The following is a 57,671-nucleotide window of genomic DNA, read 5'->3' on the forward strand; positions in this document are numbered from 1 at the left end:
TAATCCAATACAGCTTGTAGCTTTTGTTCAAATGTATATTTGGCTTTTCGTCCCATAATAAAATCCCCCAAAAGCAGGGCAGTACATTTTGTGTATTTGTACTGTCTACTTTTAGGGGATCATATCACCATGCTTGAGCCTTTTTTTTTATTCTAGGATAGCGCCAATATCAGCACCTTGTACTAATTTCGCATATCGTTTTAACCAACCTTCATTGATCTTTGGAGGTAAGATCTTTTGATGTTTCTTACGTTCAGCTAATACTTCATCACTGACTTGTACATTTAATTGATGTTCCGGAATATTCAATTCGATCATATCGCCTTCTTCAATTAAGCCAATTGGGCCACCACTGGCAGCTTCTGGAGCAATATGACCAACAGATGCTCCACGACTGGCGCCCGAGAAACGACCATCGGTAATTAATGCAACGCTCTTGTCCAATCCCATACCAGCTAAAGCAGAAGTAGGATTCAACATTTCCCGCATACCAGGGCCACCTTTTGGACCTTCATAACGAATGACAACCACATCGCCTGCATGGATCTTACCTGCATAAATGGCTTGAATGGATTCATCTTCCGAATCAAAGACACGAGCCGGGCCGATGTGATGCATCATTTCAGGAGCACATGCAGAACGTTTTACGACAGCGCCTTTTGGACAGATATTACCATACAAGATCGCAATTCCACCATTTGAAGAATATGGATCATCAATTGGATGAATGATATTTTCATCTTTGTTGATGGCATATTTGGTATTTTCACCAACCGTTTTGCCCGTTACCGTCATACAATCTAGATCAATGAGATCCTTCTTTGATAATTCATGTAAGACAGCTTGTAAGCCACCTGCCATATTGAGATCTTGCATATGGGTAGGACCAGCCGGTGCTAGATGACAAAGATTTGGGGTCTTATCACTAAATTCATTAAAAGTAGATAGTTCCAAATTATATCCTGCTTCTTGGGCAATGGCCAATAAGTGCAAGACACTATTGGAAGAGCATCCTAAAGCCATATCGCAAGTTAATGCATTTTTGATGGAACGCTCATTGATGATATCTTTGATCTTGATATCTTTTTCCAACATATCCATCACGGCCATACCGGCATGTTTTGCGAGCAATAAACGCTTGTTGGATACAGCCGGAATCGTGCCATTTCCAGGCAGGGCAATACCCATGGCTTCGCATAGACAGGAAACACTGTTTGCGGTATACATACCAGCACAACTTCCACAACCCGGACATACACCCTGTTCATATTCTTCTAAGTCTTTATCATTAATCAAATTGGCTTTTCGTGCACCAACAGCTTCAAAGATTTTAGAAAGAGAAACTTCTTGGCCTTTGACATGTCCCGCTAACATTGGGCCACCTGTACATACAACCGTTGGCACATTGACACGCAAAGCACCCATGACCATTCCTGGAACGATCTTATCACAGCTTGGTACCAATACAAGGGCATCAAAACAATGGGCTTGTGCCATGGTTTCGACACTATCGGCAATTAATTCACGACTTGCCAAGGAATAATGCATACCTTTATGTCCCATCGCAATGCCATCACAAACGCCAATCGATGGCACAACAATTGGTGTACCACCACGCATGGCAACACCCATTTTGATGGCTTCAACTAGTTTATCCAAGTGGAAATGGCCAGGGACGATATCGCTTTTGGCAGAGACGATACCAACCAAAGGTTGATCCAATTCTTCTTTTGTATAACCCATCGCATAAAATAAACTTCGCATGGGTGCTTTTTCGACACCTTGTGTCACTTGTGCACTCTTTAACGTTTTTTTCATGTATAAACTCCTCATTATTCATCTTCATCGGTATCTACCGATTTTCTTGAAATACCTGTAATACCGGTTCGACAGATTTCTTCAATGTGGTAACAATTCAGCATTTCCAATAAACCATCAATCTTTTCTGGCGCACCGGTCAATTCAATGATCATATTTTGTTTACTTAAAGAAATGATCTTACCACGATAAATATTGACGATTTCAATGATACCGGAACGATTGTTTTTATCACAGCTAACTTTTAATAGTAAAAGTTCACGAAATAAACTGGTGTCTTTATCCAATAAATACAATTCTTTTACGGGTTCCAGTTTTCTGGTTTGCGTCATGATTTGGGAAAGGGAAGTATCGTTTCCATCAAATACGACAGTAATTCGTGAAATTTTGGGATCATTGGTCGTTGATACAGTCAATGAATCGATGTTGAAGCCTCGTCGACCAAATAAACTTGCAATTCGAGTCAAAACATTCGATTGATTTTCGACAAATATACTTAAAACTTCTCGAGACATACTTTCACCTCTAATCCTTGATCATATCATCAATGGTTCCGCCATTTGGAATCATTGGCAATACACGTTCTTCTTTATCGATGTTGCAAGCAATCCAAACCGGACCATTGATCTTTAATGCTTTTTGGAAAGCATCTTTAAATTCATCCAGGGTGTTGCATGCAAAACCAGTAGCACCAAATCCTTCGGCAACTTTCACAAAATCGGTCTTTCGATTGAGTACAGTTTGGGAATAATGTTTATTGTAAAAAACGGTTTGCCATTGATAGACCATGCCGAGGACCTTATTATCCATGATGATCGTAATAATTGGCAAGTCATATGATACCGCGGTACATCCTTCGTTCAGATTCATATGGAAGGAACCATCGCCGGTAAAGTGGATCACACGCTTATCTGGATTGCCAACTTGTGCACCAATGGCCGCACCATAGCCAAATCCCATTGTACCAAGACCGCCACTGGTCAAAAAGCGATGGGTCTTATGATGACGTACATATTGAGCAGCCCACATTTGATGTTGACCAACATCCGTTACATAGATCGTATCTTTATCGGTTAGATCACAGGTAGCTTCGATCAATTCTTTTGGACGTAGCTTAGCCCCTTTCATGGGAACACGAACCGTTTTTTGATAAGAAGTGACTTGTTCCACCCATTCGGTATGTTTGCGTTCTTCAATTTTTGGCAATAAAGCCTGCAATACATCTTTCGTATCACCAATAATACTATAGTTGATCAAGACATTTTTATTGATTTCCGATGCATCAATATCAATTTGAATAATGGCTGCTTTGGGGGCAAATCGTTTTGGATTTAAAGCTACTCGATCAGAAAAACGTGTACCGATCGCAATGACTAGATCGGCTTGGTCAATGGCTTTATTGGCAGCAATGGTTCCATGCATCCCAATCAATCCTAAATTTTTTGGATCATCGCAATCAATGACACCAGCAGCCATCATTGTATACGTGGCAGGCATGTCCGCTTTCTGAATTAATTCATAGAGTTCATCACGAGCATCGCTAGCTTCTACACCACCGCCAAAATAAAGGACAGGTCGTTTACATGTATTGATGATTTTTGCAACCTGATTGATCTCTTTTTCTGAAAATTTTGGATGTGGTTCCAAAGGCAATGGTTTATGAGGCGTATAGTCTGTCGTAGCGGCTGTTACATCTTTGGTGATATCCACTAAAACAGGTCCTTTTCTGCCTTCATTGGCAATTCGGAACGCATTTCGTAAAGCATCGGCTAAATTCTCAATTTTATTTACGAAATAATTGTGTTTGGTGATTGGTAGGGTCACACCGGTAATACTGATTTCTTGGAATGAATCCCGACCAATCATGTTGTCGGATACGTTACATGTGATTGCAACCATGGGAATACTATCCATATAAGCGGTCGCAATACCTGTCACCAGGTTGGTTGCACCGGGACCACTGGTCGAAAACACAACTCCGGTTTTTCCAGTGCTTCGTGCATATCCATCGGCTGCATGGGCGGCTCCTTGCTCATGCGCAGTAATATAATGATGGATCTTATCCGAATAATCATATAAAGCGTCATAGACATTCAATGCAGCACCGCCTGGATACCCAAATACAGTGTCTACATTGTGTTCAAGCAAAACTTCCATGACAATTTGTGAACCTGTTCGTTTCATTGTTTTCCTCCCATTCGAAAATAGTAAACTTATTATAACGCTCGAATTCGTATAAAACAACCGGATGAAACTGCTTTCAGAAATAAAAATGAAAAAATGTGAAATATAGTGATTCTTTTATTGAAATGCAAATAATTTTCATTTATAATGCTCATATCGAGCGAAGAACTGAAGTAGTAGTTTTCGATGTGCGATGTAGAGAGCAAGTGGTTGGTGAAAACTTGTACCGCTAGAAAATGAACTTGTCAGGGAGCAAGACGTATCTCGGCGTTATCGAGGATCGAGGGTTTCTATCGATGAAGATAGAAAAACTAAGGTGGTACCGCGTTTTTGACGTCCTTAGAATGGACGTCTTTTTTTTAATGAAGGAGGAACAAAACATGGACTATACCAAATATGGCAAAGAGTATTATTTACCCCCAGAACCTTGTTACGATTGGGTAAAGAAAGATTGTGTCGATCATGCACCGGCTTGGTGTAGCGTTGATTTGCGCGATGGCAATCAAGCGTTGATCATTCCCATGAGTTTGGAAGAAAAGATTCGTTATTTTAAAACATTGGTCCAAGTTGGATTCAAAGAAATAGAAGTCGGTTTTCCGGCTGCGAGTGAAACGGAATATGAATTCTGTCGTCGTTTGATTGAAGACAATTTGATTCCAGATGATGTCACAATTCAAGTGTTGATGCAAGCACGTCCTCATATCATTCGTAAAACATTTGAAGCGATTAAGGGCGCCAAACGAGCCATTGTGCATGTGTATAATTCCACTTCGGTTGCGCAGCGAGAACAAGTTTTCAAAAAATCAAAAGAAGAAGTGAAACAAATTGCGATCGATGGCGCCAAAATGTTGAAGGAATTAGCGCATGAAAGCGATGCAGACCTCACTTTTGAATATTCACCAGAAAGCTTTACCGGTACGGAACCAGAATATGCATTGGAAGTATGTAATGCGGTCATTGATATATGGGAACCAACCCCAGAACATAAAGTTATCATCAATTGTCCCGTAACAGTGGAAATGAGCATGCCTCATGTATATGCATGTCAAATTGAATATATGCATAAACACCTGAATCGGCGTGATTCAGTCATCTTATCTTTACATCCACACAATGACCGTGGAACAGGAATTGCTGATACGGAATTGGGATTATTGGCAGGCGCTGATCGAGTAGAAGGTACTTTATTTGGTAATGGTGAACGTACCGGAAATATCGATTTGATCACCGTGGCCATGAATATGTATGTATTAGGTATCGATCCAAAATTGGATTTCTCCAATTTACCAGAAGTTCGTGCTGTCTATGAAGATGTGACACGAATGAAAGTATATGATCGTGAACCTTACTCGGGTGATTTGGTCTTTGCGGCATTCTCTGGATCGCATCAAGATGCCATTGCGAAAGGCTTTGCGCATCATAAAGCCCATCCCGAACATTGGAATGTTCCCTATTTATTGATTGATCCAGCCGATATTGGTCGTCAATATGATCGTGATGTCATCCGTATCAATTCACAATCTGGTAAGAGTGGCATTGGCTTTGTTTTACAACAATATTATGGATATGATCTGCCAAAACAGTTCCGCCAAGAATTTGGTTATTATATCAAGGACATCAGTGATCATCGACATGCAGAATTGATGCCACATGAAATCAAAGATATTTTCGATCATGATTTCAACAATTTAAAATCACCACTGTTTGTATCGGATTATCACTTTATTCGCAAAAATAATAATGAATACCATGCCTATTTGGATGTGACATTTAAAGAGAAACAATATGATATTACTGGAAAAGGAAATGGCCGATTGGATGCCGTTGCGAATGCACTTCGTCATTTCTTAAAAATTGATTATGATATTGAAGATTATTCCGAACATGCTTTGAGCATTGGTTCGACTTCAAAGGCTTGTGCATATATTCAAATGACGGATGAAGATGGTGAACATCGATTCGGTGTGGGTGTGGATGATGATATCATCTTAGCTTCGATCTATGCATTGGTCAGTGCGATCAATCGATATTTTCGTGAAGGAAAGGGAGAAAAATAATATGGCAATGACAATGACCCAAAAGATCTTAGCGGCTCATGCAGGCTTAGATCATGTCGAAGCTGGTCAGTTGATCGAGGCAAATTTAGACTTGGTCATGGCCAATGATATCACTGGTCCCATGGCCTTACCAATCATTCAACAAATGGGTGGCCATGTATTTGACAAAGATAAAGTTGTTTTTGTACCTGATCATTTTACCCCAAATAAAGATATCAAGTCCGCCGAAAATGCGAAAGCCATCTTGGATTTTTCCATTCAAGAGAAACTGACACATAAATTGATCCAGGGAAAATGTGGTGTAGAACATGCGATCTTACCCGAATTAGGATTGACCTATGCCGGCCAATGTGTGATTGGTGCGGATTCACACACATGTACCTATGGGGCCTTGGGCGCTTTTTCTACGGGTGTTGGAACCACGGATATTGCCGCAGGCATGGTAACAGGACAGGCTTGGTTCAAGATTCCAACTGCCATTAAAATTTATTTACATGGAAAACCAAATCCGTATATAAGTGGGAAAGATGTCATCTTACATATTATTGGTGAAATTGGTGTCGATGGTGCCTTATATCGATCCATGGAATTTGTGGGACCTGGAGTTGCCCAATTAAGCATGGATGATCGTTTTACCATTTGTAATATGGCCATCGAAGCCGGCGCCAAAAATGGGATCTTCCCGGTGGATGATCAAACGATCGATTATATGAAAAAAGCCGATGTGCAAAATTACACCGTGTATGAAGCGGATGAAGATGCCAACTATGAACAAGTGGTTGATGTGGATCTGAGTCAGGTCCGTCCAACCGTGGCGTTCCCACATTTGCCAGGGAATGCCCACACGATCGATGAAGTTGAAGCCATGGAGCCAATCTATGTCGATCAAGTTGTGATTGGTTCTTGTACGAATGGTCGTATTTCGGATCTTAGAAAGGCAGCAGCCATCTTAAAAGGACATCAAGTGGCTGAAAATGTTCGTGTCATGGTTGTTCCAGCAACCCAAAAGATCTTCTTAAAATGTGTCCATGAAGGTTTGGTTGATATCTTTGTGGAAGCAGGATGTGCTTTCAATACGCCAAGTTGCGGACCTTGTATGGGTGGCCATATGGGTGTATTAGCGAAAGGCGAAAAATGTCTATCCACCACAAATCGTAACTTTGTTGGTCGTATGGGGGATGTTGGCTCTTTGATCTATCTGGCCAGTCCAGAAGTTGCAGCAGCAACCGCAATCAAAGGATATATTGCCAATCCTGAACGAATGGAGGAAGAAGAATGAATCAAGCACATGGAACGGTATTAAAATATGGTGATAATGTCGATACAGATGTCATTATTCCGGCGCGGTATTTAAACTCTTTTGATGCGAAAGAATTGGCCAGCCATGCGATGGTTGATATTGATCCTACCTTTACCAAACGTGTAAAACCAGGAGATATCTTGGTTGCACGAAAGAATTTTGGTTGTGGATCCAGTCGTGAACATGCACCTTTGGCATTAAAAACTGCCGGTATTTCTTGTATCATTGCGGATAGTTTTGCTCGCATCTTTTATCGGAATGCGATCAATATTGGTTTATCGATCCTAGAATGTCCTCAAGCAGCTAAAGCCATCCAAGAAGGGGATGAAGTACAAGTTGACTTTGATTCCGGGATCATTACGGATATTACGACCAATCAAACGTTTCAGGCTGTACCATTTCCACCTTTTATGCAAGAATTGATCGCACAAGGTGGTCTGGTCAATTATGTCAATCAAAAGGGGAATCGGTAATATGGAAAAACGAATTGCGATCGTACGTGGCGATTATATTGGTCCCGAAATTGTCAGTGAGGCCATGAAAGTTTTACGTTGTATCGAAACAAAATATGATCATACTTTTATTTATGATGAAGTCTTAGCAGGCGGTGCTGCCATAGATGCGACGGGAGAATGCTTGCCACAAATTTCCATTGATGCATTAAAACAAGCTGATGCGGTTTTATTAGGAGCGGTTGGTGGTCCGAAATATGATAGTCAACCAGCCAATAATCGTCCGGAAAAAGCGTTATTGCGGATTCGTAGTTTACTGGGCTTGTTTGCGAATCTACGCCCTGCTATTCTGTTTCCGCAATTGGCCGATGCGAGTCCTTTAAAACCGGAAATTGTGCAAAAGGGCATTGATTTTGTCGTTGTCCGTGAATTAACAGGTGGTATCTATTTTGGCAAGCATGAAACCATTGGGGATCGTGCTGTCGATGAAATGGCTTATAGTGTCGATGAGATCAAGCGCATTGCGAAAGTTGCTTTTGAAACAGCACAAGTTCGTCATCATAAGGTAACTTGTGTCGATAAGGCCAATGTATTGGATACTTCCAAGTTATGGCGTAAAGTGGTTCAAGAATTAGCAAAAGAATATCCCGATGTGACTTTGAATTTTATGTATGTGGATAATGCAGCCATGCAGTTATGCAAAGATCCAAGTCAATTTGATGTGATCCTTACCGAAAACATGTTTGGCGATATCTTAAGCGATGAAGCCAGTATGTTAACGGGAACCATTGGTACCATTGGTTCGGCTTCTTTGGGATCAACTTCCATCGGCATGTATGAACCTATTCATGGTTCAGCGCCTGATATTGCGGGCAAAGATATGGCCAATCCTTTAGGAACCATCTTGTCGGTGGCGATGATGATGCGTTATTCTTTCCATTTGGAAAAAGAAGCAAAAGATATCGAAAAGGCAGTCCATGCCATCTTAGATCAAGGCTATCGTACAGCGGATATGATGAGCAAAGGAATGAAACAAGTAGGTTGTCAGGAAATGGGCGACTTGGTTGTGAAACAAATTGAAAATAATTGAAAATAATCTGAAAACACCCGTTGACGCGCCATTTCAATGGGTGTATTTTAATTAAGTAATATATATAGGAGGCAGATTTATATGGAGAAGCAAAATATAGATTGGAGCGCACTCGATTTTAGTTATAGAGAAACCGATAAAAGCTACGTATCCAATTTTAAGAATGGAAAATGGGATGATGGTGTTTTAACATCGGATCATACCATCACAATGTCTGAATGTGCAGGTGTCTTACAATATTCGCAATCTGTATTTGAAGGAATGAAGGCATATACTACAGCAGATGGCCGAATTGTTACATTCCGTCCAGATCAGAATGCGAAACGGATGTATGATTCTGCAAAACGTTTGGAGATGCCACCATTTCCACAAGATCGTTTTGTGCAGGCGGTATTAGAAACCATCAAAGCCAATGAAAGTTGGGTACCCCCTTATGGTTCCGGTGCTACTTTATATATTCGTCCTTACATGTTTGGTTCCAGCGCTGTAATTGGTGTTGCACCTGCTGAAGAATATCAGTTCCGTATCCTAACTACACCTGTAGGTCCTTATTTTAAAGGTGGGGCAAAACCCATTCGTTTAAAATTAGCGGAATATGATCGTGCAGCTCCTCGTGGAACGGGTCATATCAAAGCGGGATTAAACTATGCGATGTCTTTGCATGCGATCGTGCAAGCTCATAAAGAAGGATTCAATGAAAATTTGTATCCAGATTCCCGAACACGTACATTGGTTGAAGAAACAGGTGGCGCCAATATCATCTTTATTAAAGGCGATACCTTTGTGACCGTAAAATCGCCAACGATTTTACCTTCTGTCACTCGTCGTTCTTTGGAATATGTTGCTGAACATTATCTAGGATTGAAAGTCGAAGAACGCGAAATTCCTTTAACAGAATTACCAGAATTCGATGAATGTGGTCTTTGCGGAACGGCTGCCGTCATTAGTCCTGTGGGATCTGTCACCAATACGGTGAGCGGTGAAGAAGTTGTCTTTAAATCGGGCATGGAAAAAATGGGTCCTACGATCCAGAAACTGTATGATACATTAACAGGTATCCAAATGGGTACTATTGAAGCCCCAGAAGGATGGATCTTTGAAGTAAAATAAGAAAGAAAGGTCTTGAGATCTTCTCAAGATCTTTTTTTTCGCGTAAAAAAAGAAATGCGAAGATGCATTTCTTTAATTGGTAACCAATTTGACTTTATTTTTGATTTGTTTCGTCATATAAATATTATATTTTTTGGTTTTCAGATCGGGTGTTTCATCGGGTGAATGATCTTTATCAAAGATCCAGATGGCTTGGATACCTTCTTTTTTGGCTAGGGCTTTTCCTTGTTCATAATCCAAACAGAAAAGGGAAGTACTTAAGCCATCCGCTTTTCCGGAATCGTTGGTAATGACTGTGACACTTCGACATTGACTGGCTGGATAGCCGGTATCGGGATCAATGATATGGGCATATCGTTTGCCATTAACCGTATAATATCGTTGATAGTCACCACTTGTGACAATGGTCTTATTTTCATTGGTTTCAAAAGAAACCACCGAATTCTGACTGTCAGGATCTTGAATACCAATGGTCCAGTTTGACCCGTCTGGTTTTGGCCCTAATAAGACAACATTTCCGCCGGCATTGATAAAGCCATTGTGAAGGCCTGCTTTATTCAAGGCTTTTTTGGCTAACTGAGTCGTGTATCCTTTGGCAATTCCACCTAAATCGATCATCATGTCAGGATCGGTAAAAGCAATCTGATTGCCATTGATCTGGATCTTATCCGTACCACCATGGCATAATGCTGTTTGGATTTCTGTATTCGATGGCAATTGACCATCTTTTCCTTCATCATTGCGCTTGATTCCTTCTTCGCGATAGGTATGCCACACGTCCATCACGTTGCCATAGCTGATATCAAATTTGGGACAAATTTCATGGATTTGTAGAGCCAATCGGATGCAATCCATGGTCGTATCATCTACGCTGACAGGGTGTGAGCCAGCTTCGTGATTAATGGTATAAATATTGTTGATTCCTTTATAGGCATGATATTGGTCAAATCGTTTATTATTTTCTCGAAATACTTGTTTTAAGATCTTGGTGTATTTCGCAAAATCTTCTTGGGAACATTGGGCTTGAAACGTGATGGAGGTGTCAAAACCAACATCGGTCAGGGTAATGCTTTGTTGATCTTGTTGGGTTTCTTGACGGGATTGGATGAAAAAAATAACAGATATGATCAATAACAGGAAGCAAGAAGAGAGGATCAACCAGCTTTTTATATTCTTTTTCATGGGGTCATTATAGCTTTTTTGATGGTTTTTGTCGATTGTAAAAGCTTGAACTCCCTGAAAAAATGGATTAATATTAATTTTGATTATAGGAAGGAGAGAAATAGGTCTATGTCATTGTTTTTAGGATCTATGAGGCAACATATCCCTGGACATAAAGAAATGACAGAAAAATCTGATGTTTTGCGTTTGATGCCAAAACAAAATGTATACATTCCATTGGTGCATGGTCGTAGTACAGATAAAGATTTTAATGTCTTAGTGGCTGAGGGAGATGCCGTAAAGGTTGGAACAAAACTTGCTGAAACCAAAGGTGGTTTATATGTTCCAATTTATTCCAGTGTTTCAGGAACATATAAGGGTACACAAAAGCGTATGCACAATTCCATGCGTCCCCAAGTTCATATGGTGATTGAAGCAGATGGAAAACAGGAAAGTATCCAAGCTTTTGAACCACAAGACTATACCAAATTAAGTCGTCAAGAGTGTGTTGATTTTGTTCAGAAAGCAGGAATTATTGGTCTGGGAGGTGCTGGATTCCCCACATATGTAAAGTATGGAAAGCCTAACGGTGTCGATGTTGTTTTGATCAATGCCGTTGAATGTGAGCCATTTATTACAGCCGATTATCGAAATGTTATGGATGATCCACAAGATCTTGTGACTGGTTGTCTGATCATGAAGAAGATGGCTGAAGTGGATCAAGTATATATTTGTATCAAAGAATCTCACCCTGATTTGATCGAACAAGTAAAAAAGGCTTGTGCCAATGTACAAGGTGTTGATGTGCGTCCCGTCCCAGATGTATACCCAATGGGTTGGGAACGTGTATTAGTTCGTGAAGTCCTTCATAAAGAATATGGTAATTTACCTGCGGAAGCTGGTGCAATTGTCGATAATGCGACAACAGCGATTGCGATGGCGCAGGCTTTTACGCGTGGTCAAGCCATTACGGAAAAGACGGTCACAATCAGTGGAGATGGAATCAAAAAGCCAAGCAATGTTCGTGTTCCCGTTGGTATGCCCGTTAATGAGATCATTGAAGCTTGTGGTGGATATAGCGGCGATAGCGTACGTTTGATTGCAGGTGGGCCTATGATGGGGAAAACCTTGATCAAAGATGAATTCGTCATTGATCGTGCGATGAATGCCATCACGGTATTAAAACATGTCGAAGATGATGCCATTGAATGTTTACGTTGTGGACGTTGTTCGGATCATTGTCCAGCCGGTTTGCAACCGGTTCGTATCAGTATGGCCGTAAAAGCCAATGATGTGGATGAAATGATCAAACGTGGTGCATCGAGCTGTATTGAATGTGGTCTTTGTACTTATGTTTGTCCAAGCCACATCAATGTAACCGAAAATGTGCGAAAGGCAAAACGAGTCATTGCCTTGAAGAAGAAATAGGGAGGGCCAGTTATGAAGTTGAATTTTCATGTCAGTCCAAGTCTGAGAGGTCCTTTAACGACACAACGAATTATGAAGGAATTAACTTGTGGCTTGTTGATCATCTTTGTCTTGGCAGTTATTAATTATACACATTTATATGGAAGTGCCTATGGACTCCAATGTGTTTGGATCTTAGCTTGTTCTTTGGTCACAATGTTTATTTGTGAATATTTATTTGCGAAGATTCGCAAAAGAGATCCGAAAAAAGAAATCAAGCATAGTTTTGGATGGGTCACTGCCATTATTTTGGCTTTGATGATGCCGGTTTCTGTGCCATTGTATGCCGTTATCGTATCGACCATTTTTGCTATTGTATTCGCAAAAATGATCTTTGGTGGATTTGGCCATAATATCTTTAACCCCGCAGCTGTCGGTCGTGCCGTTATCTTTGCCTCTTTTACAGGAGCAACGACCGATTTAGTAACAAGTGCAACACCAACGGCCTATATCAACAATACTTACGGTTGGTTACCTGCCAATGAAAATGTATTGGATGCTTTCTTACAGAATTATGGCGGATGGAAAGGCTTATTCCTAGGAACCTATCCTGGTGCTTTAGGTGAAACATTTACCTTAGCAATCGTGATCATTGGTATTTTCTTGATCGTGCGTAAGATCATTGATTGGCGTGTTCCCGTTGTCTATTTAGGTACGATCTTTGTGATGACTGCGATCATCGCGATCATTACAGGTATTGGTCCTTATCACGGTATTCCTGGTTTCTTATGGTATCCTGTTCTTCATTTATTATTGGGTGGTGTTGTATTTGGTGCATTCTTCATGTTGACGGATCCTGTTACTTCACCAACGAGTGCAGCAGGTCGTACGATTTTTGCCCTAGGTGCTGGTATTTTGACTGTTTTGATTCGTATGACTGGAAACTTGCCAGAAGGATGTCTCTATTCCATCTTATTGATGAACATGATGACACCATTGATCGAAAGTGCTTTGGATGGAAAACAATTGGATATTCTCAAAAAGGCAAAACATGGTTTTATCTATCTTTGCATCGTTGGTTTGGCCTTGACGATTTTTGCGGCTTGTAAAGTACATCCAGTCACAAATCCAAAAGGCGAATCAGAAGCCAAAGTTGTTGAACAAACGGAGGTGGATATTCTATGAATAAGATTGCTCATTTAACGATATTCTTGTCTGTTATTTCGGCAATTGCTGGTGGAGCATTGGCATGGGCCAATAATATGACAGCTCCGGTCATTGCTGCAAACAATTTAAAACAAGAAAAAGAATCATTACAAGAAATGTATCCTGAAGCAAGTTTGAATGATTTCAAACAAGTAAAATTCAAATCGGATTCAACGACGATCAAAAAAATCTATTCTTATAAAGATAAAGTGATCTTTAATATGTCTGTCAGTGGATATAAAGATGGAACGACTTTCTTAGTTTCGATCAATAAAGAGGATGGCAAAATTGATAAATATTTGGGATTAAGCAATGGAGACACCAAAGGCTTAGGATCCAAAGTGCTGGATAAGCCATTCCAGAAAAGTTTGGAAGGTAAGAAAGCTAGCGATCAATTGGATACGATTTCTGGTGCCACCATTTCTTCCAGCGCCGTTACGGCCGGTATCAATGAAGCGGCCGGTTATGTAAAAGATGTAAAGTGAAAGGAGAATCGGTATGAGTAAATTTCAAAGTTTCAAAAACGGACTTTTAAGAGAAAATCCGGTATTCTCTTTGTTCTTAGGTATTTGTTCCACTCTAGCTATCACAACTTCTGTAGATAATGCGATTGGTATGGGTACCGCTGTTATTTTCGTATTGATCATGTCCAATGTGATCATTTCATTATTGCGTAATATCATTCCTGATGAAGTGCATATTCCTGTCTATATCGTCATCATCGCAACTTTGGTCAAGATCGTTCAAATGATGATCGAAGCGTATGCGCCAGCATTGAATCAAAGTTTGGGTGTATTCATTCCTTTGATCGTTGTCAACTGTATCATCTTAGGTCGTGCAGAAGCCTATGCTTGTGATCATGGACCTTTGGATTCAGCCTTGGATGGTCTTGGTATGGGATTGGGATATACCTTAGCTGTATTATCAATGAGTTTGATTCGTGAGATCATTTCTACGGGTGGTTTTAAGATTTCGAACCCATTAAATACATCACAAGTATTCGTGAATGTAAAATTCTTCTCTGACTCTTGGACTATTAGTATGTTCTCCATGCCTGTGGGTGCATTCATCACATTTGCTTGTTTAGCTGCATTTGTTGCTTGGTACAAAGATCATGCGAGCAAAAAGGAACAAGCTACTGCAAAGGAGGCTAAATAATCATGGCTGAATTATTTGGATTATTATTTACCAGTTTGATCATCAATAACGTCATCTTGACACAATTCTTAGGTATGTGCCCATTTATGGGTGTTAGTAAGAAACGTTCCAGTGCGTTAGGTATGGGTGTTGCGGTTGTCTTCGTTATTGTAGTAGCAGCCATTGTGACTTATGGTCTATATTATCTTGTTCTAGTACCATTGGGACTTGAATTCATGGATTTGATCACCTTTATCTTGGTTATTGCCTCTTTGGTACAATTGACAGAAATGTTTATCAAAAAAACAAGTCCCACATTATACAAGAGCTTAGGTGTCTATCTTCCATTGATCACAACCAACTGTGTGGTATTGAATGTATGTTTGGTCAACATTCAAAAGTTATATGATTTCCCACATATGTTGATGTATTCCATTGGTACACCTCTTGGCTTTGCTTTGGTGTTGTATATTTTCTCTACCATTCGTGAACGTTTGGAATTGAGTGATGTGCCTGAATTCTTTAAAGGAAATCCTATCGCATTGATTTGCGCGGCCATTATGTCTATGGCATTTACGGCATTTGCAGGAGTAATTTAATGCGAATCATTGCTGGCATCCTCTTTGTAGGTGCCTTGGTTGCCATCTATATTTGGGCATATCTCAATAATAAAAAGACCCCGTTGCCAAAGGGGTGTGAAAATTTAAAAGCCGATTGTGATGGATGTAAATTAGTTTCTTGCTCTTTACATCCTGATCATGGCAAGAAAAAGGAGGAAATCTAATGGGTACAGCGATCGTTATGATGCTGATTCTTGGTGCGATCCTAGGACTTGGTCTAGGCATTGCGGACAGCAAGTTAAAAGTCGAAGTAGACGAACGTGTTGAACATGTGACGGGAATGCTTCCAGGATATAATTGTGGTGGTTGTGGCTATCCAGGTTGTTCAGGATTTGCAGAAGGCATGGTTTCTGGTGAAGCCGATCATTGGCTATGCAAACCTTCAAAGCCAGACCAAAAAGCAGCCATCATCCAGTATTTGGAAGAAACACCGGGTCCTGATGGAAATACCATTCATGTAAAACCTTAAGCTTATGATTTTTTGTACAGAAACACAATGTGTTTCTGTATTTTTTTATTTCATAAAAAAACGCGACTATTGTCGCATTTTATGATTTTTTATAGTTGCGGATCCATTCTTCAATTTGTTCACGATCCGGGTCGATATAGATGGTTTTATAGGATTTCATGGTCACAAATCCAACCGGAGCACCTGGTACTTTTTTTAATTGACTGACTGGGCAGTAATCCACAGGAACAGAACTGGACATTTGTCCTTTGGAAAAATAAGCAGCTAACATTGCACACATACGAATTAAAGTTTCATCGGGTCGTTCACATTTACATAAAATATGGGAGCCATGATAGTCTTTGACATGAAACCAAACATCTTTTTTTCGTGATAAATGATGGGTAATGTAGTTATTCTGTAAATTGTTTTTGCCAATGTAGATATCTATATCTTTGACTTGTAGATGCAATACATTGGGCTTATTTTTATGCTTAGCTTGTTTGCGAGAGCGTTTGTGCATCATGACATGGGCATTGATCAATTCTTGGCGTATTTCGAGCGCATCGGTCACATTGCAATGTTGAAGTTGTTCATGCAGCTGTTCAAAATAATCAATTTCTTTTTTACAGGCTTCGATCTGTTCTTGCAAGATTGATTGCGAACGTTTCATTTTATGATATTTCTGATAATATTTATTCGCATTTCCTTTGATGTCTAAGCGCATATCAATAGGAATGCTCACATCTTGACCGGTTTCAAAATCAGGCACATGGACCACTTTTTCTTTTTTGATCTGATGCATGTACGCAAATAAAAGATCACCATATTGTTGATATTTTTTATAATCATAAGATTTTTCTAAACTCATCTGTAATTTAGGTAATTTTTTCTTCGCTTTTTTTAATTCCTTATCGACCGTACGAAAAACATCGCCGCATTGTTCTTTGATGCGAATTTGTTGTTCATTGGCCTGATATAAATGATCCAATCCAATCATCAGTGGATACACTTCTGCTTTTTGGTGAAGATGCGTCAACTCAATGCAATGATAATCATGTGGATATACGTAAAGCGATCGACTATTCAATACTTCCTTCAAAATATCTGCATAGGCTTGTCCATTTGCCATGCGAAATTGGAATTCTTTTGATAATAAAGGGGAAAAGCCATAAATTTGATCCACGAAACTGGTATCCATATCGACCTGTGTGACTTCGGTCGGATTCACTTTTTGTACTTGTTTAGGCAAGACATAGGTGGCACCCGGATGAATGGTCCGTTTGGCATTTTCATAAACGGGGATGCGTTTTAGCGCATCGATGATAATACCTTCTTGATTGACCAAGATCATATTGGCATATTTACCCATGCATTCTACATATAATCTGTTTTGGGTATAATCACCCAATTCATTTCGGCATTGTAGATGAAAACAGAGAACACGGTCATAATGAATTTGTTCAATGGATTCGATCATACATTGTGCACATTGTTTGCGTAATACCATCACAAAGTTTGTTGGTTGGCTCTGTGATGTTTCCGTTTTTTGGGTAATGTAAATACGATTGGTATTAGAATGAACATTGCATACCAATCGAATGGTTCCTGCATTTTTTGTATGTAGTTGAAAAACGATTTCTTCATCGCTTAAATTTTGAATTTTGTTTAATTTACAAGGACAATAGGTTTGTAGCTGTTTGGTGATAGTAAAAAGTAATAAACCATCCATTGCCATAAGATCACCTCGCTAGTCCATATTCTAGCATATTGACAAAATCTTTGACAGACTTATTGTTCATGATACAATAGGAGAAAGAAATGGCTTTAAATTTGGGAGAATTTGCATGAAACGTGGATTATTGATTATATTGAGTGGACCAAGTGGTGTTGGTAAGGGTACAATTCGTAAATATTTTGAAAATGACGAACGATTGAACCTTGCCTATTCAACTTCAATGACAACGCGAAGCCCACGTCAAGGTGAAAAAGATGGTGTCGATTATTTCTTTACGACGAAAGAAAAATTTGAAGAAGCCATAAAAAAGGGAGAGTTGTTGGAGTATGCCGAATTTGTGGGCAACTATTATGGAACACCTTTAAACGAAGTAGAACGGTTACGCAATGAAGGAAAGAATGTTCTGCTTGAAATCGAGGTACAGGGTGCAACACAAGTCCAAAAACGCTGTCCAGATGCTTTAAGCATTTTTATCATTCCACCATCTATGGATGAGTTAGAACGTCGTATTCGTGGTCGTCGCAGTGAGCCAGAAGAAATCATCCAGCAACGCTTGGCAAAGGCTAGTCATGAAATGAAAATGATTCCAAATTATAAGTATATTGTTTGTAATGATGATCCAAAATTAGCAGCCGAATTGATCGAGACGATCATCTTACGACATATGGAATTGGAAGAGAACAAATAGAAGCTTGCAGTTTATTGGAAACTGTGTTATAAAGTAGCTATACGTTAAGAAGGAGTGGGTAAAACCACTCCTTCCTTTTGGAAGGGAGATTCTACATGGATGATCTAAAACAATGGGTCGAACCAATTTTAGCTGAAAATGGATGTCGTTTATATGCACTAGAATGGTTGACCAATGAAAAACCACCGTTACTTCGTATTTCCATCGAAAAGCTGGATGGTCCAGTTGATTTAGATACCTGTGCTATATGTAGTGATGCGATTGGTACAATGCTGGATGCCAAAGATTGGTATGCATCGGAGTATAATTTAGAAGTATGTTCGCCAGGAGCGGAACATGAATTAACAACGGATGAACAAATTCAAGCAGCGATTGGTTCGTATGTCTATGTGAAACTAAAAGATCCAAAACAAGGTATGGATCATGTATTTGGTGATTTGATTTCAGCCAATACAGAATTGATTGTAATTTCGTACAATGTCAAGGGTAGGAAGAAAAAATTCGAAATAGACCGTTCGAATCTCGCATTGATCATGACAGCAGTAAAGGTATAGGAGCAAAAAATGAACATTAGAGTAGATGATTTACAAAAAGCAATTTTAGGTGTTGAATCCGATCGTCAATTATCACCAGAAATTGTGGAGGGTGCTTTAAAAGAAGCTTTAGCAAAAGCGTATCGAAAACATGAAAATATTCCGGATGGTTATGTGAATGTAGTGATTGAAGATGGCAACATCCATATCTATCCACAGCGTGTTGTCGTTGAAGAAGTAGAAGATGATGCTTTGGAACTTTCTGTAGAAGATGCACATCAAATCGATCCCAATGCAAAAATTGGTGATCTGGTCAATGAACCAGAAGTTGATTTTAAAGAGTTTGATCGTGCCGATGTCAATTTGGCAAAAAGTGTCATGAAGCAAAAAATTCGTGAAGCCGAGAAACAATTGATTTATGAAGAATATCATGATAAAGAAGGCGATATGATCTTAGGTACCGTAGAGACAGTAGAAGCTAAATTTGTTTTGGTCAATATTGGTAAGACCGTTGCTATGTTGCGTCATGTCGATCAAATTCCAACGGAACACTATTATGAAGGGCAAACATTGAATGTCGTCATTCGCGAAGTAAATAAAGAGACAAAAGGAGCACAAGTTCTAGTTTCACGGGCTACTGATGTTTTTGTCCGTCGCTTGTTTGAAAAAGAAGTTCCAGAAATTTATCAAGGTATTGTTGAAATCAAAGCCATCGCACGTGAACCGGGAGAACGGTGTAAAATTGCCGTCTATTCCCATAATGAAAATATTGATCCGATTGGTGCTTGTATTGGTCCTCGTGGACAACGTGTCCAAGCCATCATCAATGAATTAAATGGAGAGAAAATTGATATTTTTGAATGGTCCGATAATATCAGCGTATTGATCCAGAATGCTTTGAGTCCGAGTGAATCTCTTGCCGTATTCCCAAACCCGAATGTAAAAGATGGACTGATCGTGGTCGTACCTGATAATCAATTGTCTTTAGCAATTGGTAAGCGTGGTAAAAATGCACGTTTGGCTGTTCGTTTGACCAATCATAAAATTGATATCAAATCGGTTTCGGAAATGGAAGAGGCTGGTATTGATTATATGGCCTTGGCTCAAGAAATGAATGAGCAATATGAAGAGAAGAAAGCGGCTGAACGTGCGTATAAGCAGCAACAACGCATCGAACAATTAAAGAATGAAGATGAAAATATCGAAACAGTCGATATTGCCGATTTTGATTATGATGATGAAGAAGAAGTCGAATTCGTTCCTGAACAAGAAGATATCGAGCAAGAAGAAGTTATAGAAGAACCACAATCTGTTTCTGAACCTGAACCAGAAGTGGAGAAGGAAGAAGACGAAATAGAGAAGGCCGCTCGAATTGCGAAAGAGCAACGTGGCAAAGAAAGAGCGGTAGAGGTGAATGCATTCCATTCCAAATTCGAAAACTTTGCGGATGCTTCTCATAAAGAAGAAAATGAACCAAAGAAATGGAAGAAAAAACCAGAAGATGTCAAGAAGCAAGACGACGAAGAACAGAAAACAACGGTTAAACAACAATTTGAGCAGATGAAACCGATTTATTCGGAAGAAGAGTTGGCAGAAATCGAAGAGGAAGAAGAATACGAAGATGAAAGCCGTTGGGATGATGATGTCGATTATGAAGATTTTGACAAATATTATGATTAGGAGATCGTATGCGTAAAGTTCCAATGCGAAAGTGTGTTGTTACTCAGGAACGTTTTCCTAAAAATGAATTGATTCGGATCGTTCGTACCCCCCAACAAACGGTTGAGATCGATCCAACAGGAAAGCGCAATGGGCATGGTGCCTATGTTTCAAAACGTAAAGAAACCATTGAAAAGGCCAAAAAAACACATAAATTAGATAAAGTATTAGAGATACATGTTCCTGATGAAATCTATGAAGAATTGATGGAGTTAGTTCATGAATAAAGAAGTCCAGTTATTACAATTGGCCATCAAAGCAGGGAAAACGGTTTCTGGCGATCGATTGATCCCAGCCATTCAATCCCGTGCTGTTTGTCTTGTTTTGATGAATCGTACTTGTGGCAATAATCGAAAGAAAAAATTACGCAATAAATGTGCTTTTTATCAAATTCCTTTGATTGAATGGGATGCTTCCTTATTTGATCAAATTTCGTGGAAAGCAATCAATGCGTATGGCATCACTGATGCTTCGTTTGCCCAAGGTTTTATAAAAGAAAGGACAGGTGACGTTGATGGCATATAAAGCAGTAAAACCACAACATAAAAAAAAGCCAAGTAAACACAACAAGAGCAACAAGCGGAATACGCAACATTCCAATAAGCAACCCGTTCGTAAAAAAAGGGAACCTGAAGTAAAGGAAATCACGTATTCGCAACCATTGACCGTTGGCCAATTGGCGAATTTAATGCATCGCAATAGTTCCGAAATTATTAAATTCTTATTCTTGCTTGGGAATATGTCCACCATCAATACCGTATTATCGGATGATGATATTGAATTAGTTTGTGCCGAATTTAATGTCGAAGCACATAAAGAAGTAGTAATTGAAGAAGATGATATTGAAGATCAATTGGAAAATATCGAAGACGATGAATCACAGCTCGTCAGTCGTCCACCTGTTGTTACGATCATGGGGCATGTCGACCATGGAAAAACAACATTGTTGGATACGATACGAAATACCAATGTAACGGGTGATGAATTTGGTGGTATTACCCAGCATATTGGTGCTTATCAAGTACAAGTTGGTGATCGTAAGGTTACTTTCCTAGATACACCTGGTCATGAGGCTTTTACGGCTATGCGTGCGCGTGGAGCCCAAGTGACAGATATCGTTATTATCGTGGTAGCTGCCGATGATGGTGTCATGCCACAAACCAAAGAAGCCGTCGACCATGCCAAAGCAGCAAATGTCCCTATTGTCGTTGCTGTCAATAAAATTGATAAGCCCGGTGCGAATCCAGATCGCGTGATGAGTGAAATGGCGGAATTAGGTGTCATGCCGGAAGAATGGGGTGGCGAAACCATTTTCCAGAAAGTATCTGCCAAGACGGGCGAAGGGGTCCATGAATTATTGGAAACAATGTTGTTAGTTGCCGATATGCAGGAACTCAAAGCCAATCCCAATACCAATGCTTCCGGAACAGTTATTGAAGCAAAATTGGATAAAGGGCGTGGACCGGTTGCGACACTATTGGTACAGCGTGGTACCTTGCATGCCGGTGATAGTGTTGTCGTTGGTACCGCCTATGGTCGTATTCGAAAGATGACCAATGATAAAGGAAAAGAAATCAAATCGGCTGGTCCAAGTATGCCAGTTGAGATCATTGGTTTGAATGAAGTTCCTCGTGCTAGTGATGTCTTCATGGCTTATGATACCTATAAACAAGCCCAGAGCATTGCACAAACACGGGAAGAAAAACAAATTGAAAAAGAACGAAATGCTTCCAGTGCCATGTCCTTGGAAGATCTAGCTCGTAAGATTTCAGAAGAAGACATGAAAGAAATCAATGTCATCATCAAAGCCGATGTACAAGGTTCAGCGGAGGCTTTGGCTGCTTCGATGGAAAAATTAGAAGTAGATACCGTTAAAGTCAATGTCATTCGATCCACCGTGGGTACGATTTCAGAATCCGATATCATGTTGGCCAGTGCTTCCAATGCCATTATTTATGGTTTCAATATTCGTCCGACCGCTGCGATTCGTAAGAAGGCTGAAGAAGAAGGCGTTGAGATTCGTCTTCATAACATCATCTACAAAGCATTGGAAGAATTAGAAGGGGCCATGAAAGGTATGTTGGCACCGGTATATGAAGAAGTTGTGATTGGTCAAGCGGAAGTGCGTGAGACCTATCGAGCTTCCAAAGTCGGTACGATTGCTGGATGTAAAGTAACGGATGGTGTTGCGAAACGGGATGCCAAAGTTCGCTTGATTCGTGATGGTATTGTCATCTATGATGGTAAGCTCGGCTCGTTACAACGATTTAAAGATGCGGTCAAAGAAGTACAGACTGGTTATGAATGTGGTATGACCATTGAAAACTTCAATGATATCAAAGTGGGTGATATCTTTGAATTGTACGAAGATCAAGAGGTTGAACAATAATTGCTATGTCACTCAAAAGAGAACGATTGGATATGATCATTCAACGAGAGATTTCGAACATCTTACAGTTTGATTTAAAAAATCCTAAATTGGGATTTGTGACGGTAACGGATGTGCAATGTTCAAAAGATTTATCGGTGGCAAAAGTCTATGTCTCTTTTCTTGGTAAACAAGAAAGAAATGATGCAGGTTTACGTGTTTTGGATCATTCGAAGGGATATATTCGTACGGAACTTTCGAAACGATTAAAGATTCGTAAAACGCCTGAACTTGTATTTATTCAAGACAAGAGTTTGGAACAAGGAAATCGCATTGAAAAGATCTTACATGAAATTGGTGAGGAATAGTCTTTGAGCTATTCCTTTTTTTGTGTATATTTTAGATATGAGCATATTGGGTATTGGACAATCGGTATATGATATGGTTTTGCCTGTTGATCATATACCAGAAAATGAAAAAATACGTATTTATCATAGTGTATCTTGTATGGGCGGTCCGGTTTCTTGTGCAATGTATGTTTGTGGAAAATGGCATGCGGATACACACATCATGACACGAGTTGGGAATGATGTATGGGGTAAAGAAATCATAAAAACTTTACAAGAAGTGAATATCGATGTTTCTAGTATGGTGATTGATCCATCTATCACCACTTCGCAAAGTCATATTTTAGTATTTCCTTCGGGAGATCGTACGATTTTAAATGTACCGATTCAAAAGGAATCAAGTATGGAGCCTATGTGGCCAGACCAAGTCGATGTGATCTTAATGGATGGTCATGAAGTGGAATGGTGTAAAGAGGCTATGAAGCGTTATCCGTCTGCCATTACGATACTGGATGGCGATAAATATAAGCCAGAAACAGAGGATTTGATTCACCAGGTGGATTATTTAATTTGTAGCCAGCAATTTACAAATATGTTGGATATTCATTCTTATCATGAACTAGCAGCATTAAATCCTTCCAGTATTTGGACACAAGGATCGAAGGGATGTATCTATCAAAATCAAGTATATCCAAGTTATCCCTGTAAGGTGATGGATACAACAGGAGCTGGTGATGTTTTTCATGGAGCTTTTGCGTATGGTATGGATTCTGGATTTGATATTCCTTCTTGTATTCGCATATCGAATATGGCTGCAGCGATGGTTTGTGAGGGACTGGGTGGCGTTCTTTCGGTACCAACATGGGAATCCGTTAATGAACGGTTATCTATTTGTGAAAAAAATCGCAAATAATTTGTGAAAATATTGACAAGGCTATTCTTTTATGGTAATTTTAAACACGTAAAATGATTATATACGGAGGTAAATCATGGAAACAAAAGATGTAGTCATTGTCAGTGCATGTCGTACTGCCATTGGTAAATTCTTGGGTGAATTTAAGAATATTTCTGCCCGTGAATTAGCTATCGAAGTTGGTAAAGAAGCTATCAAACGTGCTGGAATTCAACCAACGGATGTAGATGAGATCGTTATGGGTCAAGTATACGGTGGTATGCAAGGTTCATTACCAGCTCGTCAAGTATCGATGCGTATTGGTATGTCTAAAGAAAGTAACGCAGTTACTGTAAACCAAAACTGTGCATCTGGTATGCGTGCATTGGAAATTGCATGTAACGATGTACAATTAGGAAAAACGGAAATTGGTTTGGTTGTTGGTGCCGAAAATATGACACAAGCTCCATTCTTGTTGCCAAAAGCACGTATGGGATATCGTATGGGAAGTATTCCTTCAGCTGGCCAAGCTGAAATGTATGATTCATTGTTGCATGATGCATTATATGATGAATTATCTCAAGGACATATGGGATGTACAGCTGATAATGTTGCTAAATTATATGGAATCACTCGTGAAGAATGTGATGAATTAGCCGTTATGTCACATTCACGTGCATGCAAAGCAACAGATGAAGGTAAGTTCAAGGATGAAATGATTCCAATTATTGAACATACACGTAAAAAAGGTGATATCGTTCATGATACAGATGAACATATGATTCGTGGATGCAACATGGAAACAATTTCAAAATTGCGTCCTGTATTCAATAAAGATGGTGTAACGACAGCTGCCAATGCTTCTGGTATCAATGATGCTGCCGCTGCTGTTATTGTTATGTCAATGGATAAAGCCAAAGAATTAGGTATCAAACCAATGGCTAAAATGATGTACATCTGTGGAAAAGGTGTAGATCCTAAATACATGGGTCTTGGACCTGCTGTTGCAATTCCAAAGTGCTTGTATGCTGCCGGTGTTAAATTCGAAGATGTTGATTACTGGGAAGTAAACGAAGCGTTTGCTGCTCAATTCATTGGTGTAGAAAGAAAATTGAAAGAAGATTACGGATATATCGTAGATCGTAACAAAACGAACTTGAATGGATCAGGTATTTCTTTAGGACACCCTGTTGGATGTTCCGCATTGCGTATCACAGTTACGTTATTGTATGAAATGATTCGTCAAGATGCCAAGATTGGTTGTGCTAGCCTTTGCGTTGGTGGTGGACCAGCTATGGCCGGTTTGTGGACACGCGATTTCGACTAATCAAAACAGAAAGAAGATAGGTGAATGCTTATCTTCTTTTACTTGTAAATAAATTCACAAAGTCATTGACTACCGAATGCATTCTCGGTACAATTACATCGTATGAATGGGATTTCATACCAAATTTGAAGTTGAACAATAAGGAAAGGAGAACTTTAAATTTATGGATTTCAATTTTACAGAACAACAACAAATGATGCAAATGTTGTTCAGAGAAGTTGCTGAAACTGTCGTTAAAGATAACGCAGCGGATGTAGACGAACAAGAAAGATTCCCTAAAGAAAACGTAGAAGCTATGCGCCAAGCAAAGATGTTGGGAATCCCATACCCTCGTGAATATGGAGGAGCTGGTGCTGATTATCTAAGCTATATCTTAGCTGTTGAAGAATTAGCTAAAAAATGCTGTACAACATCTACGGTATTAAGTGCACATACTTCATTAGGTACTTGGCCAATTGCGGCTTTTGGTACAGAAGAACAAAAAGCAAAATATTTAACTGACCTTTGCACAGGTAAGAAGATTGCTGCCTTTGGTTTAACCGAACCAAATGCCGGTACCGATGCTGCCGGTCAACAAACAACAGCTGTTTTAGATGGTGATCATTATATCTTGAATGGTACAAAGATCTTCATCACAAATGCTGGAGAAGCAGATGTTTATATCATCTTCGCTATGACAGATAAAACAAAAGGAAATCATGGTATTTCTGCTTTCATCGTTGAAAAAGGATGGGAAGGATTCACATTCGGTCTTCATGAAAAGAAATTAGGTATTCGTGGTTCTGCTACTCGTGAGTTGATCTTCAATAATGTAAAAGTACCAAAAGAAAACTTGTTAGGAAAAGAAGGACAAGGATTCAAGGTTGCGATGAAGACATTGGATGGTGGTCGTATTGGTATCGCCGCACAAGCAGTTGGATTGGCACAAGGTGCAATTGATGAAGCCGTTCCTTATGTAAAACAACGTAAACAATTTGGACGTCCTATTGCTCGTTTCCAAAACACGCAATTCCAATTGGCAGATATGCAAACCAAAGTAGATGCAGCTCGTTTGATGGTTTACAAAGCTGCTATGGCTAAAGAAACGGGTCAGCCTTATACGGTATTAGCTGCAGAAGCTAAATTATTTGCATCCGAAACAGCTATGGAAGTAACTACAAAGGCTATCCAATTATTAGGTGGTTATGGATATACTCGTGACTTGCCAGTTGAAAGAATGTTCCGTGATGCTAAGATCACTGAAATCTATGAAGGTACTTCTGAAGTACAAAGAATGGTAATTTCAGGATCGATGTTACGATAAGAAAGGATTGAATACTCATATGAAAATCGTTGTTCTAGAAAAACAAGTTCCCGATTCAACAGAAATCACAGTTGATAAAAAGACTGGTGCATTGGTTCGTGATGGTGTTCCTGCAATTACGAACCCCGATGATCTAGCTGGTTTGGAAGCTGCATTGGAAATTAAAGATAAAAACCCAGACACTGAAGTTGTCGTTATGACTATGGGATTGCCAAAAGCTGCCGATATGTTAAAACAAGGTGTAGCTATGGGCGCTGACAAAGGTGTCTTATTAACAGACCGTGTATTAGGTGGATCTGATACATGTGCTACAAGTATTGCTTTGGCTGCTGCTTTGAAAAAAGTAGGATTTGATCTTGTCATTGCTGGTCGTCAAGCCATTGATGGTGATACAGCTCAGGTTGGTCCTCAAACAGCTGAACGTTTAGGAATCCCTCAAGTTACCTATGTCGATGAGATCATTGATGTCAATGATGAATCCATTACGGTCAAGAAATCATTGGAAGATGTTGAACAAATCGTTAAGGTTAAATTGCCTTGTGTCATCACAACATTATCCGAAATGAATACACCTCGTTATATGCAATGTGACAATATCGTTGACTTATGCAAAGAAAACAAAATTGAAACATTAACAAATGCAGATTTAGGTGTAGATCCAAACCGTGTTGGTTTCAAAGGTTCACCTACATCGGTAAAAACAACTTTCACAAAGGATGTTACCGATAAGACGGAAACATTTACATTATCAGAGCAGGAAACTGCAGATATGATTGCTAAAACTTTGAAAGAAAAGCAAATCATTACGAAGTAGGAGGGAAGAAACAGAATGGCTCGATTTGAAGAATACAAAGATGTCTTCGTTTTCGTTGAACAAGAAAACGGAAATGTAGCTGAAGTAAGTTATGAACTTATTTCAGAAGCAAGAAAACTAGTTGCTTCTATTCCTGAATTCGGATACAAAGTAGTTGGTGTATTGCTTGGAGAAAATGTAAAAGACAAAGCACAAGAAGTAATCGCTCATGGTGCAGATAAGGTTATCGTTGTTGACGATCCTCTTTTGAAAGATTATTCTACCCAATTTTATGCAGATGCATTAACACAAGTAGTCAATGCTTATAAACCAGATGCTATGTTAACAGGTGCCACTCCATTGGGACGTGATCTAGCTCCACGTGTAGCTGCTCGTTTAAATGTTGGTTTGACAGCTGATGCTACAAAGATCGAAGTCGATATTGATTATGCAAAAGAGACAGGCGAATCATTATTAGATGTTACTCGTCCAACTTTTGGTGGTAACTTATTCGGAACGATCGTTTGTAAAGATACGCGTCCACAAATGGCTACAATTCGACCAAAAGTCTTTGAATTAGCTCCAGTTGACGAATCTCGTCAAGGTGAAGTTGATGAATTCAAACCAACTTGGACAACAACTGAACCACAAGTATTTGTTGAAAAGGTAATCGAAAAAGTGAAATCTGATGTAGATATCACAAAAGCTGACATCTTAGTTGGTGCTGGTCGTGGTGCAGAAAACTGCTTGGATTTAGTTCAACAAGTTGCTGATGAATTAGGTGGTGTTGTATGTTGTACACGTGCCGTTGTTGAAGATGGATACATGGATAAGAGCCGTCAAGTTGGCCAAACAGGTAAGACCGTACGTCCTTCCTTATATATTGCTTGCGGTATTTCGGGTGCCGTTCAACACTGTGCAGGTATGGACAAATCTGACTTGATCATTTCGATCAACCGTGATCCTCAAGCTGAAATCTTTACAATTTCTAACATGGGATTTGTTGGTGATGTAAACAAAGTTCTTCCTTTGTTAGTACAATCCATCAAAGACGCAAAATCAGAGTAAAGGAGATCAAAATACATGAGTAAAATTGGTGTTATTGGTGCCGGTACAATGGGTCAAGGCATTGCTCAAGCCTTTGCTGCTGCTGGTAACCAAGTCACAGTATGTGATATTAAAATCGAATGGGCACAAAATGGTATCAATAAAATTGGTGCAAAATTAGATAAACTTGTTTCTCGCGGAAAAATTGCCGAAGATGCTGCCAATGCAATCAAAGCAAATTTAACGGCTGGTGAATCGGATTATTCAGGATTAGCTGATGCGGACTATGTTGTGGAAGCTGTCTTGGAACAAGTAAAAGTAAAACAAGATTTATTCAAAACATTAGATGGTATTTGTAAAGATTCTACAATCTTCTGCTCCAATACATCAAGTTTATCCATTACAGAAATCGCTAATGGTGTTAAACATGAAGTAATTGGTATGCACTTCTTTAACCCAGCTGATCGTATGAAATTGATCGAAGTTATCCGTGGTGGTGCTACAAAAGACGAAACCGTACAAGCTGTTAAAGAATTATCTGAGCAAATTGGTAAAACACCAGTTGAAGTAAATGAAGCACCTGGTTTTGTTGTAAACCGTATTTTAGTCCCTTTGATCAACGAAGGTGTATTCGTATTACAAGAAGGTGTTGCTAGTGCTGAAGATATCGATACAGCCATGAAGTTGGGTGCTAACCATCCAATGGGACCACTTGAATTAGGTGATTTGATTGGTTTGGATATCGTATTGGACGTTATGGATGTTCTTTACAACGAAACAGGCGATTCTAAATATCGTGCATGTACATTATTAAGAAAAATGGTTCGTGCCGGTAAATTAGGACGTAAAACTGGCGAAGGATTCTACAAATATAACTAATTGTAGATTGGATCGAGGTGGGACATACATTCCACCTCTTTTTTAGAAAGGATATAATAAATATGGAAAACGTATTATTTGAAAAACAAGGACACGTATCGATCATTACGATCAATCGTCCCAAAGCATTAAATGCCTTAGCAACAGCTGTACTAAAAGATCTTGAAGAAGCTGTCAAAACCGTAGAAGAAGATATGGATACATATGCCCTGATCATCACTGGTGCTGGATCCAAGAGCTTTGTTGCCGGTGCCGATATCGTTGAAATGAAAGATAAGACAGTCGAAGAAGCAGCAGAATACAGTGGATATGGAAATAGTATCTTCCGTCGTATCGAACAATTGCATTGTCCTGTTATTGCTGCTGTCAATGGATTCGCTCTTGGCGGTGGATGTGAATTAGCCATGTCATGTGATATTCGTCTAGCGAGTGAAAATGCTGTATTTGGACAACCAGAAGTAGGTCTTGGTATTACTCCAGGATTTGGTGGTACACAACGTTTAGCTCGTTTGATTCCTACCGGTATTGCCAAAGAAATGATTTATACAGCGCGCAATATCAAAGCCGATAAAGCAAAAGAAATTGGATTGGTCAATGATGTAGTTGCATCCGATGATTTGATGGCTACAGCCATGAAACTTGCCAATCGTATTGCGGCTAATGCGCCAATTGCCGTAGCTCATGCAAAAAAAGCCATCAATGAAGGACTTCAACAAAATATCGATGATGCCGTGAAATTAGAAGTATCTGAATTCTCGGAATGCTTCAAGACCGAAGATCAAAAATATGGTATGGAATGCTTTGTCAATCGTGTCAAAGACAAAGAATTCAAGAATAAATAAGGATGGCGATACATATGGATTTTGCAGCTGAATATGCCGCTAAATTAACAACGGCGGATCAAGCCGTTCAATGTATCCATAGTGGTGACTGGATCGACTATGGATTTGGTCTTGGCATTGTTGATACATTGGATAAAGCCTTGGCAAAGCGTATGCCTCAATTGGAAGATGTGAAGATTCGTGGTGCCATTTTGTTGAAACGACCTGCCATCTTCGATATTGAAAACGCTCCCGCTCATTTTTGCTGGAATTCATGGCACATGTCCGGTATTGAACGAAAAGCATGCATGGAAGATATCGCTTACTACAATCCCATTCGTTACTCGGAATTACCAAGTTATTGCTTATATGAAATCGATGATATTCAAGTAGCCATGTTCCGTGTTGCACCCATGGATTCATTTGGGTATTTCAATTTTGGACCCAATGCATCGCATCAATATGCCATTCTAGAGCGAGCCGATAAAGTGATCGTTGAAGTAAATACAAATATGCCTCGTTGTTTAGGTGGATGGGGCACAGGTGTTCATATTTCAAAAGTTGATATGATCGTTGAAAGTGATAATGCGCCTCTAGAAACAATTCCTAAGGGTGGAAAACCATCTGAAGTAGATCAAAAAGTTGCCGAATTAATCGTCAATGAAATTCCTGATGGAGCTTGCTTACAACTTGGTATTGGTGGCATGCCCAATGCAGTAGGTGCCTTGATTGCCAAATCGGATCTGAAACATTTAGGTGTACATACTGAAATGTATGTGGATTCTTTTGTAGATATGGCTCGTGCAGGCAAGATCGATGGATCGAAAAAGAACTTAAATCCAGGTCGACAAGTCTATGCGTTTGGACAAGGTAGTAAGGAAATGTATGATTATCTCAATGATAATCCAGAATGTATGATGGCTCCGGTTGATTATACCAATGATCCTCGTACCATTTCCCAAATTGATAACTTTATTTCCATCAACAATACGGTAGATATTGATTTATTTGGTCAAGTGAGTGCTGAAAGTTCTGGTATTCGTCAAATCAGTGGGGCTGGTGGCCAATTAGACTTTGTGTTAGGGGCTTATTTATCAAAAGGTGGTAAATCTTTTATTTGTTGTTCAAGTACATTTACCAATAAAAAAGGTGAGACATTCTCTCGTATTTTACCAATCTTACATCCAGGATCGGCGGTTACGGATACTCGTGCCAATACGCACTATGTCGTAACCGAATATGGTATGGTCAATCTAAAGGGTAAAAGTACTTGGGAGCGTGCGGAAGGATTGATTTCGATCGCACATCCAGATTTCCGTCAACAATTGATCGAAGAAGCAGAAAAAATGCATATTTGGCGGAAACATAATGCCCATGTCAATGTCTAACTATTATTATACGGCTATATGATATAGCCGTTTTTCTATGTTATACTATAGGATGAAAGGAGGAGTCACCATGTTATATTTTAGAAATGACTATCAAGTTGGATGTATTCCTGAAATCATTGATGCATTAAAGGCCAAGGACTCCCATCCATATATGCCCTATGGGCAGGATGAAGAATGTCAAAAAGCCAAAGATATACTGCAATCGAAAATGCCCGATGTTCATATTGATGTTCATTTTGTAAGCGGAGGCACAATAGCGAATGCCACAATTTTTAAGGCCATCTTAAAACCATATGAAGCTGTGATTGCTTGTAAGACCGCTCATATTTCAACAAGAGAAGCCGGTGCCATTGAAGCAACCGGCCATAAAGTCATCATCGTAGATGATAACGATGGAAAAATTACGCCATCAGCTATTGAAAAAACATTCAATCAACATATGTTAGGATATGGCATGATGGTCTACCCGAAAGCCGTTTTTATTTCGAATGCAACCGAAATGGGAACCATTTATTCCGAAGATGAGCTCCATGCCATTCATGATAAATGTAAAGAATTAGGTTTATATTTGATCCTCGATGGAGAAAGATTGGGTGTTGCTTTGATGTCAGGTGTGGGATATACATTAAATGATATCGCAAAGTTATGTGATATCTTTACAATTGGTATTTCCAAAAATGGAGGTTTATTTGGTTCCGCCATTCTTATCACAAATCCTGCATTAGAAGATGGATTTCCTTTTGTGATGAAACAAACGGGAGCAATGATGGCAAAATCCTGGTTAATTGGTTTACAATTTCAAGTTTTATTCCAAGATGATAAATTTTATCAAATAGCCAAGCATGAGGATGAATTATCGGTTCAATTGCAGAATGCTTTACATAATTTAGGTTATCCACTCTTGATGAAAGCCTACACCAATCAAGTCTTTCCAATCTTGACCAATGAACAATTCGAATACTTATCGGAAAAGGTCGATTTTGATATTTGGGACGAATGGGAAGGGCAATACATTATTCGCTTGGTGACAGGATTTACCACAACGCAACAACATATTAACGATTTATGTGAAGCGCTCAAAGAGACCGCAAAAATCAAAAAATGACCAATCTCTCATTCTAGATTGGTCATATAGGTCCAGCCAAGGATACCATTCTTTTTAATTTGGGCTTTATCTTCATAGGTGCATACCAATTTAACGGTATCACCTTTTTTTAATGGCATTTCATAGGTCGTATATTCATTCGCCTTGCCATGTTGAATAAAAACATTGGGTACCCAAAATTTTCGTTTCAAATACGCATTATACACAAGCGAATGTGTAGAGCTCTTTTGCAGAATATCTACTTTTCCTTCATTCCATGTAATAAAAATAGGCAATTGAAAACCAGGGTCTACATCTTGGATGACTTTTTTCTCTGGTAATTCATCGATGGATTCGGTTTGAATGGTATGACCATCAAAAATAAGCGCATTCAATTGCCCAGACTGCTTTTTTACGATATTTCCACCATCGATACTATATACATTCATCTTTGAATCATAGATTGGATCAAAATTCGCAATATGATGACAATATTCGGTAACAGGCATATGACCCACGACAACTCGCTTGGGAAAATAAACATTGCGCTTTAAAAAGAAAGATTGATTGATCACTTCTTTAAAATCGGAACCGTAATGATCGGGATTGACCAAAGCAGCATGGGCATAGATCGTATCGGGGGTTTCAATGACATGGGGAAGATCATTCACAAAACTTAATTCTTTTAAAAAATGAGTCCGCATCATTTGACAATACGCTGCCATATCCACCTCTTCATGAAAGGTATATTGAATTTCGGCTTCCATTTCATGAAGGACACTGGCTTTACGCATGAGCAATATATAACGCAAAAAATCCAATCGATACGAATATAAGACATTCTTACAGGTAAAGTCACAATTTCCCATCAATACATGAACATCTTCGGTTTCAACTTGATGCATGATGTATCGCAAAAGCAGAAGATTTTTTGGTCCTTTTTCAATAAAATCACCCACTAAGATCAATCGATCGTGATTGGGTTGGTAATGGATCTTTTTTAATAATGCCAAATATCGATCGTAATTTCCATGAATATCACTGATCGCAATGGTACGGCCTAACGTGGAATCTAATTTTTTTACTTTGACAGATCGGTCCATAAAAATTCACAAATTGCTGGGATTTCGGCCTCCCAGTCCCTTTCACAATGTTCGCCCTCTGGTTTCACATGAAATGTGATTCGATGGCCATTTTGACTTAGTAAAGTTGCTAGATCAAGAATATCTTTGGTTTCTTCCACAAAGCCATGTGCGCCTATTTCTTTTGCACCCCAAGAGAAATAAAAATCAGTCGATTTTCTGATTTTTGTATTTTGGGTATCGCGATACAGTTGATCGATCATCGGTAAAAAATAAGGGGATACACATACGGCCTTTGCGTAGATGGCACTATATTTCATGCCTGCATAATAGGCCATCAAGCCACCACAACTCGATCCGCCAATCCATGTATTTTTTCGATTGGAAAGAGTCGGATAGTTTTTATCAATGAAAGGTTTTAAAGTTTGGGTGAAAAATTCCATGGTCTTATCGCCCCATCCTTCAAAATCTTGTTCGATACCTGGTGCATAAAATGAATAAGGACTGTATTCACTTAATCGATCATTATTATGATGCGAACATTCTTGACCGACAACGATACATTCTCTATGTAAACGTTCTAAATTGTCTCCCATTCGCCAAGATCGTCCATAGGTAGCTTCTTGGTCGAAAAATAAATTGTGTCCATCAAACATGTATAAAACCGGATACCGTTTATTTGTATCCGGCACATAGACATGAATGGTCCGATTTTCATGAAAAGGAGGCATATAACATTCAAATTTTTGATACATGATCAACTCTCCTTTGTTTCTAATGCTTTCTTAAAGAATTCTGAGCGAGATTTTGCATCGGAAAAGCGAGCAATAATGGCTTCATCTCCCATAGCAGTGGCAAAAGCAGGCGATAAATAGACTGTTTGGATCCATTCATCGGGAAATAAGTCCTTGATTTCGTTGGCAGAGTATTTATATTGGATGCTATTTCGACGACCAGCAAAACCAGCTGAAAATCGTTTTAATTTGGAGTACGAAGCTTGTTGGGTCAATAAAACTTCGGCCCAGAGATCATACACATCCAGATTACCAGCATAATTCATCAAATCGGGAGAAAAGCCTCCGGGAGGACGAAAATTCAATTCCAATCCAATGACATCTCCTTTTTTGCCGAGATTGGCTTGGTCTTTTCGTAAACGAAAATATTCACCATGAAAAAACCGGTTTTTGATGCCAAAAGCATGAACAACTCTTTGAGCAATGTCTTGTTCTTTTTGATCGATCTTAAATTCCGTATAACAACCAATACTTAAATGATATACAACGCTATCCATGACATTGCCCACATATTGCAGGGAATTGAGATATCGAATGGTACCATCTGCATCCGCAATTCCGTCTAACGTAAAAATATCCCCATCCACAAATTGTTCGATGATCATTTGGTATTGTTTGGTCATCGCATAGATTTTTTTCAATTCATGAATACCATCAATTTGATAGGTAAAACTAGCACCCACACCATGATCGGGTTTTAATACAACGGGATAGCCCACTTCATCAACAAAATCCATCGCATCTTGTAGCGAATGCACCAAAGCATAGCGCGCCGTTTTTAATCCTGCTTTTTCATAATATTTTTTCATCGCTGCCTTGGATTGATATTCGGTGATGGTTTTAAAATCAAATCCAGTGGTTACATGGAAATCATCGCGTAGACGTGCATCCAATTGCATCCAAGCCTCATTATTGGATTCGATCCAATCAATCTTGCCATATTTAAAAGTAAAATAGCCGCAAGCTTTTAATATGGCATCATAATCATAGAAATTATCAACCACGTAGCATTCATCTACATTGGCTTTTAAATCATTGGATAAACTATCATACGGTTGATCAACAATGGCTAGAACGGTAGCTCCGTATTTTTTTAATCCTCGACAAAACATCCAATAATGTTCTGGATAATTTGGACTGATAAACACAAAATTCATAAACTACCTTCTTTCCAAAAGTGCATGCTGTATAGCTAGGATCGTTTTCGCATCGATAATTTTCCCATCTTGGATCCATTTCTGGGCAGTTGCTAAATCGATCCACATCGTTTCAATGTCTTCATCGGGATCACAATCCAGCTTGATTTTTGCCGGGGCCGGATCGATGGCTTCATAGATCCAAATTTTCTCATCACAAAATCCAGGTGTCGACACCATAGTCAAAATGGGTTTCAACTTTTTGGCGGTAAATCCAGTTTCTTCATTGAGTTCACGCATACCGGCTTCATACGGATCTTCGCCATATTCCAATTTTCCAGCCGGAATTTCGATGGTCTTTTCATCAATGGCGGGTCGCATTTGCGAAACAAGTAAAAGTTTGTTGGCATGGATCAAAAGAATACCAACACCTCCTGGATGATGAATGATATCTCGTTGCACTTGCATGCCATTGACCATGACTTGTTTTTGTGTCAATGTAAAAATAACACCTTGATAAATTTCTTTTTCTTTCATAGAAATCACGAATCCTTTTCTTGCGATATATATAGGACAAAACCACGAGCAATGGCGGTCGCAATCTTATCTTGGGTCGTTTCGTTTGTTAGTGCAGACATATCTTCCGTATTGCTTGTATAACCAACTTCCAATAAGATTGCGGGGATTTTTTGATTGGTCAAAATGGGAAAATTCTCATAATGATCCGAATCGAGTCCTTGATAATCTGTATAATTTATGGATTCAAGTTCTTCCGCAATATCGGAACTTAAATCGATCAGTTTGGCATTTTGCTGGGTCATGATCGAAAAACCTTTCTGCAAGGTATCGGTATCATTGGTCGTTGTGACGGATAATAAATAATTTGCTTTATCACTGCGAGCAAGCGAGAGTCGTTCATCATTGGATAATGTGGTTGAATCTTGGCGGGTATAGACAACCTGGAAGCCCGAATCTTCTAATTTTTTTCCGATGGCTTCTGCCATGGCTAAATTTATATCCTGATCCGAACCACTTTGGGAAGCAGCATCTACACAAATTGTAATATTTTTGACGTCCGCTTTTAATTCAATGGTATCATTAGTAGCTGGTGTTCCTGTAGTTGTATTTGTCGGAACCCGTTGATCGCCTTGGGATAGATGTCCTCGAATATTGGGTTGGACGATCAAGGCTAGAAAAACCGCGAATAACAGATAAATCAATGTTTTTTTCATGTCCTCATTCTATCACACATTTTGTGTTGTAATATATTTTTAACCTAAAATTTGTTATACTCATTGAGGTGATAAAATGAAGTTTCATGTATCAATTGAACAATTCGATGGTCCATTGGATCTCATGCTCCATTTGGTCAAAGAAAACAAATTGGACTTATTTGATTTAGATATGGATGTATTGGCCAGTCAATACATCGATTTTATTCATGAGATGCAAACGCTCCATTTAGAGATAGCAAGTGAATATCTCGAAGAATTAGCTTCTTTGATCGAATACAAATCACGTAAATTGTTACCACGTGAAAAAGTCGAAGTGGAAGAAAAATACGAAGAAGATCAACGTGAACACTTAGTGCAACGGTTATTAGAATATCAACAATACAAAGAAGTCACCGAAACTTTAAAATTGGATTATGACAAGCGACAACAACATTTTACGCGTCCAGCTTCTTCCTTGATCGAACAGTGGCAAAAGAAAGTCGAGCAAGGCCCTTTACAGGATCAATCGGTCTATGAATTGATGAAAGCGATGCATCGCGTGATGAAACGACACATGATCTTAGAACCCTATGAAACAAAGGTAACCATCAAAGAACTATCCGTAGAAGAACGTGTAGACCAAATTCAACAACGCATGGCAACCATCTCGGATCCTGTGTCCTTTGCGATGTTATGCCAAGATTGTACCAATTTACATATGATCATTGTTACGTTTTTAGCCATTTTAGATTTGATTCACCAACGATGGTTCGTTTATTTACATAAAGAAGATACGGACGATATTTGGGTCATGAAAGGAAATATCGATGAATAATCAAAAAGCATTGATTGAAGGATTAATTTTTTTAGCTGGAGAAGATGGTTTGACCATCGAACAGATCCAACATGCGCTTGGACAAGAAGATAAACAGTCGATCTATAAAGATATGGATACATTAAAACGAGAATACCTTCGCATGGATCGAGGAATCGAATTGGTAGAATATGCGCATCGCTACAAGATCGTAACAAAAGAATTCGTATATCCCTATGCCGAAACTTTGTTTCAACAAGAAAAACCGGTTCATTTATCACAAGCAGCTTTAGAAACCTTAGCGATCATTGCCTATCGACAACCAATCACACGTGTTGAAATCGAAGATATTCGTGGTGTTGGTTGTGAAGTAATGTTAAAAAAACTGCAAGCGCGTGGTTTAATTGAGACAAAAAGTCACTTAGATACGGTGGGAAAACCATTATTATATACGGTTACTGATGCTTTTTTAGACGCCTTTCAATTAGAAACCTTAGATGAATTGCCAGAATTGCCAGAACATCAACAAGAGGATGATTTGTTTCATGAGGAATAGATAGGAGGACAGGAATGGAACGACTACAAAAACGAATGGCCCAAGCCGGCCTTTGTTCAAGACGAACAGCCGAAAAATGGATTTTAGAAGGACGTGTCAAAGTCAATGGGGTTGTTTGTACAACTTTGGGCACCCAAGTTTCTGGTGATGATGTCGTGGAAGTGGATGGACATCCCATCGAACGCGAAGAATACGCCTACTATGTATTCTATAAACCCAAAGGATGTATTTGTTCGGTCCATGATGAAAAGAATCGCAAAACCGTCATGGATTATATGCCCAAAGATCGAAGAATTTATCCGGTCGGACGTCTGGATTATGATACCAGTGGTGTCCTATTGTTGACAAACGATGGACAATTCACCAATGAAATGACTCATCCGCGATATCATCTTCCGAAAAAATATGTCGTAAATCTACAAGGCATATTGGATAAAGACGACATTCGCAAGATCCGCAAAGGATTTTCCATCTATCAGCCAGCTAAAGTTCATATGTTGGAAACGGATATCACACGTGATCGATGTCGGTTTGAGCTGACTATTTATGAAGGAAAAAATCATGAAGTCAAAAATATGATGGCTGAACTTGGACATCAAGTTCGTCGTTTACATCGTTCCGCTTTTGGAATGATTGAATTGGGAAATCTTCGACCAGGTGAATATCGTATATTAAAACCGTATGAAGTCAAACAGTTAGAACTTTTAGCTGCGCAAGGAGAAAATCTATGAAACAAATATTTGTAGATCAAAACTTGGAGCTCCATCAACATATTGGCTTGGATGAAGAGCAAGCACATCATTTATTTGATGTATTGCGCATTGAAAAAAAAGAAACGGTTCGAGTCATTGGATCCAATGCTTCTTTTTTAGCGCATCCAGAAAAAAGACCCTTTTTATACTTATTTAATCAAATTACGACTGAACAAATCATGCATCATACAACGCTTTGTGTGGCCTTGATCAAACAAGATAAGTTTGAGTGGATGCTGCAAAAAGCTTGTGAACTGGGGGTAAGCCGCATCGTGCCTTTTGTATCCCGTAATTGCGTGATTCATTTAGATCCACAACGTGAACAAAAAAAGTTGGAGCGTTGGTCAAAAATTATCTTAAATGCTTGTCAGCAATGCAACCGAAATGATTTAGTTGAAATTACACCTATACAAAGTATTGAAACTTTAAAAGATTTTCAAAATGACATGAATTTAATTGCTTATGAAAAAGCCGATGTCAGTGAACATTTGGCCAAATATCTACATGCCAATCCCAGATCGATAACGGTTTGTATTGGTCCAGAAGGTGGCTTCGAAGATTATGAAGTCGATCATTTATTGGATGATCATTTTATGCCTTGTTCTTTGGGAGATAATATTCTACGCGCTGAAACAGCGGCTTGTTATGTATTGTCTGCCATTGAATATCAACACCATATAAAGGAGGAAGATTGATGCGCTTTAGTATCACGACACTAGGATGTAAAGTCAATGCCTATGAATCTCAATATTATGCGCAAGAATTGGAAAAACTGGGTTATGAGGAAGTATCCGATCATGAACAAGCGGATATTTGTATCATCAACACTTGTACGGTAACCAATACAGCGGCCCATAAATCACGTCAAAAAATTCATCAAGCCAAGCGTTTGAATCCGCATGCATATTGTGTCGTGGTTGGTTGTTATGCACAATTCGCAAAAGAAAAAGAACGAGATCAATTGGATGCGGATTTGATCATTGGTGCCAATCACAAAAATCAATTGGTGCCTTTGATTCAAGAAATGGTCAACCAGGATACCCATCGAGATACCGTATCGGATATTGTTCAATTTAATGATTTTGAAGCTATGCCCATTCATTATTTTGAATCCAAACATCGTGCTTTTTTGAAAGTAGAAGATGGATGCAATCAATTTTGTTCCTATTGTGCTATTCCATATGCGCGAGGAAGAGAACGATCGCTACAATATGATCAAGTGATTCGTATTGCCCAATCCTTGGTTGATCAAGGTCATTTGGAAATTGTCCTGACCGGGATTCATACGGGCCGATATCAAGATGGCAACAAAACTTTGGCCGATCTATTAACGGGCTTATTAGAAAATACACCCGAACATGTTTACTATCGAATTTCCAGTATAGAAATCACAGAGGTGGATGATGCATTGATCAAATTGATGAAAACAAATCCACGGATCTGTCATCATTTGCACATTCCCATTCAATCGGCCTGTGATGAAACCTTAAAACGAATGAATCGCCCGTATACAGTGGCTGAGTATAAACAGCGATTGGCTTATATTCGTGCCCAAATACCAGATATATCCATCTCTACTGATGTGATTTGTGGCTTTGTGCAAGAAAGTGAAGAAGAATTTCAAACAACGCTTCAAAATATCAAGGATCTCCAATTTTCCTTTCTCCATGTCTTCCCTTATTCCAAACGAGATGGAACCAAAGCTTCTTTCATGAAAGGGGAAGTGAATGGAAAAATTGCCAAACAACGGGTCGCTGCGTTATTATCTATCTCGAAAGAACTAAGAAAAAAAGACATGGCACGTTTTCAACCCGTTCAAGTTCTGATTGAGACACAGGATGGCAACACGTATACAGGTTACACCAATCACTATCATCCCATCACGATAGAGAGCAAGGAACCTCTTTCGGGACGCATCACTTTGCCATGGGATACAATCACAGAGAATGGATATTATGCAAGAAAGGTCTGAGATTTATGCGATTAAGCAAATTATTTAAGAATGCACCAACAACGAATGTAACAGGGTTGTGTTTTGATTCCCGAAAAGTACAACCTGGAAATGTTTATTTTTGTTTACCAGGTATGACCCATGATGGCCATGAATTCATCAAACAAGCCGTCGATAATGGTGCGATTTGTGTTGTACATTCCAAAGAACTGGCTCCATCACAAATGCCAGTTGGAGCGATTTATATTCGTGTTGCTGATGTTGTGGATGCCATGAATCAAGCCGCTCGTATCTTTTATTCCAAACCCAGCGATAAAATGTTGATGTATGGTATTACAGGAACCAATGGGAAAAGTACGATTGCGAATGTGATCCGAAACATCCGTAATAAGAAAGAACCAACTGGTTATATCGGAACCATTGCGATCGAATATGGCAATATTCGTCTGCAACCTGACTTAACTACGCCCGATGCCTTGTTTCTACAAGAAAAATTGTCCGATATGGTTCGACATGGTATGAAGGCTTGTGCTTTGGAAGTGTCCAGTCATGGCTTAGCGCAACGTCGCGTAGATGGCATCAATTTTGATGTCGCCATTTTCACCAATTTGACGTATGATCATTTGGACTATCATGGCACGATGGAAAGCTACTTTGAAGCTAAATCTTTGTTGTTTTCAGAACGTGTGAAACCAACGGGTAAATCGATTTTAAATATTGATGATGCTTGTTTTGAAAAACTCCAACGCATTTCACAGGCACCTGTCATCACCTATGGCATTGATCATGAGTGTGATTATCGCGCGATCAATGTACAAATTTTACCGAAACAATCCAAATTTGATCTAGTCTATCAAGGAAAGACCTATCCAGTTGTTACCAATCTAGTGGCCACTTATAATGTCTATAATTTATTGGCAGCCATTGCAGCTTTGCATGAAACCAATATGGATCTGGATATCATTTTAGAAGCCTGTAAAAACTTACCACAAGTGGATGGACGTTTGGAACAAATTGACATGGGACAACCTTTCCATGTGATCGTTGATTTTGCTCATACACCAGATGGTATGGAAAAAATGTTTCAATTTGGTCGACAGATTGCCAAGACGCATAAATTGATCAGTGTCTTTGGTTCGGCAGGAAAACGAGATGTAGCCAAGCGAAAAGTCTTTGGTGAATTAGCCGATCAGTATTGTGATTACATCATCTTGACGGAAGATGATCCACGTGATGAAGATCCTGCTGTCATTGCCGATCAAATCGAAGAAGGCATTGAAAATTGTAATCATGTCTTTATCGAAGATCGGTATGAAGCGATTCGACAAGCTATTGAAAGTGCCAATCCGGGTGATTGTGTATTATTGCTAGGAAAGGGCGATGAACCATACATTTATCGTGAAAATGGTCGTGCTCCTTATAAAGGAGATAATGTGATCGCAAAAGAATGTATTGCCAAATATTGTCGTCATATCCATGAAAATGTCGATGATGTCAATGAAGATAAAAGCTTTATCGAAGAATAAAAGAAAGAGTTGCTTTTTTGAATAGAGTCATATATAATCTTTATGCATTAAAAACTCGGGAAGGGAGGTTTGTGGCATGCCTAAAGTTATCGTTAAGGAAAACGAGCAATTGGATGACGCTTTAAGAAGATTTAAACGTCAGGTTTCTCGTAACGGAACCCTTGCTGAGGCACGTAAAAGAGAATTTTACGTTAAACCAGGTGTTAAGAGAAAGTTAAAATCTGAAGCAGCACGCAAGGCTCGTAGAGGTAAGAAATAAATCTGCATTTTTATGCAGATTTTTTTATGAGGTGAGATATGTATACCATGGATTTATCCGAACATTCTGTCGATGATTTACAACGTTTTGTTGGTCAAAATGATGAGAATCTCCATATTATTGAAAAAGCCTATGATGTTTCCTTTTTCTTGCGGGCATCCATTTTAAAGTGGGAAGAAGATGCCAATAGCCAAGAAATCCAAGATATCGTGAATGCTTGTTTTGCTTGTATCGATGCGCAAGGAAAATTGGAACCACAAGACGTACATTATTTGATTTCTTTGGCCAAGCAACATCAACTTTCTCATTTTCATCCAGCCCAGCGCAAACCCCTTGGACAGACCAAAACGGGGAAGATCATTTATCCAAAAACCTTAGGTCAAGCACGCTTTTGCAATGCTTTGTATCACAATGATATCGTCTTTGCAACAGGTGTTGCTGGTACCGGGAAAACGTATTTAGCGGTTGTTTATGCCGTAAGTCAATTAAAAAAAGAAAAGATCAAACGTATCATTTTAACAAGACCTGCTGTTGAAGCCGGGGAGTCTCTAGGCTTTTTACCTGGGGATATGAAAGAAAAAGTCGATCCGTATCTGCGTCCTTTATACGATGCTTTGTATGAAATGCTAGGGCAGGAAACGGTCGAACGATATCTTGAAAAACAAATCATTGAAATAGCTCCTTTAGCTTTTATGCGCGGTCGCACGTTGAATGATGCCATCGTTATTTTGGATGAAGCGCAGAATACGACCCAATCGCAAATGAAAATGTTCTTGACTCGTATGGGGCAACATTCACAATTGATCATCAATGGCGATGTATCACAAATTGATTTGATCAAGAAATCCGATTCTGGGTTGCGTCAAGCTTGTCAGATCTTAAAAGGCATTTCTGGTATTTCCATCGTACAATTGTCAAAATACGATGTTGTGCGGCATCCATTGGTACAAAAAATCATCGAACGTTATGAAGAGATTGAAAAATAATAGGGGAATTGCTATAATAGACAAGAAATTTGGAAGGTGAAATAAAAGTATGGGAAGACACTTTGAGGTGCGTGCTGCCGCGATGCAAAAAACGGCAAACGCCAAAGCAAAAGTTTATTCAAGATATTCAAAAGAGATTTTGGTTGCTGCGAAAAATGGAGATCCAAATCCAGACATGAACCAAACCTTAAAAAAGGCCATTGAAAGAGCGAAGGCCAATGATGTTCCTAGAGATGTCATTAAACGGGCTATTGAAAAAGCGAAATCCAGTGCGGATGAAAGTTTCAATGCCAAACGTTATGAAGGATTTGGCAATGCTGGATCAACGATCATTATTGATTGTTTGACGGATAATGACAATCGTACGATTGCGAGCTTGCGTGCGGCTTTCAACAAAGCACATGCCAAATTAGGAGTAGCCAATTCCGTATCTTTTGGTTATCAACATCTAGGTGTCATTGTAGTCAAATATGAGGATGAAGATGCCATGATGGAAGCATTATTGGATGCTGGTATCGAATTACAAGATATCGAAATCGAAGAAGGCTATATGACAGTAACGGTGGATCCAACGCAATTGGATGATGCGAAAGTTGTTATCGATAAGCTCATTCCAGGTGTCAAATACGAAGTATTTGAAGATCGTATGGTTGCTGATGATACGGTCCGACTGGAAGGTACAGACAAAGAATTATTCCAACGTTTGCTGACTTTGTTAGATGATGTTGATGATGTACAAAATGTATATCATAATGTAGAAAATATAAACGAATAATCCGTTGAAAAAAAGAAGGTCAATACAATCAGAATAGAGACCAGTCGGTTGGTGCAAGACTGGATGATTCTTGACTGGGACACTTTGGAGGAATCAAGTGCAAAGCTTGATCGTTGGTTGCGTTAAGACTAGAGCGTTCAAGTAACAACTTGAAAAATAAGGTGGTACCGCGTGATAAACGTCCTTATATAGGGCGTTTTTTTATTTATTTGAAGGAGGAAAATCATGAGCTATCAAATTCCAAGAGGATGCCAAGATATATTTGGTGATCGTTCGTATCAGTGGCAAGCGTTGGAAAACATCCTACGTCATATTTGTGAACTCTACAATTATGATGAAATTCGTACACCGATTTTCGAACATACAAATGTATTTAAGCGAGAAAACGATTCCAGTGATATGGTCAATAAAGAGATGTATACATTTACATTGCCAAACTCTAAAACGTCATTGACCATTCGCCCGGAAGGAACGGCTGGAGTGGTTCGTAGTTTTGTTGAAAACAAGATGTATGCCAATCCAGATCTACCTGTAAAAATGTATTATATGGGCCCTATGGCGCGTCATGAACGACCACAAAAAGGACGTTTACGTATTTTTAATCAATTTGGTGTGGAAGCCCTAGGTGAAAAATCGCCTTATGTGGATGTCGAAACCATTGCCCTTGCTTATACGATCTTAAGTACGGTAGGTCTAAAAGATATTAAAGTTTGTATCAATACATTGGGTGATGATGCGTCTCGAGCGGCTTATCGACAAGCCTTAAAAGAATATTTTAAACCACACTATGATGAACTTTGTTCCGATTGTAAACGTCGCTATGAACAAAATCCATTGCGTATCTTAGATTGTAAGATCGATCATGACCAACCATTCATGCAGCAAGCCCCTAGCATGAAAGACTATTTAAATGAAGAAAGCAAGACCTATTTCCAAACGGTATTGGATCTATTAGATACATTAGAGATTCCTTATGAAATCGATGACAAACTCGTACGTGGTTTGGATTATTATACCCACACCGTTTTCGAAATCGTTTCCATGAATAAAGAAATGGGTGCGCAATCTACAGTATTAGCGGGTGGCCGCTATGATGGCTTAATTTCCTATTTTGGGGGTCCAAAAGAAATGAGTGGTATTGGCTGGGCCTTAGGTGTAGAACGTTTATTGATTGCCTTAGAAGCGGAAAATGGTCCATTGGCAGAAAAACCGGGTTTGGATGCCTATGTCATGTGTTTAGACGAAAGTGCCCGTACCTATGCCTTTGAAATATTGACGGAATTAAGAGCATATGGCTATCGTTGTGAAATGGATATGCAAGGGCGCTCGTTTAAATCCCAATTTAAAGCGGTTGATCGAATGAAAGCTAAGACGGCTATCTTAATTGGTGAAACCGAAAAAGCAGCTAATCAAGTGGCGGTAAAGAACTTAGAAACACGAAAACAAGAAAGCATTGATCGAGAGGATTTGATCAATTATTTAGATTCATTGATGGAGGATTAACATGTTACGTACGATAGAAAATGGTAAATTGCGATTGGAACATGTCGGCCAATCGGTGGAACTGGTTGGTTGGGTAGCCAAAAAAAGAAACTTTGGACAATTGGTATTTATTGATCTACGCGATCGTACAGGGATTTGTCAATTGGTTTTTGATGAAAGCTTTTCCGAAAAAACCAAGTCGATCCGTAACGAATATGTCTTGCATGTAAAAGGAACTGTTAATCAACGAAAAGATGCGAATCCAGATTTAGCAACTGGTGAAGTCGAAGTTTTGGTTACGGAATTAGAAATCATCAATACAGCCAAAACCACACCATTGATCATTGCGAATGAAACCGATGCACTCGAAGATACACGTATGCAATATCGATATCTGGATCTACGTCGTCCCATCATGCAGAAGCGGTTGATGATGCGTCATGCCATTACCCGCAGCATGCGTGATTATTTGGATCATCAAGATTTCATTGAAATCGAAACACCTATGTTAGGAAAAAGTACACCAGAAGGTGCCCGTGATTATTTGGTTCCTTCCCGAGTGCATCCTGGACAATTCTATGCCTTGCCACAATCTCCTCAATTGTATAAACAATTGTTGATGATTTCTGGTTTTGAACGTTATTATCAGTTTGCTCGTTGCTTCCGCGATGAAGACTTACGAGCGGATCGTCAAACAGATTTTACTCAGGTGGATATTGAAACTTCGTTCTTAAGTGAAGTCGAGATCCAAACGATGATGGAAGAGATGATGGTCAAATTGATGAAGGAGGTCAAAGGAATCGATATCCAAGCGCCATTCCCACGCCTGACTTATGAGCAAGCCATGAATCGATTTGGATCGGATAAACCCGATAATCGATTTGGCATGGAACTCCAAGAATTAACCGATCTTTTCAATAATTCCTCCTTTAAGGTCTTCCAAAATGTAATTGAAACCAAAGGATCGATCAAAGCCATTGTTGTTCCTAACTTTGCCAAGGGATTATCTCGTAAAAAACAGGATGCTTACACCGATTATGCCAAGAAAAATGGTGCGAAAGGTTTGGTCATCCTAAAAGCGGATGAAACGGAACTGAGTGGATCTGCTCGTAAATTCTTATCCGACCAAGAAGTACATGCCTTGTTTGAACGCTTACATTTAAAAGCCGATGATGCGGTATTTATTGTCAGTGATACTTGGTTGAAAACTTGTAATGCTTTGGGTGCCTTGCGTAATTTGATTGGTTCGCAATTGGGCTTGAAGAAAAAGAATGAATTTTCTTTCTTATGGGTCATTGATTTCCCAATGTTTGAATGGAGTGAAGAAGAGCAAAGATATCAAGCTTGTCATCATCCTTTCACCCAACCAAAAGCAGAAGACATTCCTTTATTAGATACGGATCTATCCAAAGTCAAAGCTAATGCTTACGATATTATTTTAAATGGTTATGAATTGGGTGGTGGAAGTTTACGTATCCATGATAATCAGTTACAGAAAAAGATCTTTGAGATCTTAGGCTTAAGTGATGAGGAAATTCGCAATAAATTTGGCTTCTTTATTGATGCTTTCCAATATGGTACCCCTCCACATGGTGGTTTGGCCTTTGGTTTAGATCGAATTGCGATGATCTTAAGTGAAAGTGACTCCATTCGTGATGTCATTGCTTTCCCTAAAAATGCTTCTGCTTCGGATCCTATGTCGAAAGCTCCATCAAATGTTGATCCTAAACAATTGGAAGAATTACATATTGCGATCACAAAATAGACCGGAAACGGTCTTTTTTGTTGAAAATTTGGTATAGACAGTTTTTTTAAAATATGCTTACTTGCATTTGATGTTGGTGTTGATATATCATGAAGATGACCTAAGGATGTATAACATTTTTCCTACACTTAGAGATACGGGAGATCGGATGTTGTCTTTCTGTGTTGAATACCTTTTCATTGATCAGGGATCCTAATGACTGACACAGATCACCCACCTGGATATACCGGGAAAGATCTCTCGTCCTTAGGGCTTTTTTTGGTTAAAACTTATGGATGGAATAATAATTATTGATAAACCCAAAGGTATGACAAGTCATGATGTCATCAATCGTTTGCGAAAAATCTATCATCAAAAAAAATTTGGTCATACCGGTACCTTAGATCCGGAAGCAACCGGAGTTTTAGTTGTCTTGTGTGGAAAAGCATGCAAGATCAATCAATTTCTGGCCGATACCGATAAAAAATATATCGCTAAGATCCAATTGGGCTATTCGACCACGACCGATGATATCTATGGTGATAAGCTGGATACAAAACCCATCAATTGGGATTTTCATTTTGATTCCATCATCTCTTCTTTTCAAGGTCCATGTCATCAAAGGGTACCGATGACATCCAACAAAAAAGTGAATGGCATGAAATTATTGGACTATCAAAGAAAAGGCCTGCCCGTACCGGAAGTATATCAAGATGTAATGATTTATGATATCCAGCCACGAGAGGATCTATCTTTTGAAATTGCTTGTTCTTCTGGAACCTATGTACGAAGCATCTGTCGTGATTTTGGCCCATTGACCAATAATCTAAGTTGCATGGCTTCTTTAGTTCGAACACAAGTTGGTCGTTTCTCCTTGGCACAAGCGCAGACCCTAGAAAATCTAGCCGCTGGCGAAGAACCGGTTTTATATTCGATTCGATCGGTCTTAGATCATTTGCCCATGATAGAGTATGCCGATATAGATGCCATCTATCAAGGAAAAACCATTCATTTGGATACAGATCAGGATCGTGTTTGTATTGTTAGAAAAAACGAACCTATTGCGATCTATGATCGCTTAGATCAAGATATCTTTCATTCCAAAAGGGGGCTATGGTAAATGCAAGTCATTCAAATTGATGTCCATCAAATACCTGAACTTGAAGAAACGGCTGCTTGTATTGGTTTTTTTGATGGGATGCATAAAGGACATCAAGAATTATTAAAAAGGACAAAAAAAACCGCAACAAAAAAGAAAATAAAAAGTGCCATCATTACCTTTGAACCCGACCCATGGGCTGTATTTTATCCCCAAAAAGAATTGCATCATTTATTCACATTGGCAGATAAAATTCATTTTGCACAATATATGGAATTTGATTTTGTCTATGTGCTTCACTTTACGAAAGAATTCGCGAGCTTGGATATTACCCAATTTCATGAGATGTTGCATCAAATGCACATCCATTCTTTGATTTGTGGTTTTGATTTTCGCTATGCCACCAAGAATACAGGGAATGTCCAAACATTAAAAGAACAATCTTATTTTGATGTCCTTGTGGTTGATAGTATCAATGATCGTTCCATTAAAATTTCAAGTTCGCGCATTGAACCATTGATCTTGCAAGGACAGGTCTTAAAAGCCAATCGTTTGTGTGGTTTTGCCTATTCCATGGAAGGTGTTGTCTGCCATGGATTCAAACGTGGATCGACGATATTAGGGATCCCGACCGCAAATTTGGATGTGAACAATGATTATATCGTGCCTGTTGTAGGTGTTTATGCCGGTATGGTTTCCGTAGATGATCAAATGTATGGAGCCATGATCAATATTGGGAATAATCCAACTTTTGAAAATAAGATTCAAACCATTGAAGCCAATTTATTTCATTTCAATGCCGATATATACGATCAAACAGTACGGTTTTATTTTTTAGATAAGATTCGTGATGAGAAAAAATTTTCCAGTGCAAAAGAATTAAAAAGCCAATTGCTCAATGATATTGAACGCTCTAAAAAACGGTTGATCACATTGGAAAAGCTATGCAATAAAACCTGTGATGTATGGCAAAAACATTATCTTGTGCTTTAAAAAGACGAAGGTACCATTTCCTTCGTCTTTTTTGATACTAGACTGCTCATACAATGCATGGAAATACCTATCGTTGAGGCATTATGTAAAAGCGCAGTCATGGATGGTTGTAAAAAACCCAACATGCCAAACAGGATCAAGCTAGAATTAAAGGTCATTATGAAATCATATGTGTGTTTATTTCGATCATCTAGTGCTTGACATAATTGACGTAAGATCACAAGGGCTCGTAGATCCATTTCCGAAATGGTGACATCGGCCACTTCACGAGCAATCGGTGCACCAGAAGTGATCGCAATACCTACATCTGCTACCGAAAGTGCATATGTTCTTGTTCGATATAAGATGCTTTATCTTCTGGTAAAACTTCGGCGCAATAATCATCCAATCCCAAATGAGCTGCGACCGCTTTGGCAGTTTGCTGACTATCACCTGTCAACATAACGACCTTTTCAAAACCACAAGCATGTAACTGTTGAATTGTTTGCTTGGCTTCTTCTTTGATTGGATCTTCAATCAAGATCACAGCTGCCAATTGACCACCAATCGATAAATACAAGTGTGAATATTCATCGGGCAAAGCATCAAATTTTTGTTGCTCTCCCTCAGGAATGAGGATACCTTCATCTTCAAAGATGAAATGGTAACTGCCAATTCGTAATAAGACACCATTGATATCACTCGCAATGCCATGAGCCACTATATATTTGACTTCTGAATGTTCTTCTTCATGGCGAAGGTGCAATTCATCGGATCGTTTGACCACCGCATTTGCGATCGAATGTGGATAGTGTTCTTCCAAACAAGCCGCTAAACGTAACATTTCTATCGGGTCATGACCACCAAATCCAATCACCTCTTTGACTTTTGGCTCTGCTTTGGTCAAGGTACCTGTTTTATCAAAAACAATGGTTTTCGCTTGCGTATAATCTTCCATTACCTTGCCACCTTTTACCGAAATGCCAAGCACGCTGGCTTCGTGCATAGCCGTTAAGGAAGAAATAGGCATTGATAGTTTTAAGGCACAACAGAAATCAACCATCAGAATCGAATAGGCGCGTGTGATATTGCGGGTCAAAAGATACGTAAGTGCAGTCGCGACAAAGGTCACCGGTACCAAATGATCGCCTAGATGGGATACTCTGGTCTCCGTATTGGATTTAAGTTTTTCGGAATCCTCGATTATATGCACAATTCGATCATATTGACCTGTACCCGATACTTTCGTGACTTGAAGGACTAATTGTCCTTCATCCAGCACAGTACCCGCAAAGACAGGAGCTCCTTTTGATTTGTGAACCGATAGGGGTTCGCCAGTGATCGAAGCTTTATTTAGCATGGCATCTCCATACAGGACACGTCCATCCAATGGAATCATTTGACCTGTGCGTACGCCAATTTGATCATCAAGCTTTATGTCCATGATAGGTACCAGCCTATCGATATCTTGTTCTTTTCGCCATACTTTATCAATATGTAAAGACATCGCGTTGGCTAGATCATCTACCGATTTACGATGAGTCTATTCTTCCATGATATCCCCCATACCTAATCCCCCATACCTAATAAGAACATCACGCTGCCCGCGGTATCAAAATCTTGGCGGAAAAGGGCAAAAGTAACACTGGTAGCATCCAACACATGTACATCCAATTTACCTTTGGATAGGGATCTCAATCCCTGTATCACAAAAGGAACGGCTTTGATCAAACTCATGACACTTCGAATAGACACAGGTAAAAAGTATCGAGTGATGATTCGAAAGGCAATATGATTAAACATTTTGTCTTCCTATTGACGTTGAATGGCACGTCCTGTATGTTCGGGCCTATCTGGTAAACAGGTCATATAGTCAAAGGAAGAAAGACAATCAATAATTTGATTTCGCGTTTCTTTTTGCCCATCATAATTAATCGTTGCATCTGCCGTTCGATCATAGACTTTTACTTGTTGTACACCGACTAAATTTTTGATCCAGTATTCCACTTGATCAGCTTCGGAAAGACTCATGGTACATTGGTGCAAATGAACCCGTAAGCGACCATGGATTCATGTTTGATTGTACAATCCAAAATATATCAATCCTTTCTAAAAAAAGATGCGTTTACGCCGCATCTTGTTGTGCCAATAAAGCTTTCGCATCGGCAATTTCTTGTTCACGTGCTTTTTGTGCACGTTTTTGATTGATATCATCCGCATCTACATTGATATCCTCACAGTTTTCTTTCAACGTGGTCCATGTCTTCTTAACACTGTCACCACCACGTTTCACAGCCGCTGTCAGATGCGTATAGAGACAGTTTGCATCTTTGGATGAAAGTATGGATACACCGGCTGTACCTAATAGAAAACCATAACTAATCAATCGAGCTGTTTCCATGGAACCATATATTTGCCTCCTTTAATCGAATATGTTCTATATAACTATGATAGACATAATTTAAAAGTCAAAATGAATTTTGTAAAAGATGATGTGAAAATATGGGATAAGTATTTCTTTATTGAGTGTGGGAAGTTTGTTATAATGAGAGGGAAATGAAGGTGAAAGTATGGCCCAAGAATATATAACTTTAGAACCACAAAATGAATATGGAACGGTTCAATTAAATAAATCCGTCTTTTCAAGCATCGCATTAAATGTGATTGAAGAGAATGATCAAGTTCAATTGGTTGAAGGCAGCCGTCCTTTAAAGGGAGGTATTCAAACGATCATTGATCATAATACGTTAAAATTAACAATTCCTGTGAAAATGAATTATAAAGCACATGTTACCGATACATGTGCAGAACTTCAAAACAAGATCTTTGAAAGTATTTCTTATATGACGGATTTCAAACCAGAATCGATTGAGATCCAAGTGGTTGGTTTTATCTTTTAGGAAATCTTTGCGAGATTTCCTTTTTTTAAAAGGAGTGGATCTATGCGTGTATCTTTCCATGATTATTTAGTCATTGGAATTTCGTCTCGTGCTTTATTTGATTTGGAAGAAGCCAATGAAATCTTTGAGACCCAAGGCTTGGATGCCTATCGAGACTATCAATTTGCTCATGAAGAGGATATATTAAAACCTGGTTCTGGATTTCCTTTGATCAAAAAATTTTTAGAGATCAATACCAAAATGAATAAAAAATTGGTCGAAGTGATCGTGATGTCACGGAATTCAGCCGAAACATCTTTACGAATCATTCATTCATTGGAACATTATGATCTCGATATTGGCCGCATGGTGATGAGTGGTGGTGAAAATATTTCCCGTTATTTAAAGGCATTTGATGTGGATCTCTTTTTATCCGCCAATGCAAAGGATGTCGAATCGGCCATTGATGCTGGCTATCCCGCGGGTTTGATCTATCCACATGCACAAGGATATGATTTACCTTCGGATCAAATTCGCATTGCTTTTGATGCGGATGCCGTCTTATTTTCGGATCAATCTGAACAAATTTATAAAGCCAAGGGATTGGATGCATTTGTAGCCAATGAGATCAAAAATCAAGATACGGCGATGGAGCAAGGGCCAATGGCCCATTTCTTGTTCCGTCTTGCACAACTGCAAAGTGCTTGTGCAAACACGCATTATTTACGAACCGCCATTGTAACTGCCCGGGATAAAAATGCCGGCATTCGTGTCATTAAGACGTTGCGTCAATGGCATATCATCATCGACGAGATCTTTTTTCTACAAGGAGCCAAAAAAGCGGATGTATTAGCAAGCTTTGGAGCTGATATCTTTTTTGATGATCAAGATATTCATGCGGGTCCTGCTAGCGAAGTGGTTCCCAGTGCCCGTGTATTACCAACCAACAATAAGGAGAGAATATGAAACGACATGAACAAAGAGAAATCGCAATAAATAGTTTATATCAACATTTATTGTTGAATAAAGATATACGCAAATGTGTATTTGAAGCTATGCATGGTACCAATGAGATCGATAGTTATCTCTACAGCATCACCGTGGATGCCGTGGCCCATGAATACAATTATATTCAAAAAATCAATCATTTATTACGTAAGGATTGGACCTTCAATCGATTAAGTGTATTGGAGCAAGCCATTTTATTGATGGCTTGTCAAGAAATCTTAGAAAATCAAACACCTAAGGCAGTCGTTATCGACGAAGCTGTCGGCTTCGCTAAAAAATATTGTGATGATGATTCGTATAAATTGATCAATGGGGTATTGGATCGACTATGACTGAAGAAATGGTCGTGAGCGTATCGCATGTTCTTTTACGCATCAAGACAACTTTAGAACAACAATTGAACCTACATGATGTTTGGATCAGTGGAGAAGTTTCCAATTTGACCAAACATCGTTCCGGTCATTATTATTTTTCATTAAAAGATGAACGTGGCGCTATGAGTTGTGTCATGTTTGCGAGCTATGTCAAACATTTACGTTTTGATCTGGAAGAAGGAATGAAAGTATTGGTGAAAGCCAGTGCCAATGTCTATCCACAAAGAGGTTCTCTCCAGCTCTATGTCACATCTATGCGGCCTGATGGTTTGGGGGCTCTTTTTCTTGAATTCGAGCAACGAAAAAAACGCTTAGAAGCACAAGGTTATTTTGATCCTGCTCATAAGAAGCCAAAACCGGATGTGATCGAACACATTGCCATTATCACGGCAAAAGAAGGAGCTGCCATTCAGGATGTGATCTCAACAGTACGAAAACGGTGGCCCATGCTAAAGATGACCTTATATCCAGCTCTGGTACAAGGGCAAAGAGCGGCTGAAACCATTGTTGCACGATTAAAGCAAGCGGATTCCAAAGGTTATGATGCGATATTGGTCGTACGTGGTGGAGGTTCTTTTGAAGATTTATTTTGTTTCAATGATGAAGAATTAGTGAAAACCATTTATAACTGTCAAACCTATATCGTATCTGGCGTAGGACATGAGGTAGATACGACATTGTGCGATCTTGTTGCTGATCATCGTAGTGTAACGCCTACCGCTGCTGCTCAATGGGTCACACCGGATCAAAAAGAAGTTATGGCCCGCTTGGAACAAATTCAAGCGACTTTAAATTTCCAAATGCATCAACATATACAAGGGGCCAGAAAGCAATTGTCCACCTATCAGTCCAATCGATATTTATCGGATCCAAATACATGGATCATTGATAAACGATTGCGATTGGATAACCTGGAACAAGTTTTATTCCAAACGAAGGATCGAATCACTCGCTATGATAGCGATATTCTTCATTATCAGCAAAGAATGCAACTGTCAATAGCTGCTTTATTCAAAAAAGAATCACAAGCCTATACCAACACTTTCCAACAGTTGATGCAAGTAGGCAAGGTTTATACACAAAATCAGATCCATCGTTTCCATCATACCAAAGAGCGTCAACAAGATGCCATACAACATTATATGGAAAATCAACAAAAACATTTGAGCAAAAATGTTTCCTTGCTTGATGCTTTCTCTCCTTTGAAAGTCATTGAGCGTGGTTATTCCATTACGATGGATGAAGGACATGTCATTCATTCGATCCATCAAGTTACAAAGGGAAACATCATTCAAACCCAAGTCAAAGATGGTACCATCTTTTCCGTAGTCACAAATAGTCAGGAGGAATCTCATGCCAACAAAGAAACTAAAATTTCATGAAGCAATGAATCGCTTAGATGAAATTGTTACTGAACTGAATCGCGATGATCTAGAATTAGAAAAAGCGATGGATCTTTTTACCGAAGGAACAAAACTAGCCGCTCAATGTGAAACACAATTGAAAGAATTTGAGCAAAAAGTCGAACAATTATCCAATCAAAAGGAGACAACAAATGATTGATCTCGATACTTTTGAAACGTATCTTCAAACCAAAGTCAATGAAGGGCAGACTGGACGTGTAAAAGCGGCCATGGCCTATTCATTGATCAATGGTGGCAAGCGGATGCGTCCACAATTGCTTTTTGCGACATTACAATTATATGGTCTAGATCCAACCATTGGTTTTCCATGTGCCAGTGCCATTGAAATGATCCATACCTATTCACTGATCCATGATGATCTTCCTGCCATGGATGATGATGACATGCGCAGAGGACAACCAAGCTGTCATATTCAATTTGATGAAGCGACGGCCATTTTAGCTGGTGATGGATTATTGACTCGCGCGTTTGACATTGTCTTAGAAACCAACATAGATGCTGAAAAAAAAGTGTCTTTAGTTTCTGCCTTAAGTCGCTATTCGGGTGTAGATGGTATGATCTATGGGCAAGAATTAGATTTGAAAGCCGAATCCGATACCAATCTAACCCTAGACGATGTCTTTTTGATCGATACCTATAAAACCGCTAAACTTTTGACATTACCTTTTGTTTGTGGAGCAATCATTGCTGGAAAAGAAACCGATATTCCGATTTGGCAAAAAGTGGGATATGCACTTGGTATTCAATTTCAGATCCAAGATGACATTTTAGATCAGACCCAATCGAGTCAGGCTTTAGGCAAATCAACCAGTGATACTGAAAACCATAAACAAACCTTTGTTTCTTTGATGGGACTGGAAGCCGCAAAAAAGAAGGTTTTGACCTATCAAACAGAAATTGAAGACATGCTTTCCCATTTTGAAGGAGATTTTTCTTACTTACAAACATTGATTGATTTTATGACCCAACGTACCTATTGAAATGAGGGAGATATATGCGTCTATACGACATTGAAACACCTGAACAAATCAAGAATTTATCGGAAGAGCAACTATCCACATTAGCCGATGATATGCGTGATTTCATCATTCAAACGATTGCCCAAAAAGGCGGATATCTGGCGGACAATTTGAGTGTTGTGGATGCGATGGTTGCCTTGCATTTTGTTTTTCAAACACCTCATGATCAACTATTGATTGATGGTGGACATCAATGTTTAGCTCATAAAATTCTAACCGGTCGTTCCACGACTTTTTCAACCTATCGACAAGCTAAGGGTTTAAATACCTTTTGTTGCACCGATGAAAGTATCTATGATACGTGGAATAGCATGCCTCTGGGCAGCTCTCTTTCTATTGCCTTAGGCATGGCTTGTGCACGGGATAAGGCAAAAGAAACATACCAAATCATTGATTTCATTGATTCAAAAGGTATTGTTACGGGATCGAGTTTGGAAGCACTCTATCAAATTGGTTATGGACAACATGGCATGGTCATCATCTTTAATGAAATGGTCCAAACAAAGCCAAAAGCAAATCGCATTTTAGAAACATTGTCTTCGTTGCGTTCGAGCAAAGCGTATCGAAAAGCAAAAGAAAGTGTCAATGATACCTTGCGTTCCAATCGTATTGGCAATGGCGTAGCAACCGCTTTTGGATCGGTCAAAGATCATATCAAAGATAATCTTTTGAGTGATAATTTATTCCAAAATATGGGCTTTGATTATCTTGGACCCATCGATGGTCATGACATGCATGCTTTGATCAATGCTTTCCAAACAGCCAAAGCGGCAAGTCGCCCCATTGTCGTACATATTCAAACCCATCTTTCTTATGGATATCCGTATGCCCAAGATCAAAAGGGTTGGCAAGAAGTCATGCCATTTCATCAAGATACAGGAAAATCCAAAGTCTTGGTTTCGAAA

At 39.2% G+C, this 57,671-nt stretch carries 62 protein-coding genes and 2 other annotated features (1 of these 64 running past the window's edge); of the genes, 48 read left to right on the top strand and 14 right to left on the bottom strand.

Translation table 11 applies throughout. The features are described from left to right. Positions 1–147: 147 nt before the first annotated feature. From ilvD to ilvB, 3 genes are read right to left on the bottom strand one after another with little or no spacing between them, the layout of a single operon-like run. Positions 148–1,818: a dihydroxy-acid dehydratase gene (ilvD, locus tag MOZ64_RS02210; RefSeq protein WP_320324990.1), complete on the bottom strand. Its 1,671-nt coding sequence runs from the start codon at positions 1,816–1,818 to the stop codon at positions 148–150. A gap of 14 nt (positions 1,819–1,832) precedes the next feature. Further along, positions 1,833–2,333 carry an acetolactate synthase small subunit gene (gene ilvN / locus MOZ64_RS02215; protein ID WP_320324991.1) on the bottom strand — a complete coding sequence of 167 codons (501 nt, stop codon included), beginning with the start codon at positions 2,331–2,333 and terminating at the stop codon, positions 1,833–1,835. Positions 2,334–2,343: 10 nt separating this feature from the next. Beyond that, entirely contained in the window at positions 2,344–4,002 is a 1,659-nt protein-coding gene (gene ilvB / locus MOZ64_RS02220; protein ID WP_320324992.1) for a biosynthetic-type acetolactate synthase large subunit, read from the bottom strand. A gap of 154 nt (positions 4,003–4,156) precedes the next feature. Continuing rightward, positions 4,157–4,346 (top strand) — a binding site (T-box leader). A gap of 36 nt (positions 4,347–4,382) precedes the next feature. Here ilvB and MOZ64_RS02225 point away from each other — a divergent pair. From MOZ64_RS02225 to MOZ64_RS02245, 5 genes are all read left to right on the top strand, one after another. Continuing rightward, complete coding sequence (locus tag MOZ64_RS02225; protein ID WP_320324993.1) at positions 4,383–6,059, top strand: 2-isopropylmalate synthase; 1,677 nt, start codon at positions 4,383–4,385, stop codon at positions 6,057–6,059. A 1-nt stretch (position 6,060) separates the two neighbouring features. Continuing rightward, positions 6,061–7,338, top strand: a complete 1,278-nt coding sequence (gene leuC / locus MOZ64_RS02230; protein WP_320324994.1) for a 3-isopropylmalate dehydratase large subunit — start codon at positions 6,061–6,063, stop codon at positions 7,336–7,338. After that, complete coding sequence (locus tag MOZ64_RS02235; RefSeq protein WP_320324995.1) at positions 7,335–7,832, top strand: 3-isopropylmalate dehydratase small subunit; 498 nt, start codon at positions 7,335–7,337, stop codon at positions 7,830–7,832. The genes leuC and MOZ64_RS02235 overlap by 4 nt, the downstream gene beginning before the upstream one ends. Position 7,833: 1 nt before the next feature. Then, complete coding sequence (gene leuB, locus MOZ64_RS02240) at positions 7,834–8,901, top strand: 3-isopropylmalate dehydrogenase (RefSeq protein WP_320324996.1); 1,068 nt, start codon at positions 7,834–7,836, stop codon at positions 8,899–8,901. An 81-nt stretch (positions 8,902–8,982) separates the two neighbouring features. Next, complete coding sequence (locus MOZ64_RS02245) at positions 8,983–10,011, top strand: branched-chain amino acid aminotransferase (protein WP_320324997.1); 1,029 nt, start codon at positions 8,983–8,985, stop codon at positions 10,009–10,011. A gap of 72 nt (positions 10,012–10,083) precedes the next feature. Here the strand turns inward: MOZ64_RS02245 and MOZ64_RS02250 are convergent, their stop codons facing one another. Next, positions 10,084–11,193 carry an FAD:protein FMN transferase gene (locus tag MOZ64_RS02250; protein WP_320324998.1) on the bottom strand — a complete coding sequence of 370 codons (1,110 nt, stop codon included), beginning with the start codon at positions 11,191–11,193 and terminating at the stop codon, positions 10,084–10,086. A 108-nt stretch (positions 11,194–11,301) separates the two neighbouring features. Between MOZ64_RS02250 and MOZ64_RS02255 the strand changes: the two genes are divergently transcribed. The 7 genes from MOZ64_RS02255 to MOZ64_RS02285 are packed head-to-tail and all read left to right on the top strand — an operon-like array spanning position 11,302 to position 16,011. After that, positions 11,302–12,600, top strand: a complete 1,299-nt coding sequence (locus MOZ64_RS02255) for an RnfC family protein (protein ID WP_320324999.1) — start codon at positions 11,302–11,304, stop codon at positions 12,598–12,600. 12 nt (positions 12,601–12,612) lie between these two features. After that, entirely contained in the window at positions 12,613–13,764 is a 1,152-nt protein-coding gene (locus tag MOZ64_RS02260) for an RnfABCDGE type electron transport complex subunit D (RefSeq protein WP_320325000.1), read from the top strand. Next, the gene (locus MOZ64_RS02265) at positions 13,761–14,270 is read left to right on the top strand and encodes an RnfABCDGE type electron transport complex subunit G (RefSeq protein WP_320325001.1); all 510 of its coding nucleotides are present in this window, start codon (positions 13,761–13,763) and stop codon (positions 14,268–14,270) included. The genes MOZ64_RS02260 and MOZ64_RS02265 overlap by 4 nt, the downstream gene beginning before the upstream one ends. Before the next feature lie 13 nt (positions 14,271–14,283). Next, the gene (rsxE, locus tag MOZ64_RS02270) at positions 14,284–14,943 is read left to right on the top strand and encodes an electron transport complex subunit RsxE (protein ID WP_320325002.1); all 660 of its coding nucleotides are present in this window, start codon (positions 14,284–14,286) and stop codon (positions 14,941–14,943) included. A gap of 2 nt (positions 14,944–14,945) precedes the next feature. Continuing rightward, a complete protein-coding gene (locus MOZ64_RS02275) occupies positions 14,946–15,521 on the top strand; it encodes an electron transport complex protein RnfA (RefSeq protein WP_320325003.1) in 576 nt (191 codons plus the stop codon). Further along, positions 15,521–15,706: a hypothetical protein gene (locus MOZ64_RS02280; RefSeq protein WP_320325004.1), complete on the top strand. Its 186-nt coding sequence runs from the start codon at positions 15,521–15,523 to the stop codon at positions 15,704–15,706. The genes MOZ64_RS02275 and MOZ64_RS02280 overlap by 1 nt, the downstream gene beginning before the upstream one ends. After that, the gene (locus MOZ64_RS02285) at positions 15,706–16,011 is read left to right on the top strand and encodes a (Fe-S)-binding protein (RefSeq protein ID WP_173445950.1); all 306 of its coding nucleotides are present in this window, start codon (positions 15,706–15,708) and stop codon (positions 16,009–16,011) included. Before MOZ64_RS02280 ends, MOZ64_RS02285 begins: the two co-directional genes overlap by 1 nt. A gap of 79 nt (positions 16,012–16,090) precedes the next feature. On the opposite strand, the gene MOZ64_RS02290 is transcribed toward MOZ64_RS02285, so the two are convergent. Further along, positions 16,091–17,728: an Rqc2 family fibronectin-binding protein gene (locus tag MOZ64_RS02290; RefSeq protein WP_320325005.1), complete on the bottom strand. Its 1,638-nt coding sequence runs from the start codon at positions 17,726–17,728 to the stop codon at positions 16,091–16,093. A gap of 109 nt (positions 17,729–17,837) precedes the next feature. Between MOZ64_RS02290 and gmk the strand changes: the two genes are divergently transcribed. The 16 genes from gmk (at position 17,838) to MOZ64_RS02370 (ending at position 32,941) form a co-directional block, all read left to right on the top strand. Next, positions 17,838–18,416 carry a guanylate kinase gene (gene gmk, locus MOZ64_RS02295; protein ID WP_320325006.1) on the top strand — a complete coding sequence of 193 codons (579 nt, stop codon included), beginning with the start codon at positions 17,838–17,840 and terminating at the stop codon, positions 18,414–18,416. A 95-nt stretch (positions 18,417–18,511) separates the two neighbouring features. Continuing rightward, complete coding sequence (rimP, locus tag MOZ64_RS02300; RefSeq protein ID WP_320325007.1) at positions 18,512–18,970, top strand: ribosome maturation factor RimP; 459 nt, start codon at positions 18,512–18,514, stop codon at positions 18,968–18,970. A gap of 9 nt (positions 18,971–18,979) precedes the next feature. Further along, positions 18,980–20,629 (top strand): transcription termination factor NusA, encoded by a 1,650-nt coding sequence (gene nusA, locus MOZ64_RS02305; protein WP_320325008.1) that lies wholly within the window; start codon positions 18,980–18,982, stop codon positions 20,627–20,629. Positions 20,630–20,637: 8 nt separating this feature from the next. Next, on the top strand, positions 20,638–20,895 hold the full coding sequence (gene rnpM / locus MOZ64_RS02310) for an RNase P modulator RnpM (RefSeq protein ID WP_320325009.1): 258 nt from the start codon (positions 20,638–20,640) through the stop codon (positions 20,893–20,895). After that, positions 20,888–21,193: a L7Ae/L30e/S12e/Gadd45 family ribosomal protein gene (locus tag MOZ64_RS02315; RefSeq protein WP_320325010.1), complete on the top strand. Its 306-nt coding sequence runs from the start codon at positions 20,888–20,890 to the stop codon at positions 21,191–21,193. Before rnpM ends, MOZ64_RS02315 begins: the two co-directional genes overlap by 8 nt. Then, on the top strand, positions 21,183–23,057 hold the full coding sequence (infB, locus tag MOZ64_RS02320) for a translation initiation factor IF-2 (RefSeq protein ID WP_320325011.1): 1,875 nt from the start codon (positions 21,183–21,185) through the stop codon (positions 23,055–23,057). Before MOZ64_RS02315 ends, infB begins: the two co-directional genes overlap by 11 nt. A gap of 5 nt (positions 23,058–23,062) precedes the next feature. Continuing rightward, positions 23,063–23,404, top strand: coding sequence for a 30S ribosome-binding factor RbfA (gene rbfA / locus MOZ64_RS02325; protein ID WP_320325012.1), 342 nt, complete (start codon positions 23,063–23,065; stop codon positions 23,402–23,404). Between the two features lie 37 nt (positions 23,405–23,441). Then, positions 23,442–24,296: a carbohydrate kinase family protein gene (locus MOZ64_RS02330; RefSeq protein WP_320325013.1), complete on the top strand. Its 855-nt coding sequence runs from the start codon at positions 23,442–23,444 to the stop codon at positions 24,294–24,296. Positions 24,297–24,372: 76 nt separating this feature from the next. Continuing rightward, positions 24,373–25,602 (top strand): thiolase family protein, encoded by a 1,230-nt coding sequence (locus MOZ64_RS02335; protein WP_320325014.1) that lies wholly within the window; start codon positions 24,373–24,375, stop codon positions 25,600–25,602. A gap of 163 nt (positions 25,603–25,765) precedes the next feature. Continuing rightward, complete coding sequence (locus MOZ64_RS02340; RefSeq protein WP_320325015.1) at positions 25,766–26,905, top strand: acyl-CoA dehydrogenase; 1,140 nt, start codon at positions 25,766–25,768, stop codon at positions 26,903–26,905. Positions 26,906–26,924: 19 nt separating this feature from the next. After that, positions 26,925–27,719, top strand: a complete 795-nt coding sequence (locus MOZ64_RS02345) for an electron transfer flavoprotein subunit beta/FixA family protein (RefSeq protein ID WP_320325016.1) — start codon at positions 26,925–26,927, stop codon at positions 27,717–27,719. Between the two features lie 15 nt (positions 27,720–27,734). Beyond that, the gene (locus tag MOZ64_RS02350; RefSeq protein ID WP_320325017.1) at positions 27,735–28,766 is read left to right on the top strand and encodes an electron transfer flavoprotein subunit alpha/FixB family protein; all 1,032 of its coding nucleotides are present in this window, start codon (positions 27,735–27,737) and stop codon (positions 28,764–28,766) included. A 15-nt stretch (positions 28,767–28,781) separates the two neighbouring features. After that, positions 28,782–29,624: a 3-hydroxyacyl-CoA dehydrogenase family protein gene (locus MOZ64_RS02355; RefSeq protein ID WP_320325018.1), complete on the top strand. Its 843-nt coding sequence runs from the start codon at positions 28,782–28,784 to the stop codon at positions 29,622–29,624. Between the two features lie 62 nt (positions 29,625–29,686). Beyond that, entirely contained in the window at positions 29,687–30,466 is a 780-nt protein-coding gene (locus MOZ64_RS02360) for an enoyl-CoA hydratase-related protein (RefSeq protein WP_320325019.1), read from the top strand. 14 nt (positions 30,467–30,480) lie between these two features. Further along, positions 30,481–31,833 (top strand): butyryl-CoA:acetate CoA-transferase, encoded by a 1,353-nt coding sequence (locus MOZ64_RS02365; RefSeq protein ID WP_320325020.1) that lies wholly within the window; start codon positions 30,481–30,483, stop codon positions 31,831–31,833. A gap of 70 nt (positions 31,834–31,903) precedes the next feature. Beyond that, entirely contained in the window at positions 31,904–32,941 is a 1,038-nt protein-coding gene (locus MOZ64_RS02370; RefSeq protein ID WP_320325021.1) for a threonine aldolase family protein, read from the top strand. Between the two features lie 8 nt (positions 32,942–32,949). On the opposite strand, the gene MOZ64_RS02375 is transcribed toward MOZ64_RS02370, so the two are convergent. The 5 genes from MOZ64_RS02375 to MOZ64_RS02395 are packed head-to-tail and all read right to left on the bottom strand — an operon-like array spanning position 32,950 to position 37,164. Then, complete coding sequence (locus MOZ64_RS02375; protein ID WP_320325022.1) at positions 32,950–34,023, bottom strand: metallophosphoesterase; 1,074 nt, start codon at positions 34,021–34,023, stop codon at positions 32,950–32,952. Beyond that, positions 34,002–34,757 carry an alpha/beta hydrolase gene (locus MOZ64_RS02380; protein WP_320325023.1) on the bottom strand — a complete coding sequence of 252 codons (756 nt, stop codon included), beginning with the start codon at positions 34,755–34,757 and terminating at the stop codon, positions 34,002–34,004. The genes MOZ64_RS02375 and MOZ64_RS02380 overlap by 22 nt, the downstream gene beginning before the upstream one ends. A gap of 2 nt (positions 34,758–34,759) precedes the next feature. Further along, positions 34,760–35,953 (bottom strand): ATP-grasp domain-containing protein, encoded by a 1,194-nt coding sequence (locus MOZ64_RS02385; RefSeq protein ID WP_320325024.1) that lies wholly within the window; start codon positions 35,951–35,953, stop codon positions 34,760–34,762. 3 nt (positions 35,954–35,956) lie between these two features. Continuing rightward, positions 35,957–36,469 (bottom strand): NUDIX hydrolase, encoded by a 513-nt coding sequence (locus MOZ64_RS02390; protein WP_320325025.1) that lies wholly within the window; start codon positions 36,467–36,469, stop codon positions 35,957–35,959. A 5-nt stretch (positions 36,470–36,474) separates the two neighbouring features. Next, entirely contained in the window at positions 36,475–37,164 is a 690-nt protein-coding gene (locus tag MOZ64_RS02395) for an N-acetylmuramoyl-L-alanine amidase (RefSeq protein ID WP_320325026.1), read from the bottom strand. Positions 37,165–37,240: 76 nt separating this feature from the next. On the opposite strand from MOZ64_RS02395, the gene MOZ64_RS02400 reads away from it, so the two are divergent. From MOZ64_RS02400 to ribF, 13 genes are all read left to right on the top strand, one after another. Then, the gene (locus MOZ64_RS02400; RefSeq protein ID WP_320325027.1) at positions 37,241–37,981 is read left to right on the top strand and encodes a segregation and condensation protein A; all 741 of its coding nucleotides are present in this window, start codon (positions 37,241–37,243) and stop codon (positions 37,979–37,981) included. Then, positions 37,974–38,516, top strand: coding sequence for an SMC-Scp complex subunit ScpB (gene scpB / locus MOZ64_RS02405; protein ID WP_320325028.1), 543 nt, complete (start codon positions 37,974–37,976; stop codon positions 38,514–38,516). The genes MOZ64_RS02400 and scpB overlap by 8 nt, the downstream gene beginning before the upstream one ends. 14 nt (positions 38,517–38,530) lie before the next feature. Further along, positions 38,531–39,247: a pseudouridine synthase gene (locus MOZ64_RS02410; protein WP_320325029.1), complete on the top strand. Its 717-nt coding sequence runs from the start codon at positions 38,531–38,533 to the stop codon at positions 39,245–39,247. Further along, on the top strand, positions 39,244–39,963 hold the full coding sequence (locus tag MOZ64_RS02415; RefSeq protein ID WP_320325030.1) for an RsmE family RNA methyltransferase: 720 nt from the start codon (positions 39,244–39,246) through the stop codon (positions 39,961–39,963). The genes MOZ64_RS02410 and MOZ64_RS02415 overlap by 4 nt, the downstream gene beginning before the upstream one ends. Continuing rightward, positions 39,963–41,240: a tRNA (N(6)-L-threonylcarbamoyladenosine(37)-C(2))-methylthiotransferase MtaB gene (mtaB, locus tag MOZ64_RS02420; protein ID WP_320325031.1), complete on the top strand. Its 1,278-nt coding sequence runs from the start codon at positions 39,963–39,965 to the stop codon at positions 41,238–41,240. Before MOZ64_RS02415 ends, mtaB begins: the two co-directional genes overlap by 1 nt. Positions 41,241–41,245: 5 nt before the next feature. Beyond that, complete coding sequence (locus MOZ64_RS02425) at positions 41,246–42,745, top strand: UDP-N-acetylmuramoyl-L-alanyl-D-glutamate--2,6-diaminopimelate ligase (protein WP_320325032.1); 1,500 nt, start codon at positions 41,246–41,248, stop codon at positions 42,743–42,745. 76 nt (positions 42,746–42,821) lie between these two features. Next, on the top strand, positions 42,822–43,004 hold the full coding sequence (rpsU, locus tag MOZ64_RS02430; RefSeq protein WP_128519745.1) for a 30S ribosomal protein S21: 183 nt from the start codon (positions 42,822–42,824) through the stop codon (positions 43,002–43,004). 38 nt (positions 43,005–43,042) lie between these two features. Continuing rightward, a complete protein-coding gene (locus MOZ64_RS02435; RefSeq protein WP_320325033.1) occupies positions 43,043–43,990 on the top strand; it encodes a PhoH family protein in 948 nt (315 codons plus the stop codon). 49 nt (positions 43,991–44,039) lie between these two features. Next, entirely contained in the window at positions 44,040–44,765 is a 726-nt protein-coding gene (locus tag MOZ64_RS02440) for a YebC/PmpR family DNA-binding transcriptional regulator (protein WP_320325034.1), read from the top strand. Next, positions 44,761–44,954: a binding site (T-box leader), on the top strand. (Overlaps the previous gene by 5 nt.) Positions 44,955–44,990: 36 nt before the next feature. After that, complete coding sequence (gene hisS / locus MOZ64_RS02445) at positions 44,991–46,268, top strand: histidine--tRNA ligase (protein WP_320325035.1); 1,278 nt, start codon at positions 44,991–44,993, stop codon at positions 46,266–46,268. Between the two features lies 1 nt (position 46,269). Continuing rightward, on the top strand, positions 46,270–48,012 hold the full coding sequence (gene aspS, locus MOZ64_RS02450; RefSeq protein WP_320325036.1) for an aspartate--tRNA ligase: 1,743 nt from the start codon (positions 46,270–46,272) through the stop codon (positions 48,010–48,012). 271 nt (positions 48,013–48,283) lie between these two features. Continuing rightward, positions 48,284–49,111, top strand: a complete 828-nt coding sequence (gene truB, locus MOZ64_RS02455; RefSeq protein WP_320325037.1) for a tRNA pseudouridine(55) synthase TruB — start codon at positions 48,284–48,286, stop codon at positions 49,109–49,111. After that, the gene (gene ribF / locus MOZ64_RS02460) at positions 49,112–50,083 is read left to right on the top strand and encodes a riboflavin biosynthesis protein RibF (protein WP_320325038.1); all 972 of its coding nucleotides are present in this window, start codon (positions 49,112–49,114) and stop codon (positions 50,081–50,083) included. 310 nt (positions 50,084–50,393) lie between these two features. Here ribF and MOZ64_RS02465 read toward each other — a convergent pair whose 3' ends face one another. The 4 genes from MOZ64_RS02465 to MOZ64_RS02480 form a co-directional block, all read right to left on the bottom strand. Next, entirely contained in the window at positions 50,394–51,569 is a 1,176-nt protein-coding gene (locus MOZ64_RS02465) for an HAD-IC family P-type ATPase (RefSeq protein ID WP_320325039.1), read from the bottom strand. Positions 51,570–51,631: 62 nt separating this feature from the next. Continuing rightward, on the bottom strand, positions 51,632–51,865 hold the full coding sequence (locus tag MOZ64_RS02470) for a hypothetical protein (RefSeq protein ID WP_320325040.1): 234 nt from the start codon (positions 51,863–51,865) through the stop codon (positions 51,632–51,634). Between the two features lie 9 nt (positions 51,866–51,874). Further along, complete coding sequence (locus tag MOZ64_RS02475; RefSeq protein WP_320325041.1) at positions 51,875–52,093, bottom strand: hypothetical protein; 219 nt, start codon at positions 52,091–52,093, stop codon at positions 51,875–51,877. Between the two features lie 94 nt (positions 52,094–52,187). After that, the gene (locus tag MOZ64_RS02480) at positions 52,188–52,463 is read right to left on the bottom strand and encodes a DUF6110 family protein (RefSeq protein WP_320325042.1); all 276 of its coding nucleotides are present in this window, start codon (positions 52,461–52,463) and stop codon (positions 52,188–52,190) included. A 169-nt stretch (positions 52,464–52,632) separates the two neighbouring features. On the opposite strand from MOZ64_RS02480, the gene MOZ64_RS02485 reads away from it, so the two are divergent. The 7 genes in view from MOZ64_RS02485 to MOZ64_RS02515 are tightly spaced (at most 42 nt apart) and all read left to right on the top strand, a layout consistent with a single transcriptional unit that may run on beyond the window. Then, positions 52,633–52,962, top strand: a complete 330-nt coding sequence (locus MOZ64_RS02485) for an Asp23/Gls24 family envelope stress response protein (protein ID WP_320325043.1) — start codon at positions 52,633–52,635, stop codon at positions 52,960–52,962. A gap of 42 nt (positions 52,963–53,004) precedes the next feature. Further along, the gene (locus MOZ64_RS02490; protein ID WP_320325044.1) at positions 53,005–53,907 is read left to right on the top strand and encodes a 5'-nucleotidase; all 903 of its coding nucleotides are present in this window, start codon (positions 53,005–53,007) and stop codon (positions 53,905–53,907) included. Continuing rightward, positions 53,904–54,281: a transcription antitermination factor NusB gene (gene nusB, locus MOZ64_RS02495; RefSeq protein ID WP_320325045.1), complete on the top strand. Its 378-nt coding sequence runs from the start codon at positions 53,904–53,906 to the stop codon at positions 54,279–54,281. Before MOZ64_RS02490 ends, nusB begins: the two co-directional genes overlap by 4 nt. Continuing rightward, complete coding sequence (gene xseA / locus MOZ64_RS02500) at positions 54,278–55,705, top strand: exodeoxyribonuclease VII large subunit (protein WP_320325046.1); 1,428 nt, start codon at positions 54,278–54,280, stop codon at positions 55,703–55,705. Before nusB ends, xseA begins: the two co-directional genes overlap by 4 nt. Beyond that, on the top strand, positions 55,677–55,886 hold the full coding sequence (gene xseB / locus MOZ64_RS02505) for an exodeoxyribonuclease VII small subunit (protein ID WP_128519757.1): 210 nt from the start codon (positions 55,677–55,679) through the stop codon (positions 55,884–55,886). The genes xseA and xseB overlap by 29 nt, the downstream gene beginning before the upstream one ends. Next, the gene (locus MOZ64_RS02510) at positions 55,879–56,727 is read left to right on the top strand and encodes a polyprenyl synthetase family protein (RefSeq protein WP_320325047.1); all 849 of its coding nucleotides are present in this window, start codon (positions 55,879–55,881) and stop codon (positions 56,725–56,727) included. Before xseB ends, MOZ64_RS02510 begins: the two co-directional genes overlap by 8 nt. Positions 56,728–56,741: 14 nt before the next feature. Continuing rightward, positions 56,742–57,671, top strand: the 5' portion of a protein-coding gene (locus MOZ64_RS02515; protein ID WP_320325048.1) for a 1-deoxy-D-xylulose-5-phosphate synthase N-terminal domain-containing protein. It continues 864 nt past the right edge of the window; only the first 930 of its 1,794 coding nucleotides appear in the window; it begins with the start codon at positions 56,742–56,744; its stop codon lies beyond the right edge, outside the window.

Source organism: Absicoccus intestinalis (genome assembly GCF_033971885.1).
In the GTDB taxonomy this organism is placed as follows: Bacteria; Bacillota_I; Bacilli_A; order Erysipelotrichales; family Erysipelotrichaceae; genus Absicoccus; species Absicoccus intestinalis.

Coding starts and splice junctions, on each gene's coding strand:
- ilvD (WP_320324990.1), bottom strand. CDS start 1,818: ATGAAAAAAACGTTAAAGAGTGCACAAGTGACACAAGGTGTCGAAAAA.
- ilvN (WP_320324991.1), bottom strand. CDS start 2,333: ATGTCTCGAGAAGTTTTAAGTATATTTGTCGAAAATCAATCGAATGTT.
- ilvB (WP_320324992.1), bottom strand. CDS start 4,002: ATGAAACGAACAGGTTCACAAATTGTCATGGAAGTTTTGCTTGAACAC.
- MOZ64_RS02225 (WP_320324993.1), top strand. CDS start 4,383: ATGGACTATACCAAATATGGCAAAGAGTATTATTTACCCCCAGAACCT.
- leuC (WP_320324994.1), top strand. CDS start 6,061: ATGGCAATGACAATGACCCAAAAGATCTTAGCGGCTCATGCAGGCTTA.
- MOZ64_RS02235 (WP_320324995.1), top strand. CDS start 7,335: ATGAATCAAGCACATGGAACGGTATTAAAATATGGTGATAATGTCGAT.
- leuB (WP_320324996.1), top strand. CDS start 7,834: ATGGAAAAACGAATTGCGATCGTACGTGGCGATTATATTGGTCCCGAA.
- MOZ64_RS02245 (WP_320324997.1), top strand. CDS start 8,983: ATGGAGAAGCAAAATATAGATTGGAGCGCACTCGATTTTAGTTATAGA.
- MOZ64_RS02250 (WP_320324998.1), bottom strand. CDS start 11,193: ATGAAAAAGAATATAAAAAGCTGGTTGATCCTCTCTTCTTGCTTCCTG.
- MOZ64_RS02255 (WP_320324999.1), top strand. CDS start 11,302: ATGTCATTGTTTTTAGGATCTATGAGGCAACATATCCCTGGACATAAA.
- MOZ64_RS02260 (WP_320325000.1), top strand. CDS start 12,613: ATGAAGTTGAATTTTCATGTCAGTCCAAGTCTGAGAGGTCCTTTAACG.
- MOZ64_RS02265 (WP_320325001.1), top strand. CDS start 13,761: ATGAATAAGATTGCTCATTTAACGATATTCTTGTCTGTTATTTCGGCA.
- rsxE (WP_320325002.1), top strand. CDS start 14,284: ATGAGTAAATTTCAAAGTTTCAAAAACGGACTTTTAAGAGAAAATCCG.
- MOZ64_RS02275 (WP_320325003.1), top strand. CDS start 14,946: ATGGCTGAATTATTTGGATTATTATTTACCAGTTTGATCATCAATAAC.
- MOZ64_RS02280 (WP_320325004.1), top strand. CDS start 15,521: ATGCGAATCATTGCTGGCATCCTCTTTGTAGGTGCCTTGGTTGCCATC.
- MOZ64_RS02285 (WP_173445950.1), top strand. CDS start 15,706: ATGGGTACAGCGATCGTTATGATGCTGATTCTTGGTGCGATCCTAGGA.
- MOZ64_RS02290 (WP_320325005.1), bottom strand. CDS start 17,728: ATGGCAATGGATGGTTTATTACTTTTTACTATCACCAAACAGCTACAA.
- gmk (WP_320325006.1), top strand. CDS start 17,838: ATGAAACGTGGATTATTGATTATATTGAGTGGACCAAGTGGTGTTGGT.
- rimP (WP_320325007.1), top strand. CDS start 18,512: ATGGATGATCTAAAACAATGGGTCGAACCAATTTTAGCTGAAAATGGA.
- nusA (WP_320325008.1), top strand. CDS start 18,980: ATGAACATTAGAGTAGATGATTTACAAAAAGCAATTTTAGGTGTTGAA.
- rnpM (WP_320325009.1), top strand. CDS start 20,638: ATGCGTAAAGTTCCAATGCGAAAGTGTGTTGTTACTCAGGAACGTTTT.
- MOZ64_RS02315 (WP_320325010.1), top strand. CDS start 20,888: ATGAATAAAGAAGTCCAGTTATTACAATTGGCCATCAAAGCAGGGAAA.
- infB (WP_320325011.1), top strand. CDS start 21,183: ATGGCATATAAAGCAGTAAAACCACAACATAAAAAAAAGCCAAGTAAA.
- rbfA (WP_320325012.1), top strand. CDS start 23,063: ATGTCACTCAAAAGAGAACGATTGGATATGATCATTCAACGAGAGATT.
- MOZ64_RS02330 (WP_320325013.1), top strand. CDS start 23,442: ATGAGCATATTGGGTATTGGACAATCGGTATATGATATGGTTTTGCCT.
- MOZ64_RS02335 (WP_320325014.1), top strand. CDS start 24,373: ATGGAAACAAAAGATGTAGTCATTGTCAGTGCATGTCGTACTGCCATT.
- MOZ64_RS02340 (WP_320325015.1), top strand. CDS start 25,766: ATGGATTTCAATTTTACAGAACAACAACAAATGATGCAAATGTTGTTC.
- MOZ64_RS02345 (WP_320325016.1), top strand. CDS start 26,925: ATGAAAATCGTTGTTCTAGAAAAACAAGTTCCCGATTCAACAGAAATC.
- MOZ64_RS02350 (WP_320325017.1), top strand. CDS start 27,735: ATGGCTCGATTTGAAGAATACAAAGATGTCTTCGTTTTCGTTGAACAA.
- MOZ64_RS02355 (WP_320325018.1), top strand. CDS start 28,782: ATGAGTAAAATTGGTGTTATTGGTGCCGGTACAATGGGTCAAGGCATT.
- MOZ64_RS02360 (WP_320325019.1), top strand. CDS start 29,687: ATGGAAAACGTATTATTTGAAAAACAAGGACACGTATCGATCATTACG.
- MOZ64_RS02365 (WP_320325020.1), top strand. CDS start 30,481: ATGGATTTTGCAGCTGAATATGCCGCTAAATTAACAACGGCGGATCAA.
- MOZ64_RS02370 (WP_320325021.1), top strand. CDS start 31,904: ATGTTATATTTTAGAAATGACTATCAAGTTGGATGTATTCCTGAAATC.
- MOZ64_RS02375 (WP_320325022.1), bottom strand. CDS start 34,023: ATGGACCGATCTGTCAAAGTAAAAAAATTAGATTCCACGTTAGGCCGT.
- MOZ64_RS02380 (WP_320325023.1), bottom strand. CDS start 34,757: ATGTATCAAAAATTTGAATGTTATATGCCTCCTTTTCATGAAAATCGG.
- MOZ64_RS02385 (WP_320325024.1), bottom strand. CDS start 35,953: ATGAATTTTGTGTTTATCAGTCCAAATTATCCAGAACATTATTGGATG.
- MOZ64_RS02390 (WP_320325025.1), bottom strand. CDS start 36,469: ATGAAAGAAAAAGAAATTTATCAAGGTGTTATTTTTACATTGACACAA.
- MOZ64_RS02395 (WP_320325026.1), bottom strand. CDS start 37,164: ATGAAAAAAACATTGATTTATCTGTTATTCGCGGTTTTTCTAGCCTTG.
- MOZ64_RS02400 (WP_320325027.1), top strand. CDS start 37,241: ATGAAGTTTCATGTATCAATTGAACAATTCGATGGTCCATTGGATCTC.
- scpB (WP_320325028.1), top strand. CDS start 37,974: ATGAATAATCAAAAAGCATTGATTGAAGGATTAATTTTTTTAGCTGGA.
- MOZ64_RS02410 (WP_320325029.1), top strand. CDS start 38,531: ATGGAACGACTACAAAAACGAATGGCCCAAGCCGGCCTTTGTTCAAGA.
- MOZ64_RS02415 (WP_320325030.1), top strand. CDS start 39,244: ATGAAACAAATATTTGTAGATCAAAACTTGGAGCTCCATCAACATATT.
- mtaB (WP_320325031.1), top strand. CDS start 39,963: ATGCGCTTTAGTATCACGACACTAGGATGTAAAGTCAATGCCTATGAA.
- MOZ64_RS02425 (WP_320325032.1), top strand. CDS start 41,246: ATGCGATTAAGCAAATTATTTAAGAATGCACCAACAACGAATGTAACA.
- rpsU (WP_128519745.1), top strand. CDS start 42,822: ATGCCTAAAGTTATCGTTAAGGAAAACGAGCAATTGGATGACGCTTTA.
- MOZ64_RS02435 (WP_320325033.1), top strand. CDS start 43,043: ATGTATACCATGGATTTATCCGAACATTCTGTCGATGATTTACAACGT.
- MOZ64_RS02440 (WP_320325034.1), top strand. CDS start 44,040: ATGGGAAGACACTTTGAGGTGCGTGCTGCCGCGATGCAAAAAACGGCA.
- hisS (WP_320325035.1), top strand. CDS start 44,991: ATGAGCTATCAAATTCCAAGAGGATGCCAAGATATATTTGGTGATCGT.
- aspS (WP_320325036.1), top strand. CDS start 46,270: ATGTTACGTACGATAGAAAATGGTAAATTGCGATTGGAACATGTCGGC.
- truB (WP_320325037.1), top strand. CDS start 48,284: ATGGATGGAATAATAATTATTGATAAACCCAAAGGTATGACAAGTCAT.
- ribF (WP_320325038.1), top strand. CDS start 49,112: ATGCAAGTCATTCAAATTGATGTCCATCAAATACCTGAACTTGAAGAA.
- MOZ64_RS02465 (WP_320325039.1), bottom strand. CDS start 51,569: ATGTCTTTACATATTGATAAAGTATGGCGAAAAGAACAAGATATCGAT.
- MOZ64_RS02470 (WP_320325040.1), bottom strand. CDS start 51,865: ATGTTTAATCATATTGCCTTTCGAATCATCACTCGATACTTTTTACCT.
- MOZ64_RS02475 (WP_320325041.1), bottom strand. CDS start 52,093: ATGAGTCTTTCCGAAGCTGATCAAGTGGAATACTGGATCAAAAATTTA.
- MOZ64_RS02480 (WP_320325042.1), bottom strand. CDS start 52,463: ATGGAAACAGCTCGATTGATTAGTTATGGTTTTCTATTAGGTACAGCC.
- MOZ64_RS02485 (WP_320325043.1), top strand. CDS start 52,633: ATGGCCCAAGAATATATAACTTTAGAACCACAAAATGAATATGGAACG.
- MOZ64_RS02490 (WP_320325044.1), top strand. CDS start 53,005: ATGCGTGTATCTTTCCATGATTATTTAGTCATTGGAATTTCGTCTCGT.
- nusB (WP_320325045.1), top strand. CDS start 53,904: ATGAAACGACATGAACAAAGAGAAATCGCAATAAATAGTTTATATCAA.
- xseA (WP_320325046.1), top strand. CDS start 54,278: ATGACTGAAGAAATGGTCGTGAGCGTATCGCATGTTCTTTTACGCATC.
- xseB (WP_128519757.1), top strand. CDS start 55,677: ATGCCAACAAAGAAACTAAAATTTCATGAAGCAATGAATCGCTTAGAT.
- MOZ64_RS02510 (WP_320325047.1), top strand. CDS start 55,879: ATGATTGATCTCGATACTTTTGAAACGTATCTTCAAACCAAAGTCAAT.